At 72.8% G+C, this 55,463-nt stretch carries 55 protein-coding genes and 2 pseudogenes (1 of these 57 running past the window's edge); 32 read left to right on the top strand and 25 right to left on the bottom strand.

The features are described 5' to 3' along the window. A protein-coding gene (locus tag IEY61_RS16525; RefSeq protein WP_189045229.1) for an EcsC family protein crosses the window boundary here: on the top strand, positions 1-131 show its 3' portion. The gene continues 691 nt to the left of window position 1, outside the view; only the last 131 of its 822 coding nucleotides appear in the window; the start codon falls outside the window, past its left edge; its stop codon occupies positions 129-131. A 3-nt stretch (positions 132-134) separates the two neighbouring features. Here the strand turns inward: IEY61_RS16525 and IEY61_RS16520 are convergent, their stop codons facing one another. Continuing rightward, entirely contained in the window at positions 135-983 is an 849-nt protein-coding gene (locus IEY61_RS16520) for a GDSL-type esterase/lipase family protein (protein ID WP_189045227.1), read from the bottom strand. Positions 984-1,180: 197 nt separating this feature from the next. Here IEY61_RS16520 and IEY61_RS16515 point away from each other — a divergent pair, with 197 nt between their 5' ends. The 3 genes from IEY61_RS16515 to IEY61_RS16505 all read left to right on the top strand — a co-directional run bounded on the left by IEY61_RS16515 (position 1,181) and on the right by IEY61_RS16505 (position 3,915). Continuing rightward, positions 1,181-1,444, top strand: coding sequence for a DUF6343 family protein (locus tag IEY61_RS16515; protein ID WP_189045225.1), 264 nt, complete (start codon positions 1,181-1,183; stop codon positions 1,442-1,444). 14 nt (positions 1,445-1,458) lie between these two features. After that, positions 1,459-2,871 (top strand): NADP-dependent succinic semialdehyde dehydrogenase, encoded by a 1,413-nt coding sequence (locus tag IEY61_RS16510; RefSeq protein WP_189045223.1) that lies wholly within the window; start codon positions 1,459-1,461, stop codon positions 2,869-2,871. A gap of 78 nt (positions 2,872-2,949) precedes the next feature. Further along, entirely contained in the window at positions 2,950-3,915 is a 966-nt protein-coding gene (locus IEY61_RS16505; RefSeq protein ID WP_189045221.1) for a TIGR03885 family FMN-dependent LLM class oxidoreductase, read from the top strand. A 636-nt stretch (positions 3,916-4,551) separates the two neighbouring features. Here IEY61_RS16505 and IEY61_RS16500 read toward each other — a convergent pair. Next, positions 4,552-7,167, bottom strand: a complete 2,616-nt coding sequence (locus tag IEY61_RS16500) for a glycoside hydrolase family 9 protein (protein WP_189045219.1) — start codon at positions 7,165-7,167, stop codon at positions 4,552-4,554. A gap of 221 nt (positions 7,168-7,388) precedes the next feature. Between IEY61_RS16500 and IEY61_RS16495 the strand changes: the two genes are divergently transcribed. From IEY61_RS16495 to IEY61_RS16485, 3 genes are all read left to right on the top strand, one after another. Further along, positions 7,389-8,117 carry a PP2C family protein-serine/threonine phosphatase gene (locus IEY61_RS16495; RefSeq protein ID WP_189045217.1) on the top strand — a complete coding sequence of 243 codons (729 nt, stop codon included), beginning with the start codon at positions 7,389-7,391 and terminating at the stop codon, positions 8,115-8,117. 101 nt (positions 8,118-8,218) lie between these two features. Continuing rightward, positions 8,219-9,445, top strand: coding sequence for an epoxide hydrolase family protein (locus IEY61_RS16490; RefSeq protein WP_189045215.1), 1,227 nt, complete (start codon positions 8,219-8,221; stop codon positions 9,443-9,445). A 484-nt stretch (positions 9,446-9,929) separates the two neighbouring features. After that, the gene (locus IEY61_RS16485) at positions 9,930-10,118 is read left to right on the top strand and encodes a hypothetical protein (RefSeq protein ID WP_189045213.1); all 189 of its coding nucleotides are present in this window, start codon (positions 9,930-9,932) and stop codon (positions 10,116-10,118) included. Positions 10,119-10,243: 125 nt separating this feature from the next. Here IEY61_RS16485 and IEY61_RS16480 read toward each other — a convergent pair whose 3' ends face one another. Then, positions 10,244-10,513, bottom strand: a complete 270-nt coding sequence (locus IEY61_RS16480; RefSeq protein WP_189045211.1) for a hypothetical protein — start codon at positions 10,511-10,513, stop codon at positions 10,244-10,246. Between the two features lie 661 nt (positions 10,514-11,174). Here IEY61_RS16480 and IEY61_RS16475 point away from each other — a divergent pair. Further along, positions 11,175-11,366: a hypothetical protein gene (locus IEY61_RS16475; RefSeq protein ID WP_189045209.1), complete on the top strand. Its 192-nt coding sequence runs from the start codon at positions 11,175-11,177 to the stop codon at positions 11,364-11,366. A 169-nt stretch (positions 11,367-11,535) separates the two neighbouring features. Here IEY61_RS16475 and hrpB read toward each other — a convergent pair whose 3' ends face one another. From hrpB to IEY61_RS16460, 3 genes are all read right to left on the bottom strand, one after another. Further along, entirely contained in the window at positions 11,536-14,136 is a 2,601-nt protein-coding gene (gene hrpB, locus IEY61_RS16470) for an ATP-dependent helicase HrpB (RefSeq protein ID WP_189045399.1), read from the bottom strand. 135 nt (positions 14,137-14,271) lie between these two features. Then, a complete protein-coding gene (locus tag IEY61_RS16465; protein WP_189045207.1) occupies positions 14,272-14,463 on the bottom strand; it encodes a DUF397 domain-containing protein in 192 nt (63 codons plus the stop codon). A gap of 43 nt (positions 14,464-14,506) precedes the next feature. After that, on the bottom strand, positions 14,507-15,349 hold the full coding sequence (locus tag IEY61_RS16460; RefSeq protein ID WP_189045205.1) for a helix-turn-helix domain-containing protein: 843 nt from the start codon (positions 15,347-15,349) through the stop codon (positions 14,507-14,509). A 140-nt stretch (positions 15,350-15,489) separates the two neighbouring features. Between IEY61_RS16460 and IEY61_RS16455 the strand changes: the two genes are divergently transcribed. Genes IEY61_RS16455 through IEY61_RS16445 form a run of 3 tightly spaced genes read left to right on the top strand, consistent with a single transcriptional unit; the run spans position 15,490 to position 18,272 of the window. Beyond that, positions 15,490-16,116: a GOLPH3/VPS74 family protein gene (locus IEY61_RS16455; protein WP_189045203.1), complete on the top strand. Its 627-nt coding sequence runs from the start codon at positions 15,490-15,492 to the stop codon at positions 16,114-16,116. Between the two features lie 36 nt (positions 16,117-16,152). Then, a complete protein-coding gene (locus IEY61_RS16450; protein ID WP_189045201.1) occupies positions 16,153-17,682 on the top strand; it encodes an APC family permease in 1,530 nt (509 codons plus the stop codon). Further along, complete coding sequence (locus tag IEY61_RS16445; RefSeq protein WP_189045199.1) at positions 17,679-18,272, top strand: GNAT family N-acetyltransferase; 594 nt, start codon at positions 17,679-17,681, stop codon at positions 18,270-18,272. Before IEY61_RS16450 ends, IEY61_RS16445 begins: the two co-directional genes overlap by 4 nt. A 55-nt stretch (positions 18,273-18,327) precedes the next feature. On the opposite strand, the gene IEY61_RS16440 is transcribed toward IEY61_RS16445, so the two are convergent. Then, positions 18,328-19,152, bottom strand: coding sequence for a SigB/SigF/SigG family RNA polymerase sigma factor (locus tag IEY61_RS16440; RefSeq protein ID WP_189045197.1), 825 nt, complete (start codon positions 19,150-19,152; stop codon positions 18,328-18,330). A 464-nt stretch (positions 19,153-19,616) separates the two neighbouring features. On the opposite strand from IEY61_RS16440, the gene IEY61_RS16435 reads away from it, so the two are divergent. The 3 genes from IEY61_RS16435 to IEY61_RS16430 all read left to right on the top strand — a co-directional run bounded on the left by IEY61_RS16435 (position 19,617) and on the right by IEY61_RS16430 (position 21,165). Continuing rightward, positions 19,617-20,372: an acetoacetate decarboxylase family protein gene (locus IEY61_RS16435; RefSeq protein WP_229705956.1), complete on the top strand. Its 756-nt coding sequence runs from the start codon at positions 19,617-19,619 to the stop codon at positions 20,370-20,372. 106 nt (positions 20,373-20,478) lie between these two features. Continuing rightward, a complete protein-coding gene (locus IEY61_RS31820; RefSeq protein WP_268240651.1) occupies positions 20,479-20,607 on the top strand; it encodes a hypothetical protein in 129 nt (42 codons plus the stop codon). Between the two features lie 36 nt (positions 20,608-20,643). Next, positions 20,644-21,165, top strand: a complete 522-nt coding sequence (locus IEY61_RS16430; RefSeq protein ID WP_189045195.1) for a GNAT family N-acetyltransferase — start codon at positions 20,644-20,646, stop codon at positions 21,163-21,165. A gap of 21 nt (positions 21,166-21,186) precedes the next feature. On the opposite strand, the gene IEY61_RS16425 is transcribed toward IEY61_RS16430, so the two are convergent. From IEY61_RS16425 to IEY61_RS16415, 3 genes are all read right to left on the bottom strand, one after another. After that, the gene (locus IEY61_RS16425) at positions 21,187-21,768 is read right to left on the bottom strand and encodes a general stress protein (protein ID WP_189045193.1); all 582 of its coding nucleotides are present in this window, start codon (positions 21,766-21,768) and stop codon (positions 21,187-21,189) included. Positions 21,769-21,892: 124 nt separating this feature from the next. Then, positions 21,893-23,275 carry a glycoside hydrolase family 6 protein gene (locus IEY61_RS16420; protein ID WP_189045191.1) on the bottom strand — a complete coding sequence of 461 codons (1,383 nt, stop codon included), beginning with the start codon at positions 23,273-23,275 and terminating at the stop codon, positions 21,893-21,895. A 116-nt stretch (positions 23,276-23,391) separates the two neighbouring features. Next, on the bottom strand, positions 23,392-25,518 hold the full coding sequence (locus IEY61_RS16415; protein ID WP_189045189.1) for an ATP-binding SpoIIE family protein phosphatase: 2,127 nt from the start codon (positions 25,516-25,518) through the stop codon (positions 23,392-23,394). A 189-nt stretch (positions 25,519-25,707) separates the two neighbouring features. Here IEY61_RS16415 and IEY61_RS16410 point away from each other — a divergent pair, with 189 nt between their 5' ends. Further along, positions 25,708-26,544, top strand: a complete 837-nt coding sequence (locus tag IEY61_RS16410; protein WP_189045187.1) for a mechanosensitive ion channel family protein — start codon at positions 25,708-25,710, stop codon at positions 26,542-26,544. Between the two features lie 59 nt (positions 26,545-26,603). Here IEY61_RS16410 and IEY61_RS16405 read toward each other — a convergent pair whose 3' ends face one another. The 6 genes from IEY61_RS16405 to IEY61_RS16380 form a co-directional block, all read right to left on the bottom strand. Then, positions 26,604-26,981: a DUF6401 family natural product biosynthesis protein gene (locus IEY61_RS16405; RefSeq protein ID WP_189045185.1), complete on the bottom strand. Its 378-nt coding sequence runs from the start codon at positions 26,979-26,981 to the stop codon at positions 26,604-26,606. 136 nt (positions 26,982-27,117) lie between these two features. Next, on the bottom strand, positions 27,118-27,330 hold the full coding sequence (locus tag IEY61_RS16400) for a hypothetical protein (protein WP_189045183.1): 213 nt from the start codon (positions 27,328-27,330) through the stop codon (positions 27,118-27,120). A gap of 105 nt (positions 27,331-27,435) precedes the next feature. Beyond that, positions 27,436-27,693 carry a hypothetical protein gene (locus IEY61_RS16395; protein WP_189045181.1) on the bottom strand — a complete coding sequence of 86 codons (258 nt, stop codon included), beginning with the start codon at positions 27,691-27,693 and terminating at the stop codon, positions 27,436-27,438. Between the two features lie 130 nt (positions 27,694-27,823). Continuing rightward, complete coding sequence (locus IEY61_RS16390; RefSeq protein WP_189045179.1) at positions 27,824-28,285, bottom strand: SRPBCC family protein; 462 nt, start codon at positions 28,283-28,285, stop codon at positions 27,824-27,826. A gap of 49 nt (positions 28,286-28,334) precedes the next feature. Continuing rightward, positions 28,335-28,751 (bottom strand): DUF2795 domain-containing protein, encoded by a 417-nt coding sequence (locus IEY61_RS16385; RefSeq protein ID WP_189045177.1) that lies wholly within the window; start codon positions 28,749-28,751, stop codon positions 28,335-28,337. A 46-nt stretch (positions 28,752-28,797) separates the two neighbouring features. Beyond that, positions 28,798-29,766, bottom strand: coding sequence for a YihY/virulence factor BrkB family protein (locus IEY61_RS16380; protein ID WP_189045175.1), 969 nt, complete (start codon positions 29,764-29,766; stop codon positions 28,798-28,800). A gap of 152 nt (positions 29,767-29,918) precedes the next feature. On the opposite strand from IEY61_RS16380, the gene IEY61_RS16375 reads away from it, so the two are divergent. Further along, entirely contained in the window at positions 29,919-30,320 is a 402-nt protein-coding gene (locus IEY61_RS16375) for a ChaB family protein (protein ID WP_189045173.1), read from the top strand. Between the two features lie 122 nt (positions 30,321-30,442). Here the strand turns inward: IEY61_RS16375 and IEY61_RS16370 are convergent, their stop codons facing one another. Then, positions 30,443-31,876, bottom strand: coding sequence for an aldehyde dehydrogenase family protein (locus IEY61_RS16370; RefSeq protein WP_189045171.1), 1,434 nt, complete (start codon positions 31,874-31,876; stop codon positions 30,443-30,445). A 70-nt stretch (positions 31,877-31,946) separates the two neighbouring features. Here IEY61_RS16370 and IEY61_RS16365 point away from each other — a divergent pair, with 70 nt between their 5' ends. After that, on the top strand, positions 31,947-33,560 hold the full coding sequence (locus IEY61_RS16365) for a phytoene desaturase family protein (protein WP_189045169.1): 1,614 nt from the start codon (positions 31,947-31,949) through the stop codon (positions 33,558-33,560). Positions 33,561-33,568: 8 nt separating this feature from the next. Here the strand turns inward: IEY61_RS16365 and IEY61_RS16360 are convergent, their stop codons facing one another. Beyond that, positions 33,569-34,336: a polyprenol monophosphomannose synthase gene (locus tag IEY61_RS16360; RefSeq protein ID WP_189045167.1), complete on the bottom strand. Its 768-nt coding sequence runs from the start codon at positions 34,334-34,336 to the stop codon at positions 33,569-33,571. Between the two features lie 82 nt (positions 34,337-34,418). Then, positions 34,419-35,300, bottom strand: coding sequence for a zinc ribbon domain-containing protein (locus IEY61_RS16355; protein ID WP_189045165.1), 882 nt, complete (start codon positions 35,298-35,300; stop codon positions 34,419-34,421). Positions 35,301-35,679: 379 nt separating this feature from the next. On the opposite strand from IEY61_RS16355, the pseudogene IEY61_RS32160 reads away from it, so the two are divergent. The 9 genes and pseudogenes from IEY61_RS32160 to IEY61_RS16315 all read left to right on the top strand — a co-directional run. After that, positions 35,680-36,250: pseudogene (locus tag IEY61_RS32160) on the top strand (D-glycero-alpha-D-manno-heptose-1,7-bisphosphate 7-phosphatase); the annotation flags it as partial. A gap of 125 nt (positions 36,251-36,375) precedes the next feature. Beyond that, positions 36,376-37,455 (top strand): annotated as a pseudogene (locus IEY61_RS32155) (glycosyltransferase family 9 protein); the annotation flags it as partial. Further along, complete coding sequence (locus tag IEY61_RS16345; RefSeq protein WP_189045161.1) at positions 37,452-38,423, top strand: glycosyltransferase; 972 nt, start codon at positions 37,452-37,454, stop codon at positions 38,421-38,423. The pseudogene IEY61_RS32155 and the gene IEY61_RS16345, both read left to right, overlap by 4 nt. Next, the gene (locus IEY61_RS16340; RefSeq protein ID WP_189045159.1) at positions 38,414-39,631 is read left to right on the top strand and encodes a glycosyltransferase; all 1,218 of its coding nucleotides are present in this window, start codon (positions 38,414-38,416) and stop codon (positions 39,629-39,631) included. Before IEY61_RS16345 ends, IEY61_RS16340 begins: the two co-directional genes overlap by 10 nt. Next, positions 39,628-40,302, top strand: a complete 675-nt coding sequence (locus IEY61_RS16335; protein ID WP_189045397.1) for a D-sedoheptulose-7-phosphate isomerase — start codon at positions 39,628-39,630, stop codon at positions 40,300-40,302. The genes IEY61_RS16340 and IEY61_RS16335 overlap by 4 nt, the downstream gene beginning before the upstream one ends. A gap of 6 nt (positions 40,303-40,308) precedes the next feature. Beyond that, the gene (locus IEY61_RS16330; protein WP_229705953.1) at positions 40,309-41,790 is read left to right on the top strand and encodes a PfkB family carbohydrate kinase; all 1,482 of its coding nucleotides are present in this window, start codon (positions 40,309-40,311) and stop codon (positions 41,788-41,790) included. After that, complete coding sequence (locus IEY61_RS16325; protein WP_189045157.1) at positions 41,787-42,473, top strand: SDR family oxidoreductase; 687 nt, start codon at positions 41,787-41,789, stop codon at positions 42,471-42,473. Before IEY61_RS16330 ends, IEY61_RS16325 begins: the two co-directional genes overlap by 4 nt. Beyond that, on the top strand, positions 42,470-43,423 hold the full coding sequence (locus tag IEY61_RS16320; RefSeq protein ID WP_189045155.1) for a glycosyltransferase family 9 protein: 954 nt from the start codon (positions 42,470-42,472) through the stop codon (positions 43,421-43,423). Before IEY61_RS16325 ends, IEY61_RS16320 begins: the two co-directional genes overlap by 4 nt. Beyond that, positions 43,407-44,390 carry a DNA topoisomerase IB gene (locus IEY61_RS16315; protein WP_189045392.1) on the top strand — a complete coding sequence of 328 codons (984 nt, stop codon included), beginning with the start codon at positions 43,407-43,409 and terminating at the stop codon, positions 44,388-44,390. Before IEY61_RS16320 ends, IEY61_RS16315 begins: the two co-directional genes overlap by 17 nt. A gap of 234 nt (positions 44,391-44,624) precedes the next feature. Here the strand turns inward: IEY61_RS16315 and IEY61_RS16310 are convergent, their stop codons facing one another. After that, positions 44,625-45,407, bottom strand: coding sequence for a TetR/AcrR family transcriptional regulator (locus IEY61_RS16310; RefSeq protein ID WP_229705952.1), 783 nt, complete (start codon positions 45,405-45,407; stop codon positions 44,625-44,627). 96 nt (positions 45,408-45,503) lie between these two features. Here IEY61_RS16310 and IEY61_RS16305 point away from each other — a divergent pair, with 96 nt between their 5' ends. Both IEY61_RS16305 and IEY61_RS16300 read left to right on the top strand, forming a co-directional pair. Continuing rightward, positions 45,504-46,466, top strand: a complete 963-nt coding sequence (locus IEY61_RS16305) for an ATP-binding cassette domain-containing protein (RefSeq protein ID WP_189045153.1) — start codon at positions 45,504-45,506, stop codon at positions 46,464-46,466. Then, positions 46,459-47,223, top strand: coding sequence for an ABC transporter permease (locus IEY61_RS16300; protein ID WP_189045151.1), 765 nt, complete (start codon positions 46,459-46,461; stop codon positions 47,221-47,223). The genes IEY61_RS16305 and IEY61_RS16300 overlap by 8 nt, the downstream gene beginning before the upstream one ends. 79 nt (positions 47,224-47,302) lie before the next feature. On the opposite strand, the gene IEY61_RS16295 is transcribed toward IEY61_RS16300, so the two are convergent. From IEY61_RS16295 to IEY61_RS31815, 4 genes are all read right to left on the bottom strand, one after another. After that, positions 47,303-47,806: a hypothetical protein gene (locus IEY61_RS16295; protein ID WP_189045149.1), complete on the bottom strand. Its 504-nt coding sequence runs from the start codon at positions 47,804-47,806 to the stop codon at positions 47,303-47,305. A gap of 97 nt (positions 47,807-47,903) precedes the next feature. Further along, complete coding sequence (locus tag IEY61_RS16290) at positions 47,904-49,535, bottom strand: RecQ family ATP-dependent DNA helicase (RefSeq protein WP_189045147.1); 1,632 nt, start codon at positions 49,533-49,535, stop codon at positions 47,904-47,906. A gap of 57 nt (positions 49,536-49,592) precedes the next feature. Continuing rightward, positions 49,593-50,543: a TIGR03557 family F420-dependent LLM class oxidoreductase gene (locus IEY61_RS16285; RefSeq protein WP_189045145.1), complete on the bottom strand. Its 951-nt coding sequence runs from the start codon at positions 50,541-50,543 to the stop codon at positions 49,593-49,595. Between the two features lie 65 nt (positions 50,544-50,608). Then, positions 50,609-50,731, bottom strand: a complete 123-nt coding sequence (locus tag IEY61_RS31815; RefSeq protein ID WP_268240650.1) for a hypothetical protein — start codon at positions 50,729-50,731, stop codon at positions 50,609-50,611. Positions 50,732-50,928: 197 nt separating this feature from the next. Between IEY61_RS31815 and IEY61_RS16280 the strand changes: the two genes are divergently transcribed. Further along, positions 50,929-52,437 (top strand): glycoside hydrolase family 3 protein, encoded by a 1,509-nt coding sequence (locus tag IEY61_RS16280; RefSeq protein WP_189045143.1) that lies wholly within the window; start codon positions 50,929-50,931, stop codon positions 52,435-52,437. Here the strand turns inward: IEY61_RS16280 and IEY61_RS16275 are convergent. Next, on the bottom strand, positions 52,421-52,702 hold the full coding sequence (locus IEY61_RS16275) for a GNAT family N-acetyltransferase (protein WP_229705977.1): 282 nt from the start codon (positions 52,700-52,702) through the stop codon (positions 52,421-52,423). The genes IEY61_RS16280 and IEY61_RS16275 overlap by 17 nt on opposite strands. Positions 52,703-52,774: 72 nt before the next feature. Here IEY61_RS16275 and IEY61_RS16270 point away from each other — a divergent pair, with 72 nt between their 5' ends. The 3 genes from IEY61_RS16270 to IEY61_RS16260 all read left to right on the top strand — a co-directional run bounded on the left by IEY61_RS16270 (position 52,775) and on the right by IEY61_RS16260 (position 55,315). Then, positions 52,775-53,128, top strand: a complete 354-nt coding sequence (locus IEY61_RS16270; protein WP_189045138.1) for a hypothetical protein — start codon at positions 52,775-52,777, stop codon at positions 53,126-53,128. Positions 53,129-53,173: 45 nt separating this feature from the next. Then, positions 53,174-53,995, top strand: a complete 822-nt coding sequence (locus IEY61_RS16265) for a DUF1206 domain-containing protein (RefSeq protein WP_189045136.1) — start codon at positions 53,174-53,176, stop codon at positions 53,993-53,995. 105 nt (positions 53,996-54,100) lie between these two features. Beyond that, positions 54,101-55,315, top strand: a complete 1,215-nt coding sequence (locus tag IEY61_RS16260; RefSeq protein ID WP_189045134.1) for a mechanosensitive ion channel family protein — start codon at positions 54,101-54,103, stop codon at positions 55,313-55,315. Positions 55,316-55,463 lie beyond the last annotated feature (148 nt).

Raw genomic sequence — 55,463 nt, 5'->3', positions numbered from 1 at the left:
TGATTCCCGGCGCGGCGATCGTCCTCGGCACCTGGGTGAACTCCTCGGCCACCAAGAACCTCGCCGACCGGTCCCGGACCCTGTACCGCCACTACGGTGGCCCGCACCCGCCGTCGCCCCGTCGAGGATGAGCCTCAGTCGGCGTACCCGGAGGAACTCCAGGTCACGTCCGCGAGGCGGGACTGGCCGGCCGTGTTGGGGTGGAAGTAGTCCAGCGGGTTGACCAGGTCCAGGTCGAACCGGACCCGATGCACGGCGCCGCCGTCGTACCGGCAGCGGGAACCGTAGGCCCGGCAGGCCGCGGAGAGTTGGTCGTTGTAGGCGTTGACGCGCGCCCGGAACGCCGCCCGACGTTGCCGGTCGGCGGCCGCGGTCGAGGTCGGCTCGGCCAGCAGGGACGGGCAGATGCCCCGTCGCCAGACCCGCACGGCGCGCTTGTCGTCGTGGCCGACCTCCCAGAGCCGGTACAGGTTCGGAATGCTGACCACCAGGACCCGGGCCTTCGGCCGGCCCTCGCGCAGCACCCGCAGTCCGCGGTCGACCTCGGCCCGGAAGTCGGCGACCGGAGTCATCGCGTCGATCGTGCCCCGGCAGGCGTCGTTGGCGCCGATCAGGACGGTCACGTAGTCGGCGCGATCGCGTACCGCCGCCTCCGCCTGACCGGCCAGCGCCGCGGCCCGGGCCCCCGGTTTGGCGTGGTTGTACGCCTTGTCGCGCAAGCCCGGGTTGCGGTCGAGCAGCCGGCGGTAGTGGCTGTCGACCCGCAGTCCGTCCCCGGTGGACCAGGAGTTGCGCTCGCATGAGGTCAGCACCAGGCAGGAGCCGAATCCAGTGGTGATGGAGTCGCCGAGCGCGGCGACCACCTTGGGGGAGCCGGGCCGGGCCGTCCCGGTCGGTCGGGGCGCGGCCTCCCCGCCGCCTTCGCAGGCCAACGCGACCAGCGCGAGCAGGCAGACGGCGGCGGTGGTCCAACGTCCAGGCATGAATTCCCCAGCCTCACAGCGCAGAGCGACGGCATGGTGACTGTACGCGCGGTTCCCTCCCAGCACCACGCCCCTAGCCGCCCCTTTCCGTTGATCATGAGGTTGGCGGCGAAGTTGATCTCAAAAACTGCCGCTAACCTCATGATCAACCGAGGAGGGCGGGGGTTAGCGGCGGCGGTGCGGGGTAGGTGGGGGTGATGACGAGATCACAGCCCCGGCGTGCCCGCGGCACGGTCGGCCACGCGTACAGCGCCCTGAATCTGAGGCTCGTGCTGGCCAGCTTCGGGCTCGTCAGCATGACCGTGTTCGCGGTGCTGGCCTTCCGTGCCGACCTGGCCTGGCTGGGCGTCGTCTGCGCCGTTTTCGCGGTGGTCGCCGTCGTCGACCTGGCCGTCATTCAACGCCGCCGCGCCGCTCGCCGCCGGGAGGAGCCGGGGGTGCGGCACTCGCTCTTCGAGTGACTGGAGTAGCCCTGATGTCCATCGCCACCACCAACCCCGCCACCGGTCAGGTGCTCAAGACGTACGGTGCGATGTCCGACGAGCAGGTCGACGAGGCGATCGAACGGACCGAACTGGCTCACCGGCAACTGCTCGGCACCACGATCGAGCAGCGGGGACGGTGGCTGACCGCGGCGGCGGAGCTGCTCGAGGCGGAGCGGGACGACATCGCGCGGGTGATGACCACCGAGATGGGCAAGACGCTCGCCGCCGCGAAGGCCGAGGTCAGCAAGTGCGCCAGCGCCTGCCGCTTCTACGCCGGCCACGCGGCCGAGTTCCTCGCCGACGTGCCGGCCGACGCGGCGGCGGTCTCCGCCACCCGGGCGTTCGTCCGGTACCAGCCGATCGGGCCGGTGCTCGCGGTGATGCCGTGGAACTTCCCGCTCTGGCAGGTCATGCGCTTCGCCGCACCGGCGCTGATGGCCGGCAACACCGGACTGCTCAAGCACGCCTCCAACGTGCCGCAGACCGCGCTGCTGCTGGAGGACCTGTTCCGCCGGGCCGGTTTCCCCGAGGGTGCGTTCACCACCCTGCTCGTCGGCTCCGAGGCGGTGGAGAAGATCCTGCGCGATTCCCGGGTGCGGGCCGCCACGCTGACCGGCAGCGAGCCCGCCGGCCGGTCGATCGCCCAGATCGCCGGTCGGGAGTTGAAGAAGACGGTGCTGGAGTTGGGCGGCAGCGATCCCTTCGTGGTGATGCCCTCGGCCGACGTGGAACTGGCCGCCGAGGTGGCGACCACCGCCCGCTGCCAGAACAACGGCCAGTCCTGCATCGCGGCCAAGCGCTTCATCGTGCACGCCGACGTCTACGAGGCTTTCGCCGAAGCGTTCGCGCACCGGATGTCGGCGCTGCGGGTGGGTGACCCGACCGACGACACCACCGACGTCGGTCCGTTGGCCACCGAGCGGGGCCGTGACGAGGTCGACGCCCAAGTGCGCGACGCGGTCGACAAGGGAGCCACCGTGCTCTGCGGCGGGGAGAAGCCGAGCGGTGCGGGCTGGTTCTATCCGCCGACGGTGGTGACCGACCTGACTCCGGGGATGCGGATGTGGACCGAGGAGGTGTTCGGCCCGGTCGCCGGGCTGTACCGGGTGTCGTCGTACGCCGAGGCGATCGAGGTGGCCAACGGGACCGCCTTCGGCCTCGGCTCGAACGCCTGGACGCGGGACCCGCAGGAACAGGAGCGCTTCGCCACCGACCTGCTGGCCGGTGCCGTCTTCATCAACGGCATGACCACCTCCTATCCGGAGTTGCCCTTCGGCGGGGTGAAGAACTCCGGCTACGGCCGGGAGTTGTCGGCCCAGGGGATGCACGAGTTCTGCAACGTCAAGACGGTCTGGATCGGCGAGGGTACGGCCGGTGTCGGTGCCGGCGCGCACGCCGAATGATCTGGCGTTGAGAAGGGGTCCTTCCGCTACCGCAGGCCCCTGCTTACATCGCCGCCGGGGTGGGTAGACAACGGCGGCATGACGGCGATCGGTTTCCACGCTTCCCACGAGCAGATTCACCCACGCGCCCTGCTGGAGGCGGTCACCCATGCGGAGCGCGTCGGCTTCGACGCGGCCATGTGCTCCGACCACTTCGCCCCGTGGAGCGAGCGTCAGGGCCACTCCGGTTTCGCCTGGTCCTGGCTCGGTTCCGCGCTCCAGGCCACCGGGCTGTCGTTCGGCGTGGTCAACGCGCCCGGTCAGCGCTACCACCCGGCCGTCATCGCCCAGGCGATCGGCACCCTCGGCGCGATGTACCCGGGCCGGTTCTGGGCCGCCCTCGGCTCTGGGGAGGCGGCCAACGAGCACATCACCGGCGACGTCTGGCCCCGCAAGGACGTCCGCAATGCGCGGCTGCGCGAGTGCGTCGAGGTCATCCGCGCCCTGCTGCGCGGTGAGGAGGTCAGCCATGACGGCCTGGTCCGGGTCGACCGGGCGCGGTTGTGGAGCCGGCCCGAGCAGCTGCCGGCCCTGGTCGGCGCCGCGGTCAGCGTCGAGACCGCCCGCTGGTGCGCCGAATGGGCGGACGGGCTGATCACCGTCAACGCCCCGACCGAGCACCTGCGCCGGATGATCGACGCCTACCGCAGCGCGGGCGGTCGCGGGCCGCTGCACCTCCAGGTGCACCTGAGCTGGGCGCCCGCCCAGGCCGAGGCCGAGGCGATCGCGTACGACCAGTGGCGCAGCAACGTCTTCGCCCCGCCAATCTGCTGGGACCTGACCACGCCCGAGCACTTCGACGTGCTCTCCGCCGAGGTGCCGATGGCCCGCCTCGTCGAGGTGGTCAACATCTCCGCCGACCTGGGCCGGCACGTGGGCTGGCTGGAGGAGTACGCCGACCTCGGCTTCGACCAGATCGCGCTGCACCACGTCGGGCAGGACCAGCGTCCCTTCCTCGACGCGTTCGGCGACCGGGTGCTGCCGAAGCTGCGCCGCGCCAGCTGACCCGGCTGGTCGGCCGACCTCGGTTCGGAGAGATGCCGGGCAGGACCGTCGGTCCGTGCAGCTTGGTCCCGCGCTGCTTGGTCCCGCGCCGCTCGGTTCGCGCCGCCCTTCCCTGTCGAGCTGAACCGTTTGTGCCATCGCTCAGCCGGAGCCGAGCGCCTTTGGTGCTTGCGTTGGCCGCTGGCCTGCGGCATAGGCGATTGGCCGTCGGGCGTCGGCCAGCAGGCGTGGGGGCGTCGAGCCTGTGTGGCTCGTGGCCGTCTGGGCCGTGCGCGGCGCGCAGCCGCCGATTCGTTGCCGCTGTCAGCTCGACAGTGGCGGCAGTCCATCCGATGAGGAGCGCCGCCTGGCGACGACTGCCGCCCGGTCATGGCCGGCGGATCAGGACCTGTTCCGGGCCACGGTGGGCGGCCGGGCCGGTCCACGGTGAACCGGTCGGTGGTGGTGAAGCCCTGCTGCTCGCATCAGCAGACCAGCGCCGGTCGTCGCCGGCGTAGCCGTCCACCACCCGGCTGATCAAGAAGTTCTGGTCATCCGCGTGCGGAATTCCAGACCAAGACCTCTTGATCAACCGGGGAAGAGGGCGGGTGCGGGGCCGGGTGGGGCGCCGGTCGCCGACGGCGCCCCACCCGGGGATCAGGAGACGGCGCAGGGGGCGCCGTTGACCGTGATCAGGTGCGGGCCGGGGTTGGCGCCGCTGCCGGTGGTGGCGTTGAAGCCGAACATCGCGGTGCCGCCGGGGGCGATCCGGGCGTTGTACGACTCGTTCTTGGCGGTGACCGTGGCGCCGGACTGCGTCACGTCCGCCATCCACGCCTCGCGCACCTTCGCGTCACCGGTGAACGCGAACCGGGCGGTCCAGCCGTTGATCGTGCTGGTGCCGGTGTTGCGGATGGTCACCTGGCCGGTGAAGCCGGTGCCGCCGTGCCAGGCGCCGTAGTTGGTGTAGTTCACCGCGCAGGTCGGCGCCGGCACCGCCCGCGAATCGCCCTGGTCGGCGAGGAACGAGGCGATCCAGGCCAGCGCCGAGTTCCAGTTGATCGCCACCTCGTTGGTCGAGTACGAGGCGATGTCGTCGACGAAGCAGAACATCGGCGCACAGCCGGCGAGCAACTGCTCCACGAACGGGTCCTGCAGGGCGGCGTTGGGGCCGCCGGCCAGCGAGCCGGCGGGCGGCTTCGGCATGCTCGGGTCGAGTTGGTGGCCGAAGATCCGGCTGTGCTGGTTCTCCGCCGCGTGCTCGCCCCACCCGGTGACGTACGAGATGTTCAGGGCGTTGCGGCCGAGGATGTAGTCCATCGTCTGCACCGCGCCGTCGCGGTACTTCGCCTGACCGGTCAGGTCGAAGGCGGTGGCCAGCACGACCGCGTTGTTGATCACGCTGCTGTTGCCGCCCCAGAAGTAGCTGTCCGGGTCGCCGGGCATCGGCAGCCCGTACGCCTGGCGGCGGATCTCGGCGAGGTAGCCGTCGGCGGCGGCGGTGACCGACGTCCGGACCCGGGCCAGGTCGGCGGCGGGCAGCCCGTTCGGCATGGTGGCCAGGTCGAGGCGACCCAGCGCGGCGACGCTCTGCCAGCCGAAGCCACGGGCGTCGAAGACGTCGCCGGTGTGGTGCGGCGACGCGGTCAGGTCGGTCAGGTAGGCGCGCTCGCCGGTGGTCAGGTACAGCTCGACCGCCGCCCAGTAGAACTCGTCGGTGACGTTGCCGTCGTCGTACGCGCCGCCGCCGTTGCCGTCCGTCGGGCTGGCGTACCGGGTCGGGTTGGCCTTGGCCGCCGCGTACGCGGTCTTCGCCGCGCTGCCGCAGCGCTGCGCGAACGCCGGGTCGTACGGGGCGAACAGGCGGGCGCACTGGGCGGCGACGGCGGCGAGGTTCAGCGTGGCGGCGGTGGACGGCGGGTGCAGCTCGCGCAGCTCGTCGTCGTCCTCGGGCCGCAACGGCAATCCGGTCCAGTTCCGGTCGTGGATCTTGTGGTGGGCCATGCCGGCCAGCGGCTTGCCGGCGGGCACCTGCATCCGCAGCAGGAACTCCAGCTCCCAGCGGGCCTCGTCGAGGACGTCCGGCACCCCGTTGTCGCGCTCGGGCAGCCGCAGCGTGCCGTCGCCGAGGGCGGCGCCGAAGCCGGCGGTGGCGGCGTTCTTGGTCCGCTCGAAGGCGCTCAGCAGCTGATAGGTGGCGATGCCGCCGTTGACCACGTACTTGCCGTGGTCGCCCGCGTCGTACCAGCCACCGCGTACGTCGAGCCGGTAGTCGCAGACGCCGGGCTGGCAGGGCACGTCGGTGTCGCCCTGGTTGGGGGCGACGCCCAGGTGGCCGGCCGGGCGGGCGTACTCCTCGCCGACCAGGTCACCGTCGATGGCGATGCCGCTGCGCTGGATGTAGAAGAACTGGAGCGCGTCCGAGCGGAGCTGGTCGTACAGCGTGCCGGAGATGTCGAACGGGTGGCTGACCTCCCCGTCCACGGCCAGCGTCAGGCCCCGCCCCGGGCTGTGGTACGACGAGAAGTCGACCGAGTGCACGTTCTGCGCCGACGCCGGGTCGACCCCGCGCGGGGTGGTGGTGCCGCGGGCCACCACGGCGCCGGCGGCGGAACGCAGCTGCCAGGGCAGCGCCTTGGTCGCCTCGGTGACCACGGTGGCGTTCTTCGGTCCGCCGGGCAGGTAGCCGACCTGGTTGACGCGCACCCGCGGGCCGGTGTCCGGCTCGTACGGCTCGGGCGGGTTGCCGCCGCGCAGCGAGACGTTGTCCAGGCAGATGGTCTGCTCCTGCGCGCTGCCGCCGACCTGGAAGATGATCTGGGCGCGTGAATCGTCGTCGGGCGCCACGAAGGTCCGCTCGATCCGCTGCCGCGTCGCGGTGGCGGCGGCGGAGACGCTGTAGTAGCCGGTGTAGGGGGCGTTGCCCAGTTGCAGCACGGCGTTGACCGAGCCACCAGGGGTCGCGGTCACGTCGAAGCCGAGGGTGTATTCGGCGCCGCCGACGAGCGCGACGGCGTCCTGGCCGATGCCGGCGTCCCAGGAGTTGCCGAGCCCGCCGGGAACGGTGGCGCAGAGTTGGCCGTCGGTGACGCCGAGCGGACCGGTGCCGTAGGAGAACCAGGGCGACACACCGGTGCTGAAGTCGCCGTTGGTGATCTGTTCGGGTGCGTCGGCCGGGGGATCGGCGTGGGCTGTGCCGGCGGCGCTCGGGCCGATCAGCGCCACGGTGGTCGCTACGGCGAGCACCGTGAGGCGACGTCGGGATGGCGTCACGGGGGGTTCCTTCCGACGAGCGGGGACGGGGGTGTGCTGGTGATGGATGGCTGGGAGCGCTCCCAGGTTATCGGGCATGTTTCCAGGGTGTGCGGACGCTGTCAATCGATCCCGTCCGATGATCCTCGGGGCTCACGCGCAGTGAGATTCGCCGCGCCACGCCGGGTCCTCCTGATCCCCCCTAGAGACAACCGCGCCCTTCGCCTGGCAGGCTGCGTGCCATGACCCTGAAGCTGCGTTCCGCCGGGACGAGCGACCGTGGGCTGATCCGCAGCGGTAATCAGGACGCGGTGCACGTCGGCACCTGGTTGGTGGCCGTCGCCGACGGCATGGGTGGCATGGCCGCGGGCGACCTGGCCAGCGCCATCGCCATCGAGGCCATCGCCGGGCTGGATGTGCCGACCCCCGAGGACGCGTTGGTCGCCGCCCTGCAGAGCGGCATCGAGTTGGCCACCACCCGGATCCGGCAGGCGGTCACCCAGGACCCGCAACGGCAGGGGATGGGCACCACGTTGACCGCCCTGTTGTTCGCGCGTACCGGCAGCTGCCTGGCGCTGGCCCACGTGGGCGACTCCCGGGCGTACCTGTTCCGCGACGGCGTGCTCAAGCAGATCACCCGGGACGACACCTTCGTGCAGATGCTCGTCGACCAGGGCCTGATCACCCCCGACCAGGCCGGTAGTCATCCCCGCCGGGCCGTGGTCACCCAGGCGTTGCAGGGCGAGCAGGTCGACCCGACGTACGCGACGATGGTGCCCCGGGCCGGCGACCGCTGGCTGCTGTGCAGCGACGGGCTGTCCAACGTCGTCCGCGCGGACACCCTGGCCGAGGTGCTGGCCGGCCAGCCCGACCGGGAGGCGTGCACACGGCAGCTGATCGACCTGGCGTTGCGCGCCGGCGGCCCGGACAACATCACCGTCGTCGTCGCGGACGTGGTCGACGAGGGCTGAGCCGTCAGGTGGCCGAGGCGGATTCCAGCGTCGGCCCACGATGGCATGAGACGGCGGCTTCCGGGAATCCCAGCCGATCATCGGGGGACTGGGAGGACGACGTGGCTGTCAAGATCGAGGCTCCGGTGCGTGCCGGGCAGGATCGGCCGTTCACGGTGGAGATTCCGGAGGCGGAGCTCGACGCGTTGCGTAGACGCATCGCGAACACCCGCTGGCCGGAGAAGGAGACCGTCGACGACCAGTCGCAGGGCGTGCCGCTCGCGACGATGCAGGCGCTCGCGCAGTACTGGGAGAAGGAGTACGACTGGCGCAAGGTCGAGGCACGACTGAACTCCCTGCCACAGTTCCGGACCGAGATCGACGGCCTGGACATCCACTTCATCCACGTACGGTCGAAACACGAGGACGCGCTGCCGCTCATCGTCACGCACGGCTGGCCCGGATCGATCATCGAGCAGCTGAAGATCGTCGGACCGCTCACCGATCCCACGGCCCACGGCGGTGCCGCCTCGGACGCCTTCCACCTGGTCATCCCGTCTCTGCCCGGCCACGGCTTCTCCGGCAAGCCGACCGCCCCCGGCTGGGGTCCCGAGCGCATCGCGCGCGCCTGGACGGAGCTGATGAAGCATCTCGGGTACTCGCGCTTCGTCGCGCAGGGCGGCGACTGGGGTGCCGTCGTCACGGACCAGATGGGCGTCCAGGCGCCGCCGGAGCTGATCGGCATCCACACCAACATGCCGGGCGCGGTGCCGCCGGACATCGACGCGTTGTTCCAGTCCGACGTCACCGCGGCGAACAACGCCCTCGGCTCCCTCCCGGCCGATCTCTCCGACGCGGAGCGGCACGCGGCCGAGCAACTGGACTTCGTGTGGAAGCACGTCGCGTACGCCCTGATGATGCAGACCCGGCCCCAGACCCTGACCGGGCTGGCGGATTCGCCGGTGGGGCTGGCGGCCTTCCTGCTCGACCACGACGCACGCAGCCTGGAGCTGATCTGCCAGGCCTTCGCCGGGCGCCCGGCCGGCCTCACCCGCGACGACATCCTCGACAACATCACGCTGTACTGGCTGACCAACACGGCGGTCTCCGCGTCGCGTCTCTACGCGGAGAACAAGCTCTCCTTCTTCGCCACCAAGGGGGTCTCCGTGCCGGCCGCGGTTAGCGCCTTCCCCGACGAGCTGTACCAGGCGCCGCACAGTTGGGCCGAGCGGGCGTACCCCAACCTCATCTACTACCACCGGCTGGACACCGGCGGGCACTTCGCGGCCTGGGAGCAGCCGGCGGTCTTCGCGGAGGAGCTGCGCAACGGCTTCCGTCCGCTCCGCTAGTGCGGGGTCCCGAGGGAGACAAGGCGCGGCACACCGACGGCAGGCAGGCGCCGGGCGATGAGACAACTCCGCGACCGGCGCCATCGCACGGGACACCGCAACTCGCGGGCCCTGCCACAGGATGCCGCAACTCGTGGGCCTGCACACGGGACACCGCAACTCGCGGGCCTGCACACGGGACACCGCAACTCGTGGTCTCAACCGGCCCGGAAACCCCAACATCCCGCAACCCGTGCCACCCGCAGGGCGGGATAGGCCGACATCCCGTAACCCGTGCCCACCCTGGGCACCCGAACACCCCGAGATGCCGCAACCCGTGCCGTCCACATCCCCAGGCGCAGCGGCCACCACGCCTTGATCATCGCCGATCGCCATTTCGCCGTAACGGCGGTGTCCCGACCGATCGGACACCGCCGTATCGACGAAACGGAGTCGATCAACTGGCTGCGGAGGCCAGCGCTGCCGTCGGCCATGTCACACCGGCATGGCTCGCGGATGCCACGAAGGCCACCCGCAAGACCCCCGCCAAGAGGCCACCCCGCCAAAGTTCGCGCCCAAGCTCAACGACAACGGCCGACTGGATCACTCCGCCTGCGGACACACCCGGGAGATGAAGGGCCGGGCCAAGTGCCGGGAGGCGTTCCGGGCCGCCCAGGAAGCCGCGAAGAAGTGAACACCGACGATAACCCGTGCATCGCCTGCGGCGAGGACGAGCACGACGGGACCGAGGATCATCGATGATCTGCACAGACGCGCTGGGGGAGTGCGCTCGGACGGGGGGTGTACCCCCGCGATGGGTTAGCGTCTCTGCGGCGATCTCAAACGTCTCTGTTGCCCCGTTTTACCCACGGCGGGAACGCGCAGCCCGGCCTTCATGACGAAGATGGACCGTCGGTCCACCGCGTCGCCCCTGTTGTCGATCTGGTAGCCCTCCAGCCAGATCCACCCGTGGTAGGTGGGCCGGTCGAGCACGCGGATCACACGGAACAGGATCGGTTTGGTGAACTGCACGCTGGCCTCCCGGCCTACCCGGAGCAGGTCACCAGGCTTCGGTAGGTGGGCGGTCACCGGAGGTTCCTCACCTGTTGCCAGGCCAGGACCTGGGCACGCGATACCGCCAGGCGGGGGCGCCAGCCGTCCGGGTGGCACCGGTGACAGCGCTTGACGCGGTGGTGGTCAAGAACGAGCCAGGCCACCTGGACAAGGGAGGGCACCTCAGGGCGCTCGGTCACGGCAGCCACCCGAGGAACCTGCGATGGAGAGTGCCAGCAGGAGCCCAGCTCAAGTCCTGCGTCGCGGACACCAGACGCGAGGCCATGTAGATCGACAGGGACACCGGAGCGCCTTCGTACTCGGCCAGCAACTCACGGCGGCGGGTGGGACAGGGCCAGGGAGCGCCACACCCCGCGCAGGTCCAGACAGGCAGAACAGGGGCATGCGTCGTCATGACGCCTCCCCCGGCCAGTGGCCCTCGCTAATCGGCACCCGGTGCTGCACCCGGCACGGCAGATCCCTACCGCAGCGGCAGGTCACCCGTTTGAGGATGCGGTTCCACGCCGGTCGGTGCCTTCGCGCGAGAGTCAGAGCAACGCCAACCAGGTACTCCCCGTATGAGACGAATCGCGTCATGTACCCATCGCATCACGGGAGTTGTACGAAGGCAACCCCTGTTGGAGTTGTCTCACCCGCTCCCCCTTAATGCAACGCCTCCGGGCCATAGCGTCAAATTGTGGAGCTGCTCGGACTGGATGAAATCCGTGATCTGCTTGGTGGGATCAGCAAGCAGCGCGCCACGATCATCGTGGGCCGCAAGGGATTCCCTGACCCGCTCGTCACGCTGAAGATGGGCCGCGTCTGGGATGGCAAGGCCGTCCGGGCTTGGATCGCCGAGAATCGCCCCAGCCCGACCGACGAGGACTGACGCCGGCCGAGGCCAGAAACGCAGAGCGCGCCCGGCGCAAGGAAGTCCTCACGCCAGCGGCAACCCCGTCAGATCACCAGCGGCTGTACGAGCTGGTCCCGGTGTAGTCCACGATCGCGGCCGAAGCGGCGTTCGACTTGACCGATTGCGCCCACAACACGCTGCAGGGTCAGCGCCGCCGCCAGGCCGACCGGGTCGGCGGTGCCGTGGTCGGGTCCTCCGGCCAGGGGTGGCGCGGGTAGCGGCCGCGTAGTTCGGCCCGGACCTGCCGGTAGCCGGTGCGCCAGAACGACGCCAGGTCAGCGGTGACCGCCACCGGCCGTCCCGCCGGGGAGAGCAGGTGCAGCAGTACGGGCGTCCGACCGCCGGCGATCCGCGGCGCGTCCGCCCAGCCGAAGGTCTCCTGAAGCCGGACCGCGAGCACCGGGGCGGCCGGATCGGTGTAGTCCACCCGGATCCGGGAGCCGCTGGGCACGGTGAGCCGTTCCGGGGCCAGCTCGTCCAGCCGCCCCGCCAGGGACCAGGGCACCAACCGGCGCAGCGCGCCGGCCACGTCGATCCGGGCCAGGTCCGCGCGGCGGCGCGCGGTGGCCAGCTCCGGGCCGAGCCAGTCGGCCGCACCGGCCAGCAGCGCCCCGTCGGAGACGTCCGGCCAGTCGTCGCCGAGCGCCCGCCGGCAGAACGCCAGCCGTTCGCGCAGCGCCCGCGCCGCCGGGGTCCAGGTCAGCAGGTCGAGCCCGACGCCGCGCAGGCCGGCCAGCAGGGCGGCGGTGACCGCTTCCGGGGCGGGCCTCGGCAGCGGACGCTCGACCAGCTCGATCGCGCCCAGCCGCACCACCTCCCGGGCCACCACGTCCGTACCGGACCAGCCGACCTCCCGGTCGGTACGCAGCGACGGCGCGCCGGCCTCGCGTGCGGTCGCCTCGTCCAGCACGGCGGCGAGCCGGATCCGGGCGGTCGGCGCGCCGGGGGAGCGGTCCGCCACGGCCACGGCGAGCCAGTCGGCACCGGCCAGCGCCGACCCCGGCGCCAGCTCGGCCGCGGTCCCGCCGCTCATCAGGTACGCACCGCCGCCCGGCCGCCGCGCCCGGGCCAGCCGTTCCGGGTACGCCAGCCCGACCAGCAGCCCGGCGGCGAGATCATCGGGCAGCGGCGTCGGCGACCCGTCGTCCGGGAGCCGGCGGGACCGGTCGGAACCGTCCGGCGCGGACCGCCCGGCGACGTCGCCCGCCGGCAGGTTGTCCGGGTACGACCGGCCGTCGCCGGCGACCGGCAGGGCGGCCCGCAGCCGGCGTACCTCGGCCCGCCAGCGAGCGGTCGCGGCGGGTTCGGTGCCGGCGCGCAGCCGGCGCCACGCGGCGACGATGTCGTCGCCGGGCCGTGCGACGCTCTCCTCGGCGAGCAGCGCCACCACCTCGGCGGCGCGGTCGGCGCCCACCCGGGCGGCCCCGTCGAGCAGCGCCCGGGCCAGCCGGGGGTGTGCCCCGGCGGCGACGATCGCCCTGCCGCGCGCGGTGATCCGACCGTCCGCGTCGATGGCACCCAGGGTGCTCAACGTCTGCCGGGCCACCGTCATCGCGGCCGCCGGAGGCGGGTCGGGCAGGGCGAGACCGGTGCCGTCGGGTGCGCCCCAGGCCGCCAGCTCCAGGGCGAAACCGGTCAGGTCGGCGGTGGCGATCTCCGGCTCCGGCTGGGCCGGCAGCCGCTCGTGCGTGGCCTCCGACCAGCAGCGGTAGACGTGGCCGGGGGCCTGGCGCCCCGCCCGCCCGGCCCGCTGGGTGGCCGACGCCCGGGACACCGGCACGGTGACCAGGGCGCCCAGCCCTCGGGCCAGATCCAGCCGGGCCACCCGGGACAGGCCGGCGTCCACCACCGTCCGCACGCCCGGCACGGTCAGGCTGCTCTCCGCCACCGCCGTGGTCAGCACCACCCGTCGCCGTTGCCCCGGCCGCAGGGCGGCATCCTGCTCGCTGCTGTCCTGGCGGCCGTGCAACCGCAGCACGTCGACGCCGGCACGCAGGTCGGCCAGGCGACCGGCGACCGCGGTGATCTCGCCGACCCCGGGCAGGAAGACCAACAGGTCTCCGGTGCGTTCGCGCAGCGCGAGCCGGACGGTGGCCGCGACGTGGTCGAGCAGGACCCGGTCCACCGGACCCGCGCCGGGCGGCGGCACCGGTCGGGGCGGCGGCGCCCAAATCCGGGTCACCGGATGCAGGGCTGCCGAGGCGCGGACCACCGGTGCGGGTGCCGCGCCGCCGAGCAGGGCGGCGAAGCGGTCGGCCTCCGGGGTCGCGGACATCGCCAGCAGCCAGAGGTCCGGCCGCAGCGCGGCCCGGGACTCCACCGTGAAGGCGAGCGCGAGGTCGGCGTCGAGTTGCCGCTCGTGCACCTCGTCGAGCAGCACCGCGCCGACGCCGGCCAGCTCGGGATCGTGGTGCAGCCGACGGACCAGCAGGCCGGTGGTGACCACCTCGACGCGGGTACGCGGGCCGGACCGACGCTCGCCACGGACCGCGTACCCGACCTGATCGCCGACCCGTTCGCCGAGCAGGGCCGCCATCCGTCGGGCCGCGGCGCGGGCGGCCACCCGGCGGGGCTGGGCGACGATCACCCGTCCGTCGACCGCGTCGGCCACGGCGAGCGGGGCGAGGGTGGTCTTGCCGGTGCCTGGCGGCGCGACCAGAACGGCGGCGCCAGCGGAACGCAGCGCCGACACCATCGCCGGCAACACCGGCCGGACGGGCAGGTCGAGGGGCACGTCGGAGAGCACGGCCCAGTGTCCCACCGTCTCCCGCCGCCCCGGCCCGCCCACGACCGGGCGCCTCGACCGTCACAAGGGCTGTCGGCCCGCCGTCACCGCATCCTCACCGGCCATCCCGGGCCGCGCCCGACGTGGCGGGTCAGGTCAGCGGGTGGGCGGGTCGGCGACGAAGGCGCACCAGGCGGACGGTGGAAAGGCCAGGACCGGACCGTGGCGGTCCTTGCTGTCCCGGACCGCGACCCCACCATCGACGGTGGCGACCTCGACGCAGTTGCCGTTGCCCACGCTGCGCGTGCTGGTGCGCCACTTCGCCACGGAAAGGTCGAGCGCGGTCATCGCGATCCCTTCGTCGTAACCGAAAGTGACCGCTCCGCAGCGGTCACGTAAAGTAGCGAGTGGCTTCCTTCAATCGGACCAGGGATGCCGCCGGATCGAGCGCCAGGCGGCGCAGCCGCTCGTGCACAAGGCTATATGAGCGCACCTGCGCGGCTTCCTCCAGTGCCAGTCCTGTCGTGAGATTTTCCAGGTAGACCACGGCGGCGTCGGCCGCGTCGGCGAAGGTGAGGAGGACGTACGGTGAACTCATCGCGGGGTGCCCGCCGGCGCTGAACGGAAGTACCTGGATCGTGACGTTCGGTAACTGGGCGACGGTCTCCAGATGGGACAGTTGCCCCGCCATGACGGCCCGCTTGCTGACGGAGCGTAACAACGCCGCCTCGTTCAGCACCACCGACAACTCGACCGGATTCTCGCCGTGTAGCACGTCCTGCCGGCGCAGTCGGGCGGCCACCTTGCGGTCCAGGCCATCCTCGCCCGCCGTCAGGCGGTAGACCTCCCGGGCGTACGCCTCGGTCTGCAACAGGCCCGGCACCGCCTCGGCCTCGTACGTGCGCAGGGTGGCCGCCTCGGCCTCCAGTCCGACGTAGAACTCGAACCAGTCCGGCAGCACGTCGCTGTAGTGCTGCCACCAGCCACGTTGCTGCGCGCCGCGGGCGATCTCGATGAGCGCCTCGGCGTCGTTGCCGGTGACCTGGTAGAGCGCCAGCGCGGCGCGTACGTCGCGCGGCTTGATGCCGATCTGGGCGTTCTCGATGCGGGACAGGTTGCTCTTGGACATGTCCAGTTGCCGGGCGGCGACGTCCAGGGTCATGCCGGCGCGTTCGCGCAACTGACGTAGTTCCCGGGCGATTCGGCGGCGGCGGACGGTGGGGCTCGCGGTCACCCTCCGAGTCTGTCACGGGAATAAGCGCAGGTCGCATCAGCACGGAGTGCAACCACCGAAAACGGGAGTTGCATTGCAGTTGCGGTCGGTGCATCCTTTCCCGGGCTAGCGATCAACGAACGGCGATCCGGGGAGGACTTTTGCTCATCGCCGACGAGTTCTTCCTGATCGCGCACAACGACATCCGGGGCAAGGCGAAACTGCACCCGGCCGCGAACGGGCTCGGTCTGGCCGCGGGCCTCCTCGGTGAGCTTGTCCTCTATGGACACATCACAGTGACGTCGGCGCAGGTCACCGTGATCGACCGTCGTCCGCCGGCCGACGCGCTGGCGCACACTGTGCTGGACCAGTTGATCGGCGAGGCCCAGCACCAGGCGGTGCGGACCTGGCTCAGCTTCCTCGCCCAGACCGCCGTGACCTCGGTCGGGGAGCGGCTGGCCCGAGCCGGCGTGCTGCGTCGCCAGGAGAGCCGCCGACTGCTGCGGACCACCGTCAACTACCAGCCGGTCGACCTCAACGTGGCGGCCTGGCCGGCCACCCGCCTGCGCGCGGTGCTCGAGCGCAACGAGCCGCCGAGCGTGCCCGACGCCCTGCTGCTCGGCCTGGTCGCCGCCGCCGGGCTGACCCGCGAGGTGCTGTGGAGCGCCGGCCCCCGGGCCCACCACCGGCTCAACCTGATCGTCCCGGCGTTGCCCGCCCCGCTGAAGGAACTCGTGGCGCACACCGAAGCCGCCGTCGGCGCGGCCGTGCTGCGCGGCGCTCCCTGACCCGGTACCCCCTCCTTCGACTAACCGGAGCAGTCCATGTCCTCGACCGCGACAACCGAAAGACCGAGCAATGTCTCCGAGGCGCTGGCCCGTGGCCGGCTCGGTGTGCCCTCGGTGATCTTCTTCGTCCTCTCCGCGGCGACGCCGCTGACCGTGGTGGCCGGCGTGGTCACCACCGGCTACGGGGTCATCGGGGTGCTCGGCATCCCGCTGGCCTTCGTGACGGTCGCGGCGGTGCTGACGCTGTTCTCCGTCGGCTACGTGGCGATGGCCCGTCGGATGGCCAACGCCGGCGCGTTCTACTCGTACGTGAGCCGTGGTCTGGGGCGGCCGGCCGGAGTGGGCACGGCGTGGGTCGCGTTGATCGCGTACAACGCACTCCAGGTCGGGCTCTACGGCACCATCGGCGCCGCGGCCACGCCGATGCTGAACCGGCTGTTCGGCATCGAGCCACTGTGGTGGATCGTGGCCCTGGCGGCGTGGGCGCTGGTGGGGGTGCTCGGTCTGCTGCGGGTGGACATCAACGGGATGGTGCTGGCGGCGCTGCTCTGCGCCGAGATCGCCATCATCCTGGTGTTCGACCTCGGGCAGCTGAGCAACCCGGCCGGTGGCAGCGTCAGCTTCGCGGCGTTCTCGCCGGAGAACTTCTTCGTCCCCGGGGTCGGCGCGGTGCTGGTGCTGGCGATCCTCGGCTTCGTCGGCTTCGAGGCCTCGGTGGTGTTCAGCGAGGAGAGCAAGGATCCGAAGCGGACGGTGCCGATGGCGACCTATCTCTCCGTGGCGATCATCGGGGTGGTCTACGCGCTCTCCTCGTGGAGCATGACGGTGGCCGTCGGCCCGGACCGGATCGCCGAGGAGGCCGGCACCCAGAGCATCGATCTGATCTTCAACCTGGCCGCCACGCACCTCGGCGACACCGTGCTCGCTATCGGGCAGGCGCTCTTCCTCACCTCGGTGCTGGCTGCCATGATCGCGTTCCACAACACCACCGCGCGGTACGCCTTCGCGTTGGGCCGGGAGCGGGTCCTGCCGGCGGTGTTCGGGCGGACCTCGCCGACCTCCGGCGCGCCCCGGGCCGCCTCGCTGGCGCAGAGCGCGCTCGGCCTGCTGATGATCGTGCTGTACGCGGTCAACGGCTGGGACCCGGTCCTGCAGATGTTCTTCTGGCTGGGCACCAGCGGCGGTTTCGGGGTGCTGCTGCTCATCGCGACCACCGCGATCGCCATCATCGCCTACTTCGCCCGCAGCGCAGAGCAGGAGACGTTGTGGCGGCGCCTGGTCGCCCCGGGGGTCGCCGCCATCGCGCTGATCGCGATCATCGTGCTGGCGGTGCAGAACTTCGCCGACCTGCTCGGGGTGGCACCCGACTCGCCGCTGCGCTGGGCGATCCCGGCGGCGTTCCCGGTCGTGGCGCTGCTCGGCGTGCTCTGGGGCCTGGTGCTGCGCAGCAGGCGCCCCGACACGTACGCCCGGATCGGCCTGGGCGCGGAGAGCGCCGCGGCCGCCGCGGTACCCCCGGCGTCGGTCACCGAGCCGGCGCCGCTCACCGCTGAGGTACGGCGATGAGCCAGCCGATCGTCGGCCGGCTCGACCCGGCGGACACCCGGTGGGTGGCCGCGCGGATCGCCGAGGCATTCCTGGTGCTGGACGCGACCCGGTGGCTGGTGCCGGACGAGGCCAAGCGGGAATCGGTGCTGACCGGCCAGTTCGAGATCATCGTCGAGCACGCGATGCGGCACGGCCTGGTGTTCGGCACCGAGGACCGCGCCGGAGTGGCGGTCTGGCTGCCGTCGGTCGGTGATCCGCTGCCGCCCCCGCAGGAGTACGACGCCCGGCTGGCGGCCGCCTGCGGGGAGTGGACGCCGCGCTTCGCGCACCTGGACGAGTTGTTCGACGCCAACCATCCGCACCAGGATCACCATCACCTGGCCCTGCTGGCCGTCCGGCCGGACCGCCAGGGGCAGGGCGTCGGCAGCGCGTTGCTCTGCCACCACCACGCCTGGCTGGATGCGAACGGCGTGCCGGGTTATCTGGAGGCGAGCAGCGAGACCGGGCGGGACCTGTACGCGCGGCACGGATATCAGGTGTCCGAGCCGTTCCGGCTGCCGGACGGTACGCCGTTCTGGCCGATGTGGCGGGAGCCGGTCGCCGGCTGAGCCGACAACGATGGTGGCCGGGTCCAGCTGGACCCGGCCACCATCGTCGCCCCTCCTAGTAAGTGCCGTCGAGCTGCCCCCGCAGCTTCGTCAGTGCCCGGGCCAGCAGCCGGGACACGTGCATCTGCGACACGCCGATCTGCTCGGCGATCTGCGACTGCGTCAGGTTGCCGTAGAACCGCAGCGTGAGGATCTTCTGCTCGCGCTCGTCCAGCGTGGCCAGCGCCGGGCCCAGGGCCACCCGCAGCTCGGCCAGCTCGAACTCGCTGTCCTCGCCGCCGAGCATGTCGCCGAGTTCGGTGGCCCGGTCACCGTCGCCGGTCGGCGTCGACAGCGACACCGCGTTGTACGCGCGGGCACCCTCCAGGCCCTCCAGCACCTCTTCCTCGGTGAGCTTGAGGTGGGCGGCGATGTCGGCCACCGTCGGCGAGCGACCGAGGGTCTGCAGCAGGGTGCTGTTGGCGTCGGAGATGGCCAGCCGCAGCTCCTGCAACCGCCGGGGGACCCGGATGTCCCAGGTGCGGTCCCGGAAGTGCCGCTTCAGTTCGCCGATGATGGTGGGGATCGCATAGCCGGCGAAGTCGACCCCACGGGAGGGGTCGAACTTGTCGATGGCCTTGATGAGGCCGACGGCCGCGGTCTGCGCGAGGTCGTCGGTGGGTTCGCCGCGCCCGCTGTAGCGGTGGGCGAGGTGATTGGCCAGCGGCAGCCAGGCCTCGATCGCCCGGTCGCGCAGCGCGGCGCGGGACGGATGACCGGCCGGCAGCGCGGCCATCGTGTTCAGTAGTTCGGTGGCGCTGTCGGTGAGCGCCCGCGGGTCGAGTTTCGGCACCGAGGTCGTCGAGGCGGTTGCCGGCTCGCTGATCGTTTGCGCGGTCATGGTGGTCCTCCCTGCACCTCGTCCGCGGATAAAGACGTGACGCTTTGGATTGGCGACTATAGCCGTTCGGGAGTCACCATAACCTGATCGTCTCCCCGAAATCTAGCCGAACGGACGATGTCCTTAGGTTATTTTAGGCGGCAAAAGCCGCAAAGCAGGACGCGAAGCATCTTCCGAAGGGAGTGCCGGCTGCGGCCCCGGTGGGTGGTTACCCCTGCCGGTTCGTAGGGGTGTGGATCGTCCGCCCGAAGGGCCCGGGCTCGTCCGCTGGAGCCTCCGGGCTGGTCCACCCGAACGGTCGGCGCCGGTCCGTGTGAAGGGTCGGGGCTCGGCCGGACGGCGTCGGGCCCACCACCGGCCGGCTGAGCTGGGTGGGCCTGGCCAGCGCACTGTCACCTTTCCGTCGTTGTCCGGTATACGGAACTGCCCGTAGCGTCCCCGGTGGACCCCAAGACGGAGGCGCTGTGCTCGACCCTGCCGTTCCTCACCTCGTCGTTAACTGCCGGACGCTGTATTTCAGTTGGCTGCCGGCGGATCCGGAGGCGGTGGCGGCGCTGGTCCCGGCCGGGCTGCGATCCCATCCCGACCGGCAGGTCTTCATGAACCAGTACGTCGTGGACGACGAGAGCCAGAGCAGCGGATTCGGCTCCTACTCGCTGACCTACCTCGGGGTGACGCTGGCCGACGTGGACGCCCCCGACGGGGTGACCCCGGGCGGCTGGTGGACCCACTACGTGACCTCCAGCGCGCGGGTCCGCGACTACGCCCTCGCCCGGGGCGCCCCCGTCCTGACCGGCCACACCACGATCGCCGCCCGTCGCGACCGGGTGGTCACCGAGACCGACATCGACGGCGTGCCGATGATCCGGACCCAGGTGCGGGTGGGCGAGACGGGACACACGGTGCACAACGGCCACCACCGCTACCTCACCGCGCTGCGCGGCCAACTGGTCAGCAGCATCTATCCGGTCGTCGCCGAACCGGTCAATTCGTTCGAGATCGAGTCGGTGGAGTTCCTGGAACCGGAACACCCCCTCTACGCGCTGCGTCCGGAGAATCCCCTCACCATCGCCTGGGGCTACTACGCTCCCCGCTCCTCCTTCGCGTACCCGGGCGGGCTGACCGTTCTGGGCGAACTGCAGCCTCCACCAGCCCTCCGGGTGCCGGGTCCGCAGCAGCGGCCGGTTGCCGGGATCGTGCGTCAGGCGACCGGGCGGTAGCGGCGCTCGGCGAGGTTTCCGCTCGACCAGACGGGTACTCAAGGATCGGTGACCTGCGCGGACAACGCGCGCCCGACCCATCCCCGAGCGGCGAGGAGGCCACGCCATGCCCGGCGAGACGACGAACTCCGTCCCGGAGCACCGCGAGCAGGCGGTGGAGAGCGAGCGGGGGGCGCTGTTGGCCGTACTGGTGATGGTCCTGCTGGGCGTGGCCGGCATCTTCGCCGTCTCCTGACAGCCCGCCCGACGAGGTGTGCCAGACTCTGCCGCCGTGGAACTTACCGGCCCTGGCCTGCTCCTGCGTCCCTGGCGGGACGCGGACGCCGCCGCTGTGCTCGAAGTGCTCCGCGATCCGGCGATCACGCAGTGGAATCCGCAGGGCGACGTGAACGATCTGGAGGCGGCCCGGCGCTGGGTACGGCGCCGGGCCGACTGGTCGGGCGGGAGCCACATTGCACTGGCCGTGGTCGACCCGGCCGCTCCGGAAACCCTGTCGGGTTCGGTGTCGTTGCACCGCATCCAGGACGGTGATGCCTCGATCGGCTACTGGACGTCGCCCACCGCCCGGGGACGCGGGCTCGCCTCGGCAGCGGTCGCCCGGCTCACCACGTGGGCGTTCGCCGAGTTGGGGCTGTACCGGATCGAGCTGTGCCACGCCGTGCCCAACTCGGCCTCCTGCCGGGTCGCTGAGCGGGCCGGCTACCTGGCCGAGGGGACCCTGCGGCAGTCGTACCGGTACGGTGACGGGCGGCGCTACGACGAACACCTGCACGCCCGCCTCGCCACCGACTGACGGGCGATGATTCCGGTGCGCTCAGCCCGCGGTCTGGGGTGACCGGGCGCCCAGCCGGCTCAGCAACTGGCGGGCCTGCTCGGCGAAGTCCGCCTCGACGATGACCGCGTAACGGCTGGCGCGCACCGAACTGGCGGAGGTGAAGTCCCGCCGCCCGCCCGTCATCGCGTGCGCGACGGCGCCGAACACGGCGCCCCAGATCGCGCCGATGACCAGGCCGGCCAGGACCACCGCCACCCAGTTCCCGACGGTGAAGATGCCGAAGAGCAGTCCGATGAACAGCCCGAACCAGGCCCCCGTGCCGGCGCCGATCAGCGTGGCGCGGCCGGTCGTCATCCGGCCCAGCACAGTCTCCACCAGCGTCAGGTCGGTGCCGACGATGGCGGTGCGTTCCACCGGGAAACGGTTGTCGGCCAGATGGTCCACCACGCGCTGAGCGGACGGGTAGTCCGGATACGCCCCGATCGTCACGGTTGGCGGCCCGGTCGGTGATCCGTGGCCGTCCGCACCCGGTGCCGCCACGTGCCCACCCGGCCCCGACGGGAGGCTTCCCCCACCCGTCACCCCCGGCCGCCACTCCGAAGAACTCGACTCCCCCCGCATGTTCCCCCCTCAAGATCTCCCGCACATCCACCCCCCTCCCATTCCCGACCGCCCCTTCGATAACCCCGCACAGAGATCTTGGTACGGGACAGGGTCCGCGTACCAAGATCTCTGTGCATCGGGGTCAGGCGCAGGAGGCGCCGTTCAGGGTGAAGTTGGTCGGGCGCGGGAGGGTGCTGCCGGAGTAGGTGCCCTGGAAGCCGGTGCTGATGGTGCCGCCGCTGGGGACGCTGCCGTTCCAGGCGACGTTGCGGACCTGGATCCGGTCGCCGGACTGGCTCCACTCACCGTTCCAACCGTTGGTGAGGCGTACCCCGGAGGCGACCGTGAAGGCGAGCGTCCAGTTGCTGAGCGCCGCGCCGCGGTTGGTCACCCGGATCTCGGCGGTGAAGCCGCCGGTCCACGTGTTCGGGGTCCAGGTCACCGTGCAACCCCCGCCGGGCGGGGGGGTCGTCGGGGGCGCGGTGGTGGGCGGGGTGGTCGTCGGGGGCGTGCTGGTGGGCGGGGTGGTCGTCGGCGGCGCGGTGGTCGGCACCGGACCGGCCGCGACGGCCAGGTCGTACGCCCGCTGCGGCACGAACTGCCCCGCGGCGGCGATGCAGCCGTCCGCCTCGCCGGGCAGCTTCACCCAGAGGAACGCGTCGATGGCGGAATCGCCGGTGGCGGTGGTGCTCGGCGTGCCGATCGCCCGCCCCGGCGGGTCGCACCACTCGGCGCCGGCCGGACCGTTGCCGTTGCGGCTGGTGTCGATGACCGCCTTCAGTCGGGAGTTGCCGGTCGCGGCGATGATCTGCTTGGCGTACGACACCTCGTCGGCGCTACGCCGGTAGTTCGACACGTTCACCGAGATGCCGTCGGCGCTGTTGGCGATGTCGGCGGCGTTCAGCCGGGCGGCGGCCTCGCCGGGGGCGAGCCATCCGCCATGACCGATGTCGTAGTAGACCTTCGCTGCCGACGAGCCGCGCTTGAGCGCCTTACCGGCGTACGCCATCGAGGCCCGCACCTCGGCCTGCTGGCCGGCGTCCATGCAGCTGGTCATGATCGGGAGCACGTCGGGCTCCAGGATGATGGTGGCCGCTCGCCCCCCGAGGCCCGCGGCGACCTGGTCCACCCACTGCCGGTAGGCCGTGTGGTTCGGCGCGCCGCCTCCGCTGTGGTTGCTGCAGTCGCGGTTGGGGATGTTGTAGACCACGAGGATCGGGATCTTGCCGGCGGCGGCCGCGGCGCCGACGAAGGAGTTGACCTCTCCGCGCACCGTCGAGGTGTTGGTGGTGGTGAACCACCGGCCCTGCGGGACGTTGGCGATCCGGTCCCGGATGACGGCGGCGCGCGAGTCGTTCGGGTTGGCCGCGACCCACCGGGCGGCGGCAGTGTCCGGATCGACGTAGAAGGCGGAGTCGGCGGCCGCGGCGGGAGTCGGCCGCAGCGCGCCCACGCCGACCGTGGCGGCGACGGTGAGGGCCGTCACCACCGCGCCGACCACGGCGAACGTGCTTCGGGTTCTCATGATCTGCTCCTCGGGCACATCGAAGAAGTTATGTGGAAGCGCTCCCACGTTTCCGTCAAGGTACGGGTCGATTGCCGGGTTGTGAAGACCTTCCGGAAGTATCGGGTCGCCGGCGGTCAGCGCGGCGAAAGCAGGATCTCGAACCAGACCGTCGAGCCGCGCACGGTGGGATCGGTGCCCCAGGTGTCGCTCAGCTCCTCGATCAGGCCCAGCCCGCGACCGCGGCTGCTGAGCGTGTCGGTGCGGGCCCGGGTGACGGTCCCCCGGGAACCGGAGTCGGCGACCGAGACGAGCAGGCGCTCGGAACTGAGGTCGATCTCCACCCGGGCCGCCGTGCCGGCGTGCAACAGGGCGTTGGTGGTCAGCTCACTGGTGCAGAGCACCGCCGCACCGATCACCGACTCGGCCACCTCCCACTGAGTGAGCTGGGCGGTCATCCAGTGCCGGACCCGGCTCGGCGCGGTCGGCTCGGCCGGCACCTCCATCCGCGCCGACCGGCTCGGCCGCAGCGCGTACTCGACAGCCAGCACGGCCACGTCGTCCTCGGTCGCGCCCGGAACCGCGGCCGTGGCCGTGGCACACAGCGCTCGGGGGTCGCCGTTCTGCGCCGTCGCCACCGACTTCGACAACAGTGCCAGCCCGTCCGCCAGGCCCTGCCGCCGCCGCTCCACCACACCGTCGCTGAACAGCAGCAACGTGTCGCCAGGCCGGAACGCGACGGTACGCGCCCCGGGGCGGTAACCGACCCCGAGCGGTGCGCCGGGCGCCACGTCGAGGTACTCGGCGCCCGGCTGGCCGGACCGCGCACCGCGGCGCAGCAGCGGACCCGGATGGCCAGCGCTGGCCAGGGTGAGCTGTTCCCGGTCGCCGTCGATGACGCCGAACACCACGGTGACGAAGAGCTCGTGCGTGCCGGCCTCGGCGCCCAGGCTGGTGACCAGGCGGTCCAGCCCGACGAGAACCTGGTCGGGGCGGGGGTCGTTGAGCGCCAGTGCCCGCAGCGCGGCGCGGACCTGGCCCATCCGGGCGGCCGCCTGCACGTCGTGCCCGGCGACGTCCCCGAGCACCACGCCCAGCTCGCCGGTGGGCAGTACGAAGGCGTCGTAGAAGTCCCCGCCCGCGGCGTTGCCGTCGACGCCCGGGTCGTAGCGCGCCGCGACCCGCAACCGAGGCAGGACCGGCAGATTCTCCGGCAGCATGCTGCGCTGCAACAGCTGGGCGGTACCGTGCTGGGTCTCGAAGCGGCGGGCCCGCTCGGTGGCCTGCCCGATCAGCTCGGCCGCCGCCGCCAGCAGCGCGCGCTCCGGCGCCGACCAGGTGTGCGCGGTGCGGTAGCCGACGGTCAGGCCGCCCCGGACCACGGACGCCCGCAGCGGCACCGCCGCTAGGGCCCGGACCTTCTGGTCGTGCCGGTCGGCGGCGATGTCCCGCAGGGGCTGGCCGTCCTCGACGAAGGTGGCCCGCCCGCTGCGCGCGCTGGCCACCGCCGGGGCCGGCCAGTCCGCCGCGCCGCGTCGCCACAACGGGGGTAGCCGCTCGTCGGCCTCGTCCACCAGCTCGCCCCGGATCCGTCGAACCATCCGCCAGCCACCGCTGCCGGCGTCGTCGACGGCGAAAGAGACCCGGTCGGCGTCGAACGAGTTGATCGCGTAGCGCAGCGCGACCCGCGCCACGTCGTCCAGGGTGAGGGTGCCGGACAGCGCTGCGGCGAAGTCGCTGAGCCCCTGCAACTGCCGGGTGGCCGGGTTGGTCTCGGCGACGACCGACAGCACGCCGGCGATCCGGCCCCGGCTGTCGCGGACGGGGGAACAGGCCCGGATGTAGAGGGCCGGGTCGAGTTCGCCGACGTCCCGCCGCAGCGGGAAGGAGACCGCGCGATCCAGGAAGGGCGCGCCCGTGTGGTAGGTGTGCTCGACGACGTCCCCGATCCCCGGGCTGCGCCAGACCTCCGCGAAGACCTCGGCGGCCGGCCGCCCGACGGCCTGTGGATGCTTGTCGGCGATCAGCTCGGCGTACGCGTCGTTGTAGAGCAGCAGCAGGTCCTCGCCGAGGTGCAGCGCCATCGGCGCGGGCGAGGCGAGCACGATCTCGACGGCCGCCCGGACCGCGGCGTCCCAGGATTCGGGCGGGCCGAGCACCGTGCCGGCCCACGGGTGCGGGTCGACGAGCACCGTGGCACCCGATGCCGGTGTGCCCGGGACGGGGCCTGCTGGCGTGGGGACTCGCCCGACCGTTCCTGGCATGACCGCAGCCTAACCCGACCCGTTCAGCCATCGTTTCCGATCATGGTTCGAGCCGTCGATGTCGGGACGAAAAGCCAGTTCAGGGCCATTCTGTTGGGTGCTGTCGGGAAAAAGTAGGGGATCGACGCGGCGTGTGGTCCCGACGTTGGGGTAAGCGCGCCGGGCAGACCATGCGACAGGAGGGACATCATGCCGGAAACCCTTGCGGCCAGGCAGGTCAACATCGGTGACGCCGTGGCCGACATGTGGCGGTCGGTGCTGCTGTTCGTGCCCAGGGCCATCGCGTTCATCGCGATCCTGGTGATCGGGTGGCTCATCGCCAGAGCTGTGCTCAAGATCGTCGACGCGGCCCTCGAACGGGTGGGGTTCGACCGGTGGGTCGAACGCGGCGGCATCAAGCGGGCACTGGAACGGACCAGGTACGACGCCAGCGACATCCTGGCCAGGCTGGCGTACTACGCGGTGCTGCTGTTCACGCTGCAGTTCGCGTTCGGGGTCTGGGGCCCCAACGCCATCAGCAACCTGATCTCGGGCGTGGTGGCCTGGCTGCCGCGAGCCTTCGTGGCGATCGTCATCGTGGTGATCGCCGCCGCGATCGCCAACGCGGTACGGGACCTCGTCAGGGGGGCGCTGGGCGGCCTGTCGTACGGCAAGATCCTGGCCGACCTGGCGGCGGTCTTCGTCATCGCGCTGGGTGTGATCGCCGCGCTGAACCAGGTGGGTATCGCCACCACCGTGACCACGCCCGTGCTGGTCGCGGTGCTCGCCACGGTGGCCGGCATCCTGATCGTCGGTGTCGGTGGCGGTCTGGTCCGACCGATGCAGCACCGCTGGGAAGGCTGGCTCAACCGGATCGCCGACGAGTCGCGCGCGGTCCGGGAGCAGCAGCAGGGCGCCGCAGCTGGCCGGGGTGACATGCAACGGCAGATGGCCGACCGGGCCGGCGCCGAACGCACCCAGGCGATGGCCGGCGGGCGCGGCACCCACCAGTCCGGGAACATGGGCGACCAGCCGCCCCGCCAGTGACCACCTGGCCGGGAACGACACGGGACGGGTGTCCGCCACCGGCGGGCGCCCGTCCCCTGTCACAGTGGGGGCGGCTGCGGTGCGGGCGTGTCCAGCAGACCAGCGATCAACGCGCAGACCGCGAGCAGGCGCACCAGCACCCAGTCCGCCTCCGGCCAGTCGATCGGGTCGACGGGCGGCTGCCAGCCGTGTTCCTGCGCGACGGACCGGACTCCCTCGGCGTAACCGGCGAGGGTCGCGGCGGTCAGGGGCCGCCGGTCGCCGTGCAGGCTGTCCCGAACCGCGGCGGCGTGCTGGTCGATCGCGGCGAGCAGGCCGGGCAGGCGGGTGGCGGCGGCGAGCCCGTCGAGGCCCACCGCGTTGGTGAGCGCCACCAGGGTGGACCGCGTCGAGTCGACGGCGGTGGGGGCGGGGACCCGGTTGGACGGCACGCGCATGGGGAGCAAATCTAGCCAACGCGTGCGGCCGTGGCGTCGGCCGCACGGCTGGTCAGGGGTCCCCCCGTCGGTCGACGGCGGCTGACCTGCGGGATCGAGCCGGCACGGACCGGACAGTATGCCCGGGCGGCCGGGATCAGTCCGAGGAGCGGGCGTCGGCTGGGCGACGGCGAGCGGCGTCGTCGGCGATGATCACGGTTGCCACCATCAGGGCGACGCAGAGGCTGAACAGCCAGGAACTGTCCGCGACCAGCTTGGCGGAGACGGGGGCCTGGACGGCGGCGAGAAGGAAGCCGAGCCAGGCCAGACGACGCTGACGCGTGGTGAGGAAGCCGGAGCCCTGATGCATTCCGAAAGTCTTGCGCGCGACGCCGCCATTGCCGTCAGCCGAACGGCCGATTCTGGCCGACCTGTCCACAACACCACCCATTCGGGTACGCCAACCCCGTGAGCGTCAGAGTGTGTCGGGGCCGGTGCGTCCGGTGGTGGAGGGACGGTACGCGCGGTCCCGGTCGGTGAGCTCGCGGCCGGTGCCCGGCACCTCGCCACCGCGGTCGGCCGCCTCCGGACCGTGCCCGAAGGCAGCCTCCTCGCCGGCGTCGTTGCCGGTCACGTCGTCGGCCTGCCCGTCGAGCGTGGACCGGGCGATGGCCCGTTCCAACTCCTCCAGCGGAATCCGTTCCTCGTTACGCCACACCCTGTTGTCGCTCATGCCATCGCCGTACCCTCACCCCCACCCCCCAAACCGGCTCCTGTCCGGGCGGAGGGAAGCGTGCGGCCGGCGGTGGGCAGACACACGTGGAGGCCGCCGGTTCGCGGCGGCCTCCATACGTGGCTGGGGATCAGGGAACGGGGCGTTCGATCGAGCCGCGCCAGGCACCGGTCTCCTGGCCGCGGCGTTCGATGAACTGCTTGAAGCGTTGCAGGTCGCCCTTGGCCCGGCGATCGACCACCCCGAGCTTGTCGCCGGCCTGCTCGACGACGCCGTGCGGGTCGAACTCCAACTGGAGGCTCACCCGGCTGCTGTTCTCGTCCAACCGGTGGAAGGTCACCACTCCGGCGTGGGTGGTGCCGCCGGTCGAACGCCAGGCGATCCGTTCGTCGGGCAGCTGTTCGGTGATCTCGGCGTCGAACTCGCGCTTGATGCCGGCGATCTCGACCGTCCAGTGGGTCATCTTGTCGGAGAGTTGGCGAACCTCCTCCACGCCTTCCATGAAGTGGGGGAACTCCTCGAACTGCGTCCACTGGTCGTACGCCGTCCGCACCGGGACGTCCACGTCGACATGTTCGATAACGCCACTCATCAGCATTCCTTTCCGCGCCGGCGGGGGCGGCGGACCCGGACGGCCCGCCTCACCAGCGTGTCGTCTCGTTCTTGTGACCGAGCGCGGCCCACACCTCGGACACCGTCTGGTACCGGGTGCCCTCCGGTAGGCGCTCCAACTCGGCGAGCACGTCGTCCGGTGCCTGGTTGTCCCGCGCGTTGGCGAGCAACGTGGCCCGGTCACCGGGCAGCGCGGTCATCGTGATGAACCGCCCGAGCCGGCTGCGTGCCTCGACGTCCTCGGAGGTCATACCCTGCGGGTTGCCGCTGCGCAGGTCGCCGGCCGGAGCGGTGGTGGGCTCCGGCTGGTCCTCACCCGCGGGTTCCGGCACCCGGAACTCGTCGACCCGTGAACCACCGGCCCCCGGCCCCTGCACGAGGCCGCTGACCTCCTGGCTCATCTGCTCGTCGACCCTCGGTGCGTGCTTGCTGTTGCCGCGATCCATGCCTTCTGCGCTACCCGAGCCGGCGGGTGGTAAACCCGGCAAGCCGTCACGAACCGGCCGGTGAACGCGGCTCCAGCACCGGTTCCTCGGCGCCGGTCGCACCCGACTGGAGCAGTCGGCCACGCTGGAGTTCGGCGTTGATCTGCACGCCGAGCATCAGCGCGGAGTTGGACAGGTAGAGCCAGACCAGGAAGGCGATCACGGCGCCCAGGCTGCCGTAGGTGGCGTCGTACGAGCCGAAGTTCGCCACGTACAGGCCGAAACCGAAGGAGCCGAGCGCCCAGGCGGCCAGGGCGACCGCCCCGCCGGGGGTGAGCCACCGGAACCGCGGCTGGCGGACGTTGGGCGCGGCCCAGAACAGCAGGGACAGCAACAGCATCGCGCTCAACGCCAGCGCCGGCCACTTGGCCACCGCCCAGGCCGTACGCGCCGCGTCGCCGGCGCCCACCAGGTTACCGACCGCGTCGGCGACCGGGCCGCTGACGATCAGACCGGCCGCCACCGTGGCGAGCATGACCAGCGACAACGCCGCGAGGCCGAGCTGTGTCGGGCGCAGCCGCCACACCGGCCGCCCCTCGGTCACCCCGTAGATCGCGTTCGACGCCCGGGTAAACGAGGCGATGAAGTTCGAGGCCGACCAGAGGGCACCGAGCAGGCCGAAGCTGAGCAGGACCCCGGCCGAGCTGTTCTGGTCCACCACCCCCCGGATCACCCCGACGAAGCTCTCGTTCGCCACCACCGAGCCGGCACCGACGTCCCGGGCCAGGTCCAACACCGTGTCGACGGTGCGTTCCCCGTCGGAGACCAGCCCGACCAGGGCGACCACCACGACGGTGGACGGGAAGAGCGCCAGCACTGCGTAGTAGGTGAGCGCGGCGGCCCAGTCGGTGCAGTTGTCCCGCAGATAGTTGCGACCGCTGCGCACCAGCACGCCCCGCCAGGTCGGCCAGCGCAACTGACGGATGCCCGGCAGCGGCCCGTCGGCGGTCGAGGTCTCGGGGTTCGTCGTCGTCATAACTGCTCCCTGTCGCACGGCCGGCCACGTGCGCCGCGCGCCGGTGCCGCGCCGGTACCCGGCGCCGACCTCGGGCAAACCGGCCCACGGGTTTGGCGGCGACGCCGGTGGGAACGCCAGAGGGAATCGCTCGCACACGGAGGAGGATCGAGATGCCCGGGCGCGAGGTACTACCCAGCACGCTGCGGCGCTCCCCGGAGAAGGCCCAGCGTACCTGGGAGAAGACGCACGATTCCGCGGTCGAGACGTACGGCGAGGGGGAGCGGGCGCACCGGACCGCGTTCGCTGCCGTCAAGCACAAGTTCGAGAAGGTCGGCGACCACTGGGAGCCCAAGGGCCGCTCGGGGCCGAGTGATCCGCAGGCCGCGGGCGGCGGCCCGGCGCGACGGGCGCCCACCGCCGGCGGTGTCGACGCGAACGCCCCCAAGGCGCACCTCATGGAGGTCGCCCGCGAGCTGGACGTGCGGGGGCGATCGAGCATGTCCAAGCCGGAACTGGTCAAGGCCATCCAGAAGGCCAACGACCGGCAGACCCGCAAGGCCCGCGGCGACTGACTCGCCGTCGACCCCTGGGCCCCTGATCCGCTCCGGATCAGGGGCCCACACGGTACTGCGCGGTTCAGGCCCGAGTGCCTGGGGGTGTGGATGCGCCATCCCCACCGGCGCGGTACGCCGGCTCACCAGTGGCCGCCGCCGGGTGCCTCGATGTGCACCGCCTTCACGGCGGTGAACTCGTCGAGCAGCTCTGGGCCGTAACCGAAGCCCTGGCCGCTGGCGCCGCGTGGATGGGCAGCACCGGCCGGGGCGCCACCGAAGACCGCGTTGATCTTGACCGTGCCGACCGGAAGTTCCCGCCAGGCCCGTTGGGCGTGGCTCATCGAGGCGGTCAGCACCGTCGCGGCCAGCCCGTACGGCGAGTCGGCCGCGCAGCGCAGCGCCTCGCTGAACGAGTCGACCACCACCACGGGCGCGACCGGACCGAAGGTCTCCTCCCGGACCAGCGCCATGTCGTGCCGACAGTCGTCCATCACGGTCGCCGGGTAGAAGGCTCCCGGGCCGTCGGGGAGCGTGCCGCCGACGAGGATCCGCGCGCCCTGGGCCACCGCCGCGGTGACCTGCCCGTGCACCCCGTCGCGGTGGCGGCGGTCGACCAGCGGACCCAACTCGGTGCCCGGGTCCCGTCCGGGCCCGACCCGCAGCGCGGTGGCCCGGTCCACCAGCGCGGCCACGAAGTCCTCGGCGATGTCCCGGTGGACGTAGATCCGCTCCACCGCCACGCAGATCTGCCCCGCGTTGGCGAACGCGCCCTGGGCCGCCTGCGCGGCGGCCCAGACCGGGTCGACGTCGGCGTCCACGACCAACGGGTCGCTGCCGCCGTTCTCCAGCAGCACCTTCGCGCCGGTCGTGGCAGCGGCGGCGGCGATCGCCCGGCCGGTGGCGGTGGCACCCACCTGCGCCACCACGTCCACCTCGGCGGCGGCGAGCGCCGCACCGGTGTCGGGTCCGCCGGTAACCAGCGACAGCACCCCCGCCGGCAGCGCGGAATCGAGCGCGCGGGCCAGCAACCAGCCGGTGGCCGGGGCCCGCTCGCTCGGCTTGTGCACCACCACGTTCCCGGTGACCAGGGCCGCGCCGAGCAGCCCGCACGAGACGGCGACCGGATCGTTCCACGGGGTGATGACGGCGGCCACGCCACGTGGCTGCGGCGCCATGAAGTCGAGCGCGGCGGAATTGCCGTGCAGGGTGCGTCCGCCCCGGACCGGGGCGAGTTCGGCGTACTGCCGCAGGGTGGCGATGCCGGTCTCGACCCCGCCACGAGCGTCGGCGAGGGGCTTGCCCATCTCCGCGGTGGTGGCGCGGGCGAGTTCGTCGGCGGCCTCGGCGACCGCGTCGGCGGCCCGGTGCAGCGCGGCGGCCCGCTCGGCCGCGGCGGTACCCGCCCATTGCGCCGCCGTGTCGCGGGCCGCCGCCACCGCCTTGCCCACCTCGTCGGCCGTCGCCATCGGCGCGCGGGTCACCGGGCTGTCGTCGGCCGGGTCGTGCACCACCAGTTCACCGGCCTCGCCGCCGGCCCCCCACACGCCCCCGATCAGCTGCGCAACCGTGTACATGGGCGGTGGATGCCCCGGCCCGCAGCGGACAAACGTTTCGGCCGGGTCGCCGCCGGGGTAGCGTCCTTGAGTGATCTCGCGGGGTTCTTCCGGTTCCGGTCGGGCCGACGCCGTGGTCGTGGGCGCCGGACACAACGGCCTCGTCGCCGCGAACCTGCTCACCGACGCGGGCTGGGACGTGGTGGTGCTGGAGGCGACCGGAGTCGCGGGTGGCGCGGTGCGCTCCGCCGAGGTGACCGCGCCCGGCTACCTCAGCGACCTCTACAGCTCCTTCTACCCGCTCGGCTACGTTTCGCCGGTGCTGCGCGGGCTCGGGCTGGACCGGCACGGGCTCGCCTGGCGGCACGCCCCCGACGTGCTGGCCCACCTGTTCCCCGACGGCCGTGCGGCGCTGCTCAACCGCGACCCGGCGGTCACCGCGGCCTCGCTGGAGACGTTCGCGCCCGGCGACGGCCAGCGCTGGTTGGCCGCGTACGAACAGTGGCGGCAGATCGCCGGGCCGCTGATCGAACTGATCACCACCCCGTTCCCGCCGGTGCGCGGCGGCCTGCGGCTGCTGCGCCGGCTGCGCGTCGGCGGCGGGTTGCGGCTGGCCCGGCGGATGGTGCTGCCGGTACGCCGCCTCGGCGCGGAACTGTTCGCCGGTGCGGGCGGCCCGGTGCTGATGGCCGGCTGCGCCCTGCACACCGACCTGTCGCCCGAGGAAGCCGGCTCCGGGCTGTACGGATGGCTGCTGGTCATGCTCGGCCAGCAGGTCGGTTGGCCGGTGCCGGTCGGCGGGGCACAGCGGATCACCGATGCCCTGGTGGCCCGGCTGACCGAGCGGGGTGGCCGGATCCACTACGGCGCCCGGGTGGACCGGGTGCTGGTCGCCCAGGGCCGGGCGATGGGCGTACGCACGGTCGACGGTGGGCTGTGGCGGGCCCGTCGGGCGGTACTGGCCGACGTGCCGGCGCCCGCGCTCTACCTGGACCTGGTCGGCGCGGCGGCGCTGCCGCCCCGGCTGGTCGCCGACCTGGAGCACTTCCGCTGGGACGGCTCGACGGTGAAGGTCGACTGGGCGCTGTCCGCGCCGATGCCGTGGCGTAACCCGCAACTGGCCACGGCCGGCACCGTGCACCTCGGCGCGGATCTCGCCGGGCTCACCGGCTACGCCGCCGCGCTGGCCCGCGGCGAGTTGCCGCGTGACCCCTTCCTGCTGCTCGGGCAGATGTCGGTGGCCGATCCGAGCCACTCCCCGCCGGGCACCGAGTCGCTCTGGTCATACACCCACCTACCGTTCCGGCGCCACTGGCGGGCCGAGGAGATCGCCGGGCACGTCGAGCGGATGGAGGCGGTGCTGGAGGCCGCCGCGCCCGGGTTCCGGAGCCTGGTCGTGGGTCGGCACGTGGCCGGCCCGGCCGAGTTGGAACAGGAGAACCCCAGCCTGGTCGGCGGCGCCCTCGGCGGCGGCACCGCCGCGCCGTACCAACAGTTGTTCCTGCGCCCGATCCCCGGCCTGGGCCGCGCCGACACGCCGGTGGACCGGCTCTTTCTGGCCAGCGCGTCGGCGCATCCGGGCGGCGGGGTGCACGGCGCGCCGGGAGCGAACGCGGCCCGGGCCGCGCTGGCCCGTGACCGGGCCCTCACCGGCGAGGTCTACCACCGGGCGGTGGCCGCCGCGCAGCACGCCATCTACCGCTGAAGCGGGATTCAGCCTTCGACGTTGCGGTGCCGGGTCCGGAGCTTGAACGGCATCAGCGCGCTCTCGATCTTCGTGGCGGTGGTCATCTTGGAGGCCCCGTCGCGGCGCTCCTCGAACCGGATCGGCACCTCGAGGATGGTGTGCCCCAGCTTGGTGGCGAGGTAGTGCATCTCGACCTGGAAGCTGTAGCCGTTGGACTGGACCCGCTCCAGCCCGATGTCGCGCAGCGCGTCGGCCTGCCAGATCTTGAAACCGGCGGTCAGGTCCCGGATCCGCACCCGCAGCAGGGTGTGCACGTAGAGGTTCGCCCAGCCGCTGAGGGCCCGCCGGTAGAGCGGCCAGTTCTCGTCCAACTCGCCACCGGGGACGTACCGCGAGCCGATGACCACCCCGGCCTGGGTGGAGAGCAGGGCGCCGAGCATGCCCGGCAGTGCCTCCGCCGGGTGGGACAGGTCGGCGTCCATCTGTGCCACGTACTCGGCCCCGCCGTCGAGGGCCCGGCTGATTCCGTCCACGTACGCCCGGCCGAGGCCCTCCTTGCCCGGCCGGTGCACCACCTCGACGCGCTCGGGGTGCTCGATCGCGAGCTTGTCGGCGACCTCGCCGGTGCCGTCCGGGGAGTTGTCGTCGGCGACCAGTACCTTCAGGCCGGGCAGGGGGAGGGCGAGCAGCCGCTCGACCAGCACCGGCAGGTTGCCCGCCTCGTTGTACGTCGGCACCACGACGGTCAGCCGTACGTCCCGCCAGGGCGAGGGCAACTGGACGGGTTCGATCATGGGGACATCCTCGGTCGGCGGACAGGGTCCCCCAGAGCGTAGCCAGTTGTCCCTTCCGGGGGGAAATGGCTCCCGTTACTTTTCAGTGTGCTCTAGCGAGCACGTGATCAGTAGTCCTACCTTGCGGTGGGACGGTCCCGGTCTGATCGGCGATCGCCGTGCCGGGTTGACGCTTCGTAGCCACCTGCCCGCCGGGGCGGGTCTTACGGTCGGCTCCACGTCCAGTCACCGGGCCACTCCCGGCGGTGTCCACTCCAGTCGCCAGTGCGGCGAGGTTGCGTGCGGCGTTGAGGTCGCGGTCGAGGACCATGCCGCAGGTGGTGCAGGTGTAGGTGCGCTCGGACAGGGCGAGCTTGGTTTTCACCGCGCCACAGCCTGAGCAGGTCTTGCTGGACGGGTACCAGCGGTCGGCCACGATCAGCCGGCCACCGTTCCATTGCGTTTTGTACGCCAGTTGGCGGCGTAGCTCGCCGAAGCCGTGCAGCTTCAACCGACCCAGCCGGGGCAGCACGACATGCTTACGGTCCGGCTCCACCCGGATCGGTCCGGTGGTGAACCGCACACTCGGCACGCTACGGCGACGCGACTTGAACCGAGGAAACCCGACCGGCCGGCCAGCCCGCTTTCCGGTGCGGGAGTCGGACCAGTTCTTCAGTGCTCGGGCGAGAGCGTCCAGGCCGGTGTTGAACGCCTCCTTCGAGCACTCCCGCCACCACGGCGCGGCCTCGTCCTTCGGGGCGTTCCACGCCTTCCGCAGCGCCGGCAGCGACCAACCGATCGCAGGCGTCAGATCCGCGTCGGCGACCCCGTAGGTACGTTCGGCCGCGCGCTGGTTCATCACCGCCGCCACCCGGGCCAGCGCCCAGTTATGGGCAACCCGAGCCGCCCCGGCGTGGGCCAGCGCCGCACGCTCCTGCGCCGGTGTGAGGTCCAACGCGTAACGATACGCCTGAATTGCCTTCACGCCGGGTCATCCCCGCAGGCGAAGACGATACGTGGGAACAGGAAGCTTCCCAGCCGCAGACTGCCGCCGCGCAGTCGCATACCCGACGCCCTGAGATGCCGCCCACTCCTTCAAATTCACCCGACCACACTGCACCCCACAGAGCACTAAACAACGCTGACACGCCAGCAGCAGACACCCTCGCCGTCAGCTCGGCTGACCGCCGGGCGGGTTAGCTTCTCCGGGGCCGTGGGTAAGGCCACCCGCGGCGGCGTCCGGCGGGTGCCGGCGCGCTCGGCGTCCACCGCGCCGCGGCCGACGTTTACACCCCCCGGGCGCCGGGAACCCGCCGCCCGTGCGACAGGACCATGGGGAGCCGGATCATCGCAGGTCAGCCGGGGTGCTGGCCGCTGCCGGCCGGGCCGGGCCGGGGCCCGCCCTGTTCGACGCGGTCCTGCTGGACCGGGACGGCACCCTGGTCGAGGACGTGCCGTACAACGGCGATCCGGACAAGGTACGCCCGATGCCGGGGGCGCGCGCCGCCCTGGACCGGCTGCGCGCGGCCGGATTCAAGCTCGCGGTGGTGACCAACCAGTCCGGACTCGCCCGGGGCCTGTTCACCGAGCGGCAACTGGATCGGGTGCACCGCCGGATCCAGGCCCTGCTCGGCCCGTTCGACTCCTGGCAGGTGTGCCCGCACGACGACGGGGACGGCTGTGCCTGCCGTAAGCCGGCGCCGGGCCTGGTGCACGCCGCCGCCGCCGCGCTGGGCACCGTGCCCGCCCGCTGCGTCCTGATCGGCGACATCGGACGCGACGTCACGGCCGCGCTGGCCGCCGGTGCCGCAGGCCTGCTGGTGCCGACGCCGGTGACCCGGGCCGAGGAGATCGCCGCCGCGCCCTGGGTGGCCGGCGACCTGTCGTCCGCGGTCGCGGAACTGCTGCGCCGTCGGGACGCGCTGCGACCGGCCCCGGCGCCCCCCGACGAGGTCCGGGCCGGGGGCCGTCCGGTCACCGGCGATACGTCGATCCGCCCGACCGCCGCCGCCCACGCATCGGCCCGTACCGCTGCCGGGGCCCGTGGCGGCGGGCGGCGCACGGTGCTGGTGGTGCGGTCGGACTCGGCGGGAGACGTGCTGGTGACCGGGCCGGGCATCCGGGCGGTCGCGGCCGGGGCGGACCGGGTGGTGCTGCTCTGCGGCCCGCGCGGCCGGGCCGCCGCCGAACTGCTGCCCGGCGTCGACGAGGTGGTCGAGCACGCGCTGCCGTGGATCGACCCGGTGCCCGAGCCGGTCGATCCGGCTCGGCTGGCCGCGCTGACCACCCGGCTCGCCGCCGTCGCCGCCGACGAGGCGGTCGTCTTCACCTCGTTCCACCAGTCGCCGTTGCCGCTGGCGCTGCTGCTGCGGATGGCCGGTGTCGCGCGGATCGCCGCGATCAGCGACGACTACCCGGGGAGCCTGCTGGACGTCCGGCACCGGGTGCCGGCCGGAGTTCCCGAGGCCGAACGCGCCCTGTCCCTGGCCGCCGCCGCCGGCTACGCGCTGCCCGACGGTGACGAGCCGTGCCTTCGGCTGCGTCCGGTGCCGCCGCCGCCCGCCGAGGCGGGTGAACCGGGGTACGTGATGCTGCATCCCGGGTCGGCCGTGCAGGCCCGGGGCTGCCCACCGGAGGTGGCCGAACGGATCGCCCGGCGGTTGGCCGCGGCCGGGCACCGCGTGGTGGTCACCGGTGGCCCGCAGGAGCGGGAGCTGACCGCCCGGGTCGCCGGACGGCACGCCGTGGACCTGGGCGGCGGTACCGGACTGGCCGAACTCTCCGCGGTGGTGGCCGCCGCTGGCGCGGTGGTGGTCGGCAACACCGGCCCGGCGCACCTGGCCGCCGCGCACGGCGTGCCGGTGGTCAGCCTCTTCGCCCCGACCGTCCCGTTCGGGCAGTGGGGACCGTGGCGGGTGCCGACGGTACGCCTGGGCGACGCCACGGCCGCCTGCCGCGACACCCGTGCCGCGCACTGCCCGGTGCCCGGCCACCCCTGCCTCAGCGGCGTCGAGCCGGACACGGTGCTCGACGCCCTGCGGCTGCTGGGCGTACCACCGGCACGTCGCCCGGCGGCGCTGCTCGGCACGGTGTCGCGGACCGCGTCGCTGGTGCCCGCCGGTGGTGGGAGGAAGCGATGAACATTCTGCTCTGGCACGTGCACGGCTCCTGGACCACCTCGTTCGTGCACGGCAAGCACCGCTACCTGGTGCCGGCCACCCCGGACCGGGGCCCGTACGGCCTCGGTCGCGCGCGCACCTACACCTGGCCGGAGAGCGCGGCCGAGATCAGCCCCGAGCAGCTGCGCAGCGCCGAGGTCGACGTGGCCATCCTGCAACGGCCCGAGGAGATCGACCTGGCCGCCGAGTGGCTCGGCCGCCGCCCGGGCCGCGACCTGCCGGCGATCTACGTGGAGCACAACACCCCGAAGGACGGGGACGTCCCGCACAGCCGCCACCCCATGGCCGACCGGGACGACCTGCTCATCGCCCACGTGACCGCGTTCAACGAACTCTTCTGGGACACCGGCTCGACCCGGACCACCGTCGTCGACCACGGCATCGTGCCGCCGGCGGTGGCCTACACCGGCGAGCTGGACCGGCTGGCCGTGGTGATCAACGAGCCGGTACGCCGGTGGCGGGTCACCGGCACCGATCTGCTGCCCCGGTTCGCCGAGATCGCCCCGCTGGACGTCTTCGGCCTGAAGGTGGCCGGGCTCGCCGAGCGGCTCGGGCTGCCCGCCGACCGGCTGACCAGCCACGACGACGTGCCACAGCATCGGATGCACGCCGAGCTGGCCAGGCGGCGGGCGTACCTGCACCTGTGCCGGTGGACCTCGCTGGGGCTGAGTCTGATCGAGGCGATGAGCATGGGCATGCCGGTGGTGGCGCTGGCCACCACCGAGGCGGTGATGGCGGTGCCGCCCGACGCCGGTGCCCTGTCCACCCGGGTCGACGCCCTGCTGGCGGCCGCCGGTCGGCTCGTCGCCGAACCGGACCGGGCGCGGCGGGCGGGCGCGCGTGCCCGCGGCGCCGCCCGCGAACGCTACGGCCTCGACCGTTTCCTCGCCGACTGGGACCGGCTCCTGGAGGAGGAAGTATGCGCATAGCGATGATCTCGGAGCACGCCAGCCCGCTCGCCATCCTCGGCGGCGAGGACGCCGGCGGCCAGAACACGCACGTCGCGGAGCTCTCCGCCGCGCTCGCCGCCGCCGGGCACGACGTACGCGTCTACACCCGCCGCGACGCGGTCGACCTGCCGGTGACCGTACGCAGCCCGGACGGCTACGACGTGGTGCACGTCGCGGCCGGTCCCGCCGAGCCGGTCGTCAAGGACGCCCTGCTGCCGCACATGCCGCCGTTCAGCGCGTGGCTGGTGGACCGCTGGCGGGGCGGTGACTGGGCCCCCGAGGTGATCCACGCGCACTTCTGGATGAGCGGCCTGGCCGCGCTGGAGGCCAGCCGGCAGACCGGGATACCGGTGGTGCTGACGTACCACGCGCTCGGCACGGTCAAGCGCCGCCACCAGGGCGTGCAGGACACCAGCCCGGCCCGGCGCATCGGCTACGAGCGCCAGCTGGGCCGTACGGTCGACCGGGTGATCGCCCAGTGCCGCGACGAGGTGGGCGAGCTGGTCCGGATGGGGGTGTCCCGGTCCCGGATCACGGTCATCCCGTCCGGGGTCAACCTGGCCACCTTCGCCCCGCTCGGACCGGCCGCCGAACGGGAACCCGGACGGGCCCGGATCCTCACCGTCGGCCGGTTGGTGGAACGCAAGGGATTCCAGACCGTGGTGCGGGCCATGACGCACGTACCCGACGCGGAGTGTGTGGTGGTGGGCGGCCCTCCGGCCGGTCTGCTGGAGACTGACCCGTACGCCCGTCGGCTGCGCGCCCTGGCCGGCAGCTGCGGTGTGGCTGACCGGGTCCGCCTGGTCGGCGCGGTGCCCCGCGAGGAGATGGGTCGCTGGTACCGCTCGGCGGACATCCTGGTCGCCGCACCCTGGTACGAGCCGTTCGGTCTGACCCCGCTGGAGGCGATGGCGTGCGGGGTGCCCGTGGTGGCCACCGCCGTCGGCGGGCTGCGCGACACGGTGGTCGACGGCGTGACCGGGGATCTGGTGCCGGCCCGGGACCCGAGGGCGTTGGGCCAGGCGCTGCGAGGGCTGCTCGACGACCGGATCTGTCGATTCGCCTACGCGGGGGCGGCCCGCGCCCGGGCCCGGCAGCACTACTCCTGGACGGTCACCGCCGAGCGGCTCGCCGAGGTCTACGCCGAAGTGGCCGCCGTGCATCGGCCGAGCCGGGTGGTGGCCTGATGCCGGCGCGGACCCCGCTCGAGGAGCACCTGGCGCTGCTGGCGGCGGCCCTGCCGCCGTACCGGCGGTGCGAGCCGCTGCTCGCCCGCTGGGGCGCCGCGCTGGCGCGTCGGCTCACCGCCGGCGGACGGTTGCTGGTGGCCGGCAACGGCGGCAGCGCCGCCGAGGCGCAGCACCTCACCGCCGAACTGGTCGGCAAGCTCCGCGACGACCGCCAGCCGCTGTCCGCCATCGCGCTGCACGCCGAGACCTCGGCGCTGACCGCGATCGGCAACGACTACGGCTACGACGAGGTCTTCGCCCGCCAGGTCCGCGCCCACGGCCGCCCCGACGACGTGCTGCTGCTGCTCTCCACCAGCGGTGGCAGCGGCAATCTGCTCACCGCCGCCCGGGCCGGGCGGGAGACCGGGCTGCGCTGCTGGGCCTTCACCGGCCCGGCCCCGAATCCGCTCGCCGACGCCTGCCACGAGGTGCTGGCCGTGGACTCACCGGACAGCCAGGTCGTCCAGGAGCTGCACCTGGTCTCCAGCCATCTGCTCTGCGAGTACGTCGAACAGGCGCTGCCGGAGTACCTCGGATCGACGGTCCCCGCCGCGCCGGCCGCCGGCCCGGTGCGGACCGGCGTCGAGGTGGTGCTGGACGGCGGCGCGGGCCGACCGGTCGAGGCGTGAGGAGGCATGGTGATGGGACCCGTGGTGGTGGTCGGCGACACCCTGCTCGACCGGGACGTCGAGGGCATGGTCAACCGGCTCTGCCCCGATTCGCCGGCACCGGTGCTCGACGAGATGGCGCACGTCGACCGGCCCGGCGGCGCCGGACTCGCCGCCATCTTCGCCGCGCTGCACGGCGCCGAGGTGGTGCTGGTCACCGCGCTGGCCGACGACGCGGGCGGAGCCCGGCTGGGCGTGCTGCTGGCCGCCGCGGGGGTGCAGGTGTATCCGCTGCCGCTGGCCGGGGCCACACCGGAGAAGATCCGGCTGCGGGCCGGGGGCCGGGTGCTGCTGCGACACGACCGGGGCGGCGGCGCCAGCGAGCCGGGGGAGCCCGCCGAGGCGGTGCTGCGGGCGATCGAGCGGGCGTCGGTGCTGCTGGTCAGCGACTACGGCCGGGGGGTGGCACGGCAGCCGGCGCTGCGGGTGGCCATGGCGGCGAGCCGGGCTCCGCTGGTCTGGGATCCGCATCCGCGCGGGCCGGCGGCGGTGCCGGGAGTGCACCTGGTCACCCCGAACGAGGCGGAGGTGCGGGAGCTGGTGGAGGTGCCGGCCGCCGCCACCCGGCTGGCCACGGCCAACGAGGGCGCCGAGCGGCTGCGGCAGCGCTGGCGGGCGGGCGCGGTCGCGGTCACGCTGGGCGCCGACGGCGCGCTGCTCAGCCACGCCGGATCGACCCCGCTGATGGTGCCCGCCCCGTTCGCCGCCGAGGGGGACACCTGCGGTGCCGGGGACCGGTTCGCCGCCACCGCCGGGCTCGCCCTGGCCGGTGGGGCGGTGGTCTCCGAGGCGGTGCAGGAGGCGGTGGCCGACGCCTCCGCGTACGTGGCGGAGGGGGGAGTGGCGACCGCGCTGCCGCCGCCCGTGCGGCGGGCGCCGCAGGCGGTGCACGCCGCGGTGGCCGGTGACCGGGTCGGGGTGGCCGCGGCCGCCGCCGTGGTGGCCCGGGTCCGGGCCGCCGGCGGGACGGTGGTCGCCACCGGCGGTTGCTTCGACCTGCTGCACGCCGGTCACGTGGCGACCCTGCAGGCCGCTCGGCAGCTCGGTGACTGCCTGGTGGTGTGCCTGAACTCCGACGCCAGTGTCAGCGGTCTGAAGGGCCCGGGCCGCCCGGTCATGCGGCAGGACGACCGAAGTCGACTGCTGGCCGCGCTGAGCTGTGTCGACGCCGTCATGATCTTCGACGAGCCGACGCCGGCGGCGGCGCTGTCCTGGCTCCGGCCCGACGTCTGGGTCAAGGGCGGGGACTACGCCACCGGCGGCGGTGACGGCGACGCCCTGCCCGAGGCGGAGATTCTGCGCCGCTGGGGCGGGCACACCGTGGTGGTGCCGTACCTGGACGGGCGCTCCACCAGCCAGATGATCGCCGCGACGGCCGGCCGGGGGAACGCGGAGGTGGCCGGCGCGGGCCGGGCGGCGGTGTCGCGGCGCGCCGGAGAGCCGGCATGAGCGCCGCGCGGACGGTGCTGGTCACCGGTGGGTCCAGCGGCCTGGGCGCGGCGGTGGTCGCGGCGGTGGCCGCTGCCGGCGGCCGACCGCTGGTGCTGGACCGACAGGCGCCGGCCGACGGGGTGCCGTGGATCGAGTGCGACCTGGCCGACACCCGGGGCGCCGAGGAGGCCACCCGGCGGCTCGTCGAGCGGGTGGGCGGGCTGGACGCCGTGGTCACGGCGGCCGGCATCGACGTGCCCGGCCGGCTCGCCGACGTGCCCGGCGAGACGTGGGACCGGATCGTCGCGGTGGACCTGCTCGCCACCGCGGCGGTCATCCGGGCCGCCCTGCCGTTCCTGGAGGCGTCCCGGGGCAGCGTCGTCACGGTGGCGTCCACGCTGGGGTTGAAGGCGGTCAGCGACGCGACGGCCTACTGCGCGGCCAAGTTCGGGGTGGTCGGGTTCACCCGGGCGCTCGCTGCCGAACTGGCCGGTCGGGTGGGCGTCACCCTGCTGGTGCCGGGCGGGATGCGTACCGCCTTCTTCGACGACCGCGACGCCCGGTACCGCCCGGGGCCGGACGCCGTCCTCAACGACCCGGCGGACACCGCCGCCGCGGTGCTGTTCGCGCTCTCCCAGCCCGCCGGCTGTGCGGTACGCGAGCTGGTGGTCTGCGCCGAGCAGGAGACCTCGTACCCGTGATCCTGGCCCTGCGCGCCCTGGGCGTCGGTGACCTCGCCACCGCGGTTCCGGCGCTGCGGGCGCTGCGCGCGGCCCACCCCGGGCAGGAGCTGGCGCTCGCCGCGCCGACCTGGCTGGGGCCGCTGGTCGAGCTGGTCGGCGGCGTGGACCGGCTGCTGCCGACCGCGGGGCTGGACCGGCTGGAGCGCCCCGCCGGTCCGGTCGAGGTCGCGGTCAACCTGCACGGCCGGGGACCGGACTCGCACCGGCTGCTCGCCACCACCCGGCCCGGCCGGTTGCTCGCCTTCGCCAACGCCGCCGCCGGGCACGTCGACGGGCCGCCGTGGGACGACGACGAGCACGAGGTGGCGCGCTGGTGCCGGCTGCTGGCGGCGTACGACATCCCGGCCGACCCGACCGACCTGGAGCTGCGCCGCCCGGAGCCCGGTGACGTGCCCACCGGCGTCACCGTGCTGCATCCCGGCTCCAAGGTCGTCGCCAAGCGGTGGCCGGCCGTCCGGTACACGGCCCTGGCCCGGGAGCTGACCGCCCGGGGGCACCGGGTGGTGCTGACCGGCAGCGCGGGGGAGCGGGAGATCGCCGCGCGGATCGCCGCCGACGCCGGGTTGCCGCCCGGCGTGGTGCTGGCCGGACGGACCGACCTCGGCCGGTTGGCCGCCCTGGTCGCGGGCGCCCGTTTGGTGATCAGCGGGGACACCGGGGTGGCGCACCTGGCCACCGGCTACCGGGTCGCCTCGGTGGTGCTGTTCGGTCCGGTGCCGCCGAGCCGGTGGGGGCCGCCGCCGGAGCGCCGGCGGCACCGGGCGCTCTGGGCCGGCCCGGCGGTATGGCCGGGCTGGGATGGGGTAGGTAGCCATCCGGCGATGGCCGCGCTCGTCGTCGACGAGGTACTGGCGGCCGTGGACGAGGTGGAACGGGTGGTGCGTGCCGACCGTGCGGTTGCGGCGTAGCGATCCGGGCCGGCCGGGGTACGCGCGGCGCCGGCGCGGTCCGGGCTGGTCATTCCTGGACCAGCGCGGCGAGCCGGTACGCGACCCCGACGAGCTGGCCCGGTTGCGGGCGTTGGTCATCCCGCCCGCCTGGCGCGAGGTCTGGATCTCGCCGTACCCCCACGGACACATCCAGGCCACCGGGATCGACGCCGCGGGCCGCAAGCAGTACCTCTACCACCCCGTCTGGCGGCAACGGCAGGACGAGGCGAAGTTCGACCATGTGCTGGAGGTGGCGCGCCGGCTGCCGGTGCTGCGGGAGCGGGTCGATCACGACCTGGCCGAGCGGGGGCTGCGCCGGGGACGGGTGCTGGCGACGGTGACCCGACTGTTGGACACCGGCATCTTCCGGGTCGGCAGCGACCAGTACGCGGCCGGCGACGACCCGACGTTCGGGGTGGCCACCCTGCGCCCCGAGCACGCCCGGTCCCGGCGTGGCTGCGTGGTCTTCGAGTTCCCGGCCAAGGGCGGCATCGAGCAGGTGCGGCTCGTCGACGACCCCGAGCTGTGCCGGGTGCTGATCGACCTGCGCCGCCGACGGCGGGCGGCCGAACGGCTGTTCGGTTACTGGGACGGGCGCGACTGGCGGGACGTGCGTGCCGACGAGGTCAACGACTACCTGCGTACGGCCAGCGGCGGGGAGATGACCGCGAAGGACTTCCGCACCTGGCACGCGACGGTGCGGGCGGCCACCGAACTGGCCGGGATCGCCGTGGCGCGGTCGGTGACCGCGCGGCGGCGGGCGGTGGCGGGGGTGATGCGGGAGGTGGCGGAGCTGCTGGGCAACACCCCGACGGTGGCCCGTACGTCCTACGTGGACCCCCGGGTGGTGGATCTGTTCCACGACGGGGTGGTCGCGCCGGTCACCCGGGACACGCCCCGGGAGCAGGCCGAACGGGCGGTGCTGACCCTGCTGGAGCGCGCCTGAGCCAAGCGACCTGTGTCCGGGTCGCTCGGGCCGCCGCACCGACGACCGAGATCGCCCGCGAGGACGTCCGCCCTGCCCTGAGACCAGCCTCGCGCGGTGCGTGCCCGTCCCGGTTTGGTTGCTCCAGGCGCTTGATCATCACCGTTTCGCCGTAATGGTGGTGTCCCGACCGCTCGGACACCGCCGTACCGACGGAACGGAGTCGATCAACTGGCTGTGGAGCTCAGCGGCCGGTCACTGATGCTGCGTCTGGCCCGCGGCGCGGGCCTTGACCAGCGCCTCGATGCCGTCGAGGATCCGGTCGAGCCCGAACCGCCACTCCGCCTCGTCGGTCTCCTCCTCCTCGCCCACCTCGGCCATCAGCTCGTGGATGGCCGGGTACGGGCCGGGCGCGGTGAGCACGGCCAGTTGACGCCAGTAGCGCTGACCCGCCTCGTCCGGCGTCTGCCCGGTCCGGGCGGCGGCCTCGGCGAGGTCGCCGGTGGTCGTGGCCCAGCTGCGCGCGTACCCGCTGACCAGCAGGATGGTGGAGATCCGCTCGGTGGGGCGCAGTCCGGTGCCGCGCAGCGCGAGGAAGCCGTACTCCATCCAGCGCACCGCGTTCGGGTTGATCGGCGGGCCGCCGATCGGCACGTGCCGGATCCACGGCTGGCGGCGGAGCGCGGCGAGGTTCCCCTCGGCCCAGCGGGTCAGCGCCGGCCGCCAGCCCTCGCCGGGGGCGCGCGGTGACGGAGGCGGCCCGTACGCGGTGTCGGCCATGAGGTCGAGCAGATCGTGCTTGGTCGGCACGTACCGGTAGAGCGACATGGTGCCGACGCCCAGCTCGCTGGCGACCCGGCTCATCGACACGGCGGAGATCCCGTCGGCCTGGGCCACGCGGATGCCGGTGGCGACCACCTGCTCCAGGCTGAGGCTGCGCTTCGGGCCTCGGGACGGGCGGTCGCGCAGCCCCCAGGCGAGCGCCACGTTCTCGGGCAGCTCGAAGTCGTCCGGCAGGTCGCCGTCGGGGTCACCCACTCCGCCTCCCAGGGGCTGTTTTTGACGATCATCCTAGCTTCTGCGTATGGTCTACGCATTAAAGCGTATGACATACGCAGTCATGGAGGCGGAGCTGTGCCCGAACCACCCGCGGTCGAACTCGTCGACCTGCGCAAGTCCTTCGCTGATGTCGTCGTCCTCGACGGCCTGTCCATGCGGGTGCCCAGGGGCGGGGTGCACGCCCTGCTCGGTCCCAACGGCGCCGGCAAGACCACCACGGTGCGGATCCTGGCCACCCTGACCCGGCCGGATTCGGGCAGCGCCCGGGTCGCCGGCCACGACGTGCTGCGCGAGCAGCGGCGGGTGCGGCGCAGCATCAGCCTCGCCGGCCAGCACGCGGCGCTCGACGACGAGCAGACCGGCGCGGAGAACCTGATCATGCTGGCCCGGCTCGCCGGGCTCTCCGGCGCGGCGGCCCGCGGCCGCGCCGCCGCGCTACTGGAACGCTTCGACCTGACCGACGCCGCCGGCCGGCGGGTGGTGACGTACTCCGGTGGCATGCGACGCCGCCTCGACCTGGCGGCCAGCCTGGTCGGCACGCCGTCGGTGATCTTTCTGGACGAGCCCACCACCGGTCTCGATCCGCGCAGCCGGCAGGGGCTGTGGGAGCTGATCGGTGAACTCGCCGGGGCCGGGGTGACCGTGCTGCTCACCACGCAGTACCTGGAGGAGGCCGACCGCCTCGCCGACCGGATCGCGGTGCTGCACGGCGGGCGGCTCGCCGCCGAGGGAACGGCCGCCGACCTCAAGCGCCGGTTCGGCGCCCAGCGGCTGGAGCTGACCTGGCGCGACGCGGCCAGCTTCGCCGAGGCGGCACGCCGGCTGGGTGACCGGGTGATTCACCGCGAGCCGGCCCGGCAGGAGCTGTCCGTGGCCACCGACGGCAGCGCGCCCCAGGTACGTGCCCTGCTCGACGAGGTCGACCCGGACCGGCACGGACTGCTCCGGTTCACCGTCCGGGAGGCGACCCTCGACGACGTCTTCCTCACCCTCACCGATCGTCCGGTGAGCAACGAGCGGGAGGTGGCCAATGTCTGAGCTGACCCTCCGGGGCACCCGGGCCGTGATCATGATCGATCGCTGCGTCCGGTTGTCCCGGCGCAACCTCGACGCGTTGCTCACCTCGGTGCTGCTGCCGGTGATCATCATGCTGCTCTTCGTCTACCTCTTCGGCGGGGCGATCGAGACCGGCTCGGCGTACGTGACCTATGTGGTGCCCGGCGTGCTGGTGCTCTGCACCGGCTTCGGCGCGGCGGGCACCGCGGTCAGCGTCACCACCGACATGACCAACGGCATGATCGAGCGACTGCGCACGATGGATGTCGGCGCCACCTCGATCATCGGTGGCCACGTGGTGGCGAGCGTGGCGCGCAACATGGTGTCCACCGTGCTGGTGCTGGCGGTCGCCGTGGGAATCGGGTTCCGGCCGGCCGTCGAACCGCTACGCTGGCTGGCCGCCGCCGGGGTGCTGCTGCTGTTCCTGCTGGCGATATCGTGGCTGTCGGCGGCGTTCGGGTTGCTCGCCCGCACCCCCGAGGCAGCCAGCGGCTACACCTTCCTGGTGATGTTCCTGCCATACCCGAGCAGTGCCTTCGTGCCGGTCGAGACCATGCCCAGCTGGCTACGCGGCTTCGCGGAGAACCAGCCCGTGACGCCGGTCATCGAGTCCCTGCGCGGGCTGCTGCTGGACACCCCGGTCGGCTCGGCGCCGGCCCGGGCGGCGGCCTGGTACCTCGGCCTGCTGGCCATCGCGGTGGTGCTCTCCGCCGTGCTGTTCCGCCGCCGCGTCGCCTGACGGCGGAGCCTCGCGGCGATGGGGGCGGTGTCGACCGGTGCCTGGGGGCGGTGCCGACCGGCGCCGCCCCCACCCGGGTTCAGTCGTGGAGGATCTGTGCCAGCCGGTCGCGGAAGCGCCGCTCCGAAGGGCTGACCGTGCTGGCGCCCAGCCCGAGGAGTCCGCCGCTGCTGGCCGCGCCGACCACCTGCTCGGCGATCTCCACCAGCCAGTGCCGGTACGCGCCGGCCTCGCCCTCGCCCACCCTGGCCGCCAGCAGCGTCGTGGCCTCCTTGGCCCGAGCGAGCACGTCCTCGGCGTAGGCGCGGGGGTCCTCGGGCGCGATGACCGGCAGTTCCTCGCCGGCCTCCGGGTCGCCCACCCGGGTCACGATCTCCCCGGCCACGGCCGCCACCAGCGGGCTGGCCGACTCCCGCCCGGCCGAGATGCTCTCCAGGCCGGCGGCGCCCTCGGCCATCGTCGCCCGGGTGCCGTCGGACTCGGCGGCGCTCGCCGCGGTGAGCACCGACTGCGGCAGGCCGACCAGCAGCCCCCACTCCTCGTCCGAGAAGCCGAAACCGGTGTACGCCGGTTCTTCGATCACGGCTGCGTCCCTCCCGCTCGTCGTCCACCTTCTCGCCGGCCGCGCGCTGCGGCGGCCCGCTCAGGTTAGTTGAGCCGCCGCAGGCGGCCGGCCCGGGTTAGTTGAGTGTCAGCAGCCCCTGCTCGGACACCACGCTGACCGAGAGGGTCTTGTACCCGACCTCGTCGAACAGGACCGTCATCCGGCCCTCCTCGTAGCTGAGCACCAGGCCGGTGCCCCATTCCGGATGCCGGACCTGGCTGTGTACGGGAAACGGCCCCACCGCGCCGCTGTCGGGGGCGCTGGTGCCGGCATGGCAGTTGTCGCAGTGCCCGCAGATCCCGGTCATCTGCTCGCCGAAGTAGGCCAGCAGCGTCTGCGCCCGGCAGGCGCTGGTCTCGGCGAAGGCGCGCATCATGTCGGTCCGCGACCGGGTCAGGTTCTGCCGGCGCTCGGCCTCCGCCACGGCGGCCGCGGCGGCGTCGACCGGCGCGGGGGAGTAGCGCGGGGCGGCCACGCGCTGCCCCGCCCGGGTGTGGGCGGCGCCGACCTGTTCCAGCAGGGCGAGGTACTGCCCGAGTTTGCGCGGTCCGAGCCCGGTGGTCTCGCGCAACTCCTTGCGGGTGATCGGGGCGTGGCGCAGCAGCGCGGCCAGGTCCCGCAGTTCGGTGGCGTCGGGCAGGCCGCCGCTGAAGTAGCGTTGCAGGCCGACGTCCTCGGCCTGCCAGAGCAGGAGTACGCGGGCCGGCTGGCCGTCCCGCCCGGCACGGCCGATCTCCTGGAAGTAGCTGTCCGGAGAGTCCGGTAGCGCCATGTGCACCACCCAGGCGATGTTCGGCTTGTCGATTCCCATGCCGAACGCCGAGGTCGCCACCATGATCGGCACCTGGTCGGCGAGGAAGCGCTGGTGCAGTCGGGCGCGGGCGCCAGCCGACATCCCGCCGTGGTAATGCTCGGCGAGGAAGCCCGCCTCGGTGAGCCGGGCGGCCAGTTCCTCGGCGGCCCGGCGGGTGGGCACGTAGATGATGCCCGGTCGCTCGTCCTCGCGCAGCAGCGCGACCAGCCGTCGCCAGCGGTAGTCCTCGGTGGGGCAGTGCGTCACCTCGAGGAAGATGTTGGGCCGGTCCAGCCCGGACACCACGATCTCCGGCTGGCGCAGTCGCAGCCGGGCGACGATGTCGTCGCGTACCGGCGGGGAGGCGGTGGCGGTCAGCGCCACCACCGGTGGGCGGCCGAGGCCTTCGATGAGCTGACCGAGTGCCAGGTAGTCCGGGCGGAAGTCGTGCCCCCAGGCGGAGATGCAGTGCGCCTCGTCGATCGCGACCAGGGCCGGGGAGAGCGCGCGTACCTCGGCCAGCCGGTCCGGGTTGGCCAACTGCTCCGGCGTGATGAAGAGGAACTCGGCCCGTCCGTCGCGAATCTCGGCGATCGCCTCGGCCTGCTGGGCCGGCCCCTCGTCGGAGGAGATCCGGACCGCCCGCAGCTCCGGTCGCTGCCGCTCGTTGAGCGCCGCGACCTGGTCCTGCTGAAGGGCGAGCAGCGGTGAGATCACCACCGTCGGGCCGGGGATCAGGCTGGCCGGGATCTGGTAGATCGCCGACTTGCCGGCACCGGTGGGCAGCACCACCAGGGCGTCACGCCGCTTCATCACGGCCCGCATGGCGGCGAGCTGGTTGGGGCGCAGGGCTTTCCAGCCGAACAGGCTGCGCGCCGCGCGGCGCAACGACATCGAGTGCGTGGTGAGCTTCATCGGAGGCCGCAGGTACCCGGGTGCTCCGCCCGCGAAACCCGGCGGCCCGCAACCGGTTCAGCGCATCCGGGGCAGCACCTCGCGCTGGTACAGGTCGAGCAGTCCCGGCCAGTGCGGTCCGGTGTTGGCGACGTAGATCTCGTCGAAGCCGGCCTTCGCGTACGCGTCGATCTTCGCCAGGTGCGCCTCGGCGTCGTTGCCGCAGACGAACCCCTCGCGCATGGCCTCCGGGGCGACCAGTTGGGCGGCCTGCTCGAAGTGCCGTGGCGAGGGCAGCACCTGCAACAGTTCGCCCGGGATCGCCTCGGTCGGCCAGCGTTCGTACGCCAGCCGTACGCCTTCCTCCTCGGTCGGCGCGTACGCGGCTTTGAAGCCGGCCTGGCACGGCTTGTCACCGCCGCCCTCCTCCCGGAACCGGCGTACCAGTTCGCCGTCGGGCATGGTGTTGATGAAGCCGTCGCCGATGCGGGCGGCGAGCCGGACCGCCTTGGGGCCGAACGCGGAGACGTAGATCGGCGGGGGCGTCTCGGGCAGCGTGTAGATCCGCGCGTGCTCCACCCGGTAGTGGCGTCCGTAGTGGTTGACGAAGCGGCCGCGCCACAGTTTCCGAATCACCTCGACGGCCTCCTCCAGCATCTCCAGCCGGATGTCGGCCTGCGGCCACGGGTCGCCGAGGATGTGTTCGTTGAGCGCCTCGCCGGAGCCCACCCCGAGTGAGAACCGTCCGCCGTGCAGCACCGCGCTGGTCGCCGCAGCCTGGGCCAGCACCGCCGGATGGATGCGGGTGGTCGGGCAGGTCACCGCCGTGGTGACCGGCAGTGAGACGGCCTGGCTCAGCGCGCCGATCATCGACCAGACGAAGGGGCTCTGCCCCTGCGCGTCGGTCCACGGATGGTAGTGATCGGAGATCCAGAGTGCCTCGAACCCGGCCCGTTCGGCGGCGCGGGCCTGCGCCAGCAACTCGGCGGGCGGGTATTCCTCGGTGGACAGGAAATAGCCGATCCTCATTTTGTCACCCCTCGCCGTGGTGGTGCCTGCGCCGCAGGCGGTACCCCGGTGGGCGCGGGTCACACTCAGCGTCGGAACATCGCCCGGGTCGCGATGAGCAGCAGCAGGCCGCCGACCACCAGGCCGAGCAGGCGTACGCCGGGGATGTCGGCCGGGCTCGTCGCGTCGGCCAGCAGCAGCGGGTCCATTCCCGCACTGTCCCCCCGGGCTGCCCTGCGGGAGGTCGTCGTCGGTGTTCGTCGAGCAGTCGGGCGAAGACTGAGGGGGGCGTAGTGCCCCCAAGGCAACTGTAAGGTTTATTGACTAATTGGGTGGCCCGGTGTGACCATGTCTGCACCGCCGGGTGGCGGGGGAGCCGGCGCGGCGGAGAAGACGGGGGAGCGCATTGAACGGAAACCTGGCGAGGCTGGCCGCCGCGGTCCTGCAGCCCGGGTTCGTCGGCACCGTCCCACCGGCCTGGATCCGCCGCTGGCTCGGCGACGGACTCGGCTCGGTGGTGCTGTTCAGCCGCAACGTCGTCGACCCGGCGCAGGTGGCCGCGCTCACCGCCGCGCTGCGCGCGGAGCAGCCCGACGTGATCGTCGCCATCGACGAGGAGGCCGGGGACGTCACCCGCATCGAGTCGGGCCGGGGCAGCTCCCGTCCGGGCAACCTCGCCCTCGGCGCGGTGGACGATCCGGCGCTCACCGAGGAGGTTGCCCGCGACCTCGGCGCCGAACTCGCCGCCGCCGGCATCACCCTGAACTACGCGCCGGACGCCGACGTCAACTCCAACCCGGACAATCCGGTGATCGGCGTCCGCTCGTTCGGTGCCGAGCCGGCCCTGGTCGCCCGGCACACCACCGCCTGGGTGCGTGGCCTGCAGTCGACCGGTGTCGCCGCCTGCGCGAAACACTTCCCGGGCCACGGTGACACCCGGGTCGACTCGCACCACGACCTGCCCCGGATCAGCGCGGACCGGGACCGGCTGCACGCCGTCGAACTGGCTCCGTTCCGGGCCGCCGTCGCGGCGGGCGTGCAGGCGGTGATGACCGGGCACCTGCTGGTGCCGGCGCTGGATCCCCAACTGCCGGCCACGCTGAGCGAGCGGATCCTGGGCCGCCTGCTCCGCGAGGAGATGGGCTTCAACGGTGTGGTGGTGACCGACGCGGTGGAGATGCGCGCGGTCGCGGGCCGGTACGGCTTCGCCGGTGCGGCGGTGCGGGCGCTGGCCGCCGGGGCGGACGCGATCTGTGTCGGCGGCGAGCACGCCGACGAGGAGACGGCCCGGCACCTGCGGGACGCGATCGTGGCGGCGGTGCTCGCCGGGCAACTGCCGGAGGAGCGGCTGACCGAGGCGGCGAAGCGGGTCGGGCAGCTCGCGGCGTGGACGGCCACCGCCCGTACGGCCCGAGGCGACGCCGCAGGCGCGCCGGCCGGCGGCGGCTCGGCGATCGGGTTGGTCGCGGCGCGGCGCGCGATCCGGGTCACCGTCACCGGCGACGGGGCCCCGGAACTGCCGCTGGCCGCTCCGCCGCACGTGGTGGAATTCGAGCCCCCGCACAACCTCGCGATCGGGACGGCGACCCCCTGGGGGGTGGCCGCACCGCTGGCCGAACTCGTGCCGGGCACCACCGGCGTCCGCTGGACCGAGGCCACGGTACCCGCCGATCCGGCCACCGGGGCCGCCGGCCGCCCGCTGGTCCTGGTCGTCCGCGACCTGCACCGGCACGGCTGGATGCGCGCCGCCGTCGACCGGGCGCTGGCCGAGCGGCCCGACGCGGTGGTGGTGGAGCTGGGAGTTCCGGCGCTGGTCCTCGGCGCGGTGCACGTGGCCACCCACGGCGCCACCCGGGCCGCCGGCCGGGCCGCCGCCGAACTGCTCGGCGGCGTCGCGCTCAGTCCAGGCTGGTGACCAGGTCCGCGTACTCGGGATGGCGGTTGATGAACGCCGCCATGAACGAACACTGCGGCACCACCCGCTGCCCCTGCGCGCGGACCTGGTCCAGCGTGCCGCGCATCAGCGCCGAACCGACGCCCTTGTTCTGGAAGCCCGGATCCACCTCCGTGTGCGTGAAGATCAGCACCTCGTCGCGCGGCAGGTACTGGGCGAACCCGGCCAACGCGTCGTCGACCAGGATCTCGTAGCGCCGTTTGGCGGGATCGTCCTCGACCAGCATGCTCACCCGCCCATTGTCTCCGGCGGTCCTCGACACCGGAGCCGTTCGCGGTCCAGTCGTACTCTTGACCGCGTGACGATCAAGCCCTTCCCCATTCCCCTCCGCAGGGCCGCCGGGCTGCTGGCCGGCCTCACGCTCGGCGCGGCCCTGCTGGTCGGGTGCAGCAGTGAGGGCGCCAGCACCGACTGCGCTCTGGACGCCTGCACGGTGACCTTCGACCGGGGTGTGGAGGCCCGGGCCAGCATCCTCGGCGTCGAGGCGCGGCTCGTCGGCGCCCAGGACGACCGGGTCACCATCGAGGTCGGTGGCGAGCAGGTGTCGCTGACGGTCGGCCAGCAGGCCACCGAGATCGGTGGCCTCGGGGTGATCCTGGACAGCGTCACCGACTCCGAGGTCAAGGTGACGATCTCGCGTAACCCGGGCTGATCCCCGCCGCGTTTGGAAATCTTCGCATGCGGAGATTGAGGGCCCATGTCTCTCACCCGCAACGCCGAAGCCACCGCCGCCCGTACGGCCGACAGCCGGTGGCTGGAACTCCTCGCCCGGGCCGGCTTCATCGGCTACGGGATCGTGCACCTGCTGTTCGGTTGGCTGGCGCTGCAGATCGCCTTCGGCAACTCCGCCGACGACGGGGACCAGTCCGGCGCGCTGCGTACCCTCGCCGCCCAACCGATGGGCAGGATCCTCGTCGTCGCCATCGCGGTCGGCATGCTCGCGATGGCGATCTGGCAGGCCCTGGAGGCGGCCGTCGGGCACCACGCCGAACGCGGCAACGACCGGCGCAACGAGCGGATCGTCTCGGCCGCCCGGACGGTCATCTACCTCTGGCTGGCCTGGACGGCCTGGAAGGTCTTCGCCAACGCCAACTCCGACAGCGCCTCGCAACAGGAGGAGCTGACCGCCCGGCTGATGGAGTCCTCGGGTGGCCGCTGGCTGGTCGGTCTCGCCGGCCTGGTCCTCGCCGGGATCGGCGTGGGCATGGCCGTCTACGGAGCCCGGAAGAAGTTCCTGAAGCGACTGAAGACCGGCGAGATGAGTCCCCGGACCACCCATCTCGCGCGTCGGCTCGGCATGGCCGGCTACGTCTCCCGGGGCGGCGCGTTCGCCGTCACCGGCCTGCTGCTCGTGCTGGCCGCCGTCAACTACGACCCGGAGAAGGCCCGCGGCCTGGACGCCGCGCTACGGACGCTGCGCGACCAGTCGTACGGCGCCATCCTGCTCACGCTGATCGCGCTCGGCATCGCGGCCTTCGGCGTCTACTGCTTCCTCCAGTCCCGCTACCGCAAGGTCTGACTTCTCCGCCGTCACCGACTCCGCCGCGATGGCCGGTGCGGATGATCCGAGGCAGGATTGCCCCTTCGTGCGGATACTGCCGTCGGGTCAGAAGGAGAAGCACACGTGCACAGCTACCTCGTGACGGTCGTCGCCGTGCTCGCCGCGGCGGCGATCGCCCTTGCCGTGGTGGAGGTGGCCCATCGCCTCATTCAGCGGTGGGGTCGCCGGTCGCTGTTGTTGACCGAGTTGGCCGAGCACGCCCACCGCTCGTTACAGGTCGCCGCGACCGTGCTCGCCGTGCAGTTCGCCGTGCGGCTCAGCACCGGGTACGCGGTGGGCACGGGGTGGCGACAGGCCCTGCTGCACCTGCTGGTGCTGGCGGTCATCGCGGCCACCGCCTGGCTGGTCGCCTCGCTGCTGGTGGTGGTGGAGGACACCGCGCTGGCCCGGTTCCGGGTGGACGTGCCGGACAACCGGCACGCCCGCCGGGTGCGCACCCAGGTGGTGATGCTGCGCCGGGTGACCATCGTGGTGATCGTCGTGCTGACCCTCGGCGTGATGCTGATGACCTTTCCCGCGGTACGCGGCATCGGTGCCGGCGTGCTGACCAGCGCCGGTGTGGTCGGCATCGTCGCCGCGCTGGCCGCGCAGAGCCTGCTGGGCAACGTCTTCGCCGGCCTGCAACTGGCCTTCAGCGACGCGGTACGCCTCGGCGACGTGGTGGTGGTCGAGGGGGAGTGGGGCCGGATCGAGGAGTTGACGCTCAGCTATGTGGTGGTGCAGATCTGGGACGACCGCCGGCTGATTCTGCCCACCTCCTATTTCACCAGCACCCCGTTCCAGAACTGGACGCGTACCGAGGCGGCGGTGCTCGGCACGGCCGAGTTCGACGTCGACTGGTCGGTCCCGGTGCAGCCGATGCGGGAGGAGTTGCGCCGCGTGGTGGAGAGCACCAAACTGTGGGACGGTCGGGTCTGCGTGCTCCAGGTGACCGACGCGACCGGCGGCATGGTCAAGCTCCGGGCGCTGGTGAGCGCCGGCAGCGCGGGGGCGCTGTGGGACCTGCGCTGCCTGGTCCGCGAGCATCTGGTGGCCTGGGTACGCGACCAGCGGCCCACCGCGATGCCCCGGCTGCGTACCGAGGTCGGTGACAGCGCGGGCAGCCTCCCCTGGCAGTCGGCGCCGCCCCCACGCCCCGCCCCCCGCCGCCCCGCCTCCCACCGCCCCGATGACGCCGAGATCCCCGACGACGCCCGCCTCTTCGGCGGCAGCGACGACGGCGAGGCCCGCAGCGAAGCCTTCGTCGGCCCCGAAGAACCCGCCACCCCCCACCCCTGAACCCCCACCCCTGAACCCCCACCCCGTTACCTTTTTCGTGGCCCTGAGGCAAGGGCTCGCTGGTCACCGAGGCCGGTATGACTTACTGCCCCTGTCGTGTGCATGATCCGGGGGGTGTTGTCGCCGGTCTCGGTGGGCACTGGTGGAC

It is taken from the genome of Micromonospora sonchi, assembly GCF_014646235.1.
GTDB classification, from domain to species: domain Bacteria; phylum Actinomycetota; class Actinomycetes; order Mycobacteriales; family Micromonosporaceae; genus Micromonospora; species Micromonospora sonchi.
This window is presented reverse-complemented; position numbering and strand designations above follow the sequence as displayed.

What these genes read in the sequence shown, in the direction of transcription:
- IEY61_RS16345 (WP_189045161.1), top strand. Translation starts at nt 37,452, where the DNA reads ATGAACATTCTGCTCTGGCACGTGCACGGCTCCTGGACCACCTCGTTC.
- IEY61_RS16520 (WP_189045227.1), bottom strand. Translation starts at nt 983, where the DNA reads ATGCCTGGACGTTGGACCACCGCCGCCGTCTGCCTGCTCGCGCTGGTC.
- IEY61_RS16405 (WP_189045185.1), bottom strand. Translation starts at nt 26,981, where the DNA reads ATGCGCGTGCCGTCCAACCGGGTCCCCGCCCCCACCGCCGTCGACTCG.
- IEY61_RS16410 (WP_189045187.1), top strand. Translation starts at nt 25,708, where the DNA reads ATGCCGGAAACCCTTGCGGCCAGGCAGGTCAACATCGGTGACGCCGTG.
- IEY61_RS16485 (WP_189045213.1), top strand. Translation starts at nt 9,930, where the DNA reads ATGGCTCGCGGATGCCACGAAGGCCACCCGCAAGACCCCCGCCAAGAG.
- IEY61_RS16360 (WP_189045167.1), bottom strand. Translation starts at nt 34,336, where the DNA reads ATGATCGAACCCGTCCAGTTGCCCTCGCCCTGGCGGGACGTACGGCTG.
- IEY61_RS31815 (WP_268240650.1), bottom strand. Translation starts at nt 50,731, where the DNA reads ATGGACCCGCTGCTGCTGGCCGACGCGACGAGCCCGGCCGACATCCCC.
- IEY61_RS16450 (WP_189045201.1), top strand. Translation starts at nt 16,153, where the DNA reads ATGTCCTCGACCGCGACAACCGAAAGACCGAGCAATGTCTCCGAGGCG.
- IEY61_RS16380 (WP_189045175.1), bottom strand. Translation starts at nt 29,766, where the DNA reads ATGACGACGACGAACCCCGAGACCTCGACCGCCGACGGGCCGCTGCCG.
- IEY61_RS16510 (WP_189045223.1), top strand. Translation starts at nt 1,459, where the DNA reads ATGTCCATCGCCACCACCAACCCCGCCACCGGTCAGGTGCTCAAGACG.
- IEY61_RS16370 (WP_189045171.1), bottom strand. Translation starts at nt 31,876, where the DNA reads ATGTACACGGTTGCGCAGCTGATCGGGGGCGTGTGGGGGGCCGGCGGC.
- IEY61_RS16340 (WP_189045159.1), top strand. Translation starts at nt 38,414, where the DNA reads ATGCGCATAGCGATGATCTCGGAGCACGCCAGCCCGCTCGCCATCCTC.
- IEY61_RS16265 (WP_189045136.1), top strand. Translation starts at nt 53,174, where the DNA reads ATGTCTCTCACCCGCAACGCCGAAGCCACCGCCGCCCGTACGGCCGAC.
- IEY61_RS16330 (WP_229705953.1), top strand. Translation starts at nt 40,309, where the DNA reads ATGGTGATGGGACCCGTGGTGGTGGTCGGCGACACCCTGCTCGACCGG.
- IEY61_RS16290 (WP_189045147.1), bottom strand. Translation starts at nt 49,535, where the DNA reads ATGAAGCTCACCACGCACTCGATGTCGTTGCGCCGCGCGGCGCGCAGC.
- IEY61_RS16300 (WP_189045151.1), top strand. Translation starts at nt 46,459, where the DNA reads ATGTCTGAGCTGACCCTCCGGGGCACCCGGGCCGTGATCATGATCGAT.
- IEY61_RS16515 (WP_189045225.1), top strand. Translation starts at nt 1,181, where the DNA reads ATGACGAGATCACAGCCCCGGCGTGCCCGCGGCACGGTCGGCCACGCG.
- IEY61_RS16465 (WP_189045207.1), bottom strand. Translation starts at nt 14,463, where the DNA reads ATGACCGCGCTCGACCTTTCCGTGGCGAAGTGGCGCACCAGCACGCGC.
- IEY61_RS16505 (WP_189045221.1), top strand. Translation starts at nt 2,950, where the DNA reads ATGACGGCGATCGGTTTCCACGCTTCCCACGAGCAGATTCACCCACGC.
- IEY61_RS16390 (WP_189045179.1), bottom strand. Translation starts at nt 28,285, where the DNA reads ATGAGTGGCGTTATCGAACATGTCGACGTGGACGTCCCGGTGCGGACG.
- IEY61_RS31820 (WP_268240651.1), top strand. Translation starts at nt 20,479, where the DNA reads ATGCCCGGCGAGACGACGAACTCCGTCCCGGAGCACCGCGAGCAGGCG.
- IEY61_RS16395 (WP_189045181.1), bottom strand. Translation starts at nt 27,693, where the DNA reads ATGAGCGACAACAGGGTGTGGCGTAACGAGGAACGGATTCCGCTGGAG.
- IEY61_RS16415 (WP_189045189.1), bottom strand. Translation starts at nt 25,518, where the DNA reads ATGCCAGGAACGGTCGGGCGAGTCCCCACGCCAGCAGGCCCCGTCCCG.
- IEY61_RS16425 (WP_189045193.1), bottom strand. Translation starts at nt 21,768, where the DNA reads ATGCGGGGGGAGTCGAGTTCTTCGGAGTGGCGGCCGGGGGTGACGGGT.
- IEY61_RS16285 (WP_189045145.1), bottom strand. Translation starts at nt 50,543, where the DNA reads ATGAGGATCGGCTATTTCCTGTCCACCGAGGAATACCCGCCCGCCGAG.
- IEY61_RS16275 (WP_229705977.1), bottom strand. Translation starts at nt 52,702, where the DNA reads ATGCTGGTCGAGGACGATCCCGCCAAACGGCGCTACGAGATCCTGGTC.
- IEY61_RS16420 (WP_189045191.1), bottom strand. Translation starts at nt 23,275, where the DNA reads ATGAGAACCCGAAGCACGTTCGCCGTGGTCGGCGCGGTGGTGACGGCC.
- IEY61_RS16325 (WP_189045157.1), top strand. Translation starts at nt 41,787, where the DNA reads ATGAGCGCCGCGCGGACGGTGCTGGTCACCGGTGGGTCCAGCGGCCTG.
- IEY61_RS16440 (WP_189045197.1), bottom strand. Translation starts at nt 19,152, where the DNA reads ATGACCGCGCAAACGATCAGCGAGCCGGCAACCGCCTCGACGACCTCG.
- IEY61_RS16375 (WP_189045173.1), top strand. Translation starts at nt 29,919, where the DNA reads ATGCCCGGGCGCGAGGTACTACCCAGCACGCTGCGGCGCTCCCCGGAG.
- IEY61_RS16385 (WP_189045177.1), bottom strand. Translation starts at nt 28,751, where the DNA reads ATGGATCGCGGCAACAGCAAGCACGCACCGAGGGTCGACGAGCAGATG.
- IEY61_RS16400 (WP_189045183.1), bottom strand. Translation starts at nt 27,330, where the DNA reads ATGCATCAGGGCTCCGGCTTCCTCACCACGCGTCAGCGTCGTCTGGCC.
- IEY61_RS16495 (WP_189045217.1), top strand. Translation starts at nt 7,389, where the DNA reads ATGACCCTGAAGCTGCGTTCCGCCGGGACGAGCGACCGTGGGCTGATC.
- IEY61_RS16445 (WP_189045199.1), top strand. Translation starts at nt 17,679, where the DNA reads ATGAGCCAGCCGATCGTCGGCCGGCTCGACCCGGCGGACACCCGGTGG.